Annotated in this window: 56 protein-coding genes (2 of these 56 only partly in view); 24 read left to right on the top strand and 32 right to left on the bottom strand. The window is 69.9% G+C overall.

Features of this window, described 5'->3' with window-relative positions; translation table 11 throughout:
* From AC5677_RS35560 to AC5677_RS35535, 6 genes are all read right to left on the bottom strand, one after another.
* A protein-coding gene (locus tag AC5677_RS35560) for a nickel-dependent hydrogenase large subunit (RefSeq protein ID WP_497192008.1) crosses the window boundary here: on the bottom strand, positions 1-1147 show its 5' portion. It extends 638 nt beyond the left edge of the window; the window shows 1147 of its 1785 coding nt (coding positions 1-1147); its start codon is at positions 1145-1147; its stop codon lies off the left edge, out of view.
* A 223-nt stretch (positions 1148-1370) separates the two neighbouring features.
* Entirely contained in the window at positions 1371-2462 is a 1092-nt protein-coding gene (locus AC5677_RS35555; protein WP_497192007.1) for an NADH-quinone oxidoreductase subunit B family protein, read from the bottom strand.
* Between the two features lie 101 nt (positions 2463-2563).
* Positions 2564-2731, bottom strand: coding sequence for a hypothetical protein (locus AC5677_RS35550; RefSeq protein ID WP_497192006.1), 168 nt, complete (start codon positions 2729-2731; stop codon positions 2564-2566).
* A gap of 219 nt (positions 2732-2950) precedes the next feature.
* Positions 2951-3691: a DUF4232 domain-containing protein gene (locus tag AC5677_RS35545; protein WP_497192005.1), complete on the bottom strand. Its 741-nt coding sequence runs from the start codon at positions 3689-3691 to the stop codon at positions 2951-2953.
* A gap of 482 nt (positions 3692-4173) precedes the next feature.
* Positions 4174-5709, bottom strand: coding sequence for a right-handed parallel beta-helix repeat-containing protein (locus AC5677_RS35540; protein ID WP_497192004.1), 1536 nt, complete (start codon positions 5707-5709; stop codon positions 4174-4176).
* Positions 5710-5902: 193 nt separating this feature from the next.
* Positions 5903-7699, bottom strand: a complete 1797-nt coding sequence (locus AC5677_RS35535) for a 2-isopropylmalate synthase (RefSeq protein ID WP_497192003.1) — start codon at positions 7697-7699, stop codon at positions 5903-5905.
* Positions 7700-7909: 210 nt separating this feature from the next.
* Between AC5677_RS35535 and AC5677_RS35530 the strand changes: the two genes are divergently transcribed.
* The gene (locus AC5677_RS35530; protein WP_497192002.1) at positions 7910-8602 is read left to right on the top strand and encodes a FadR/GntR family transcriptional regulator; all 693 of its coding nucleotides are present in this window, start codon (positions 7910-7912) and stop codon (positions 8600-8602) included.
* Between the two features lie 153 nt (positions 8603-8755).
* Here the strand turns inward: AC5677_RS35530 and AC5677_RS35525 are convergent, their stop codons facing one another.
* Complete coding sequence (locus AC5677_RS35525; RefSeq protein ID WP_497192001.1) at positions 8756-11176, bottom strand: MFS transporter; 2421 nt, start codon at positions 11174-11176, stop codon at positions 8756-8758.
* 550 nt (positions 11177-11726) lie between these two features.
* Positions 11727-12386: a ScbR family autoregulator-binding transcription factor gene (locus AC5677_RS35520; RefSeq protein ID WP_497192000.1), complete on the bottom strand. Its 660-nt coding sequence runs from the start codon at positions 12384-12386 to the stop codon at positions 11727-11729.
* Between the two features lie 259 nt (positions 12387-12645).
* Between AC5677_RS35520 and AC5677_RS35515 the strand changes: the two genes are divergently transcribed.
* Together AC5677_RS35515 and AC5677_RS35510 are read left to right on the top strand one after the other, a co-directional pair.
* The gene (locus tag AC5677_RS35515; protein ID WP_497191999.1) at positions 12646-13548 is read left to right on the top strand and encodes a ScbA/BarX family gamma-butyrolactone biosynthesis protein; all 903 of its coding nucleotides are present in this window, start codon (positions 12646-12648) and stop codon (positions 13546-13548) included.
* Positions 13549-13699: 151 nt separating this feature from the next.
* A complete protein-coding gene (locus AC5677_RS35510; protein WP_497191998.1) occupies positions 13700-14464 on the top strand; it encodes an SDR family oxidoreductase in 765 nt (254 codons plus the stop codon).
* Between the two features lie 135 nt (positions 14465-14599).
* Here the strand turns inward: AC5677_RS35510 and AC5677_RS35505 are convergent, their stop codons facing one another.
* Positions 14600-14827, bottom strand: a complete 228-nt coding sequence (locus AC5677_RS35505; protein WP_497191997.1) for a hypothetical protein — start codon at positions 14825-14827, stop codon at positions 14600-14602.
* A gap of 110 nt (positions 14828-14937) precedes the next feature.
* Here AC5677_RS35505 and AC5677_RS35500 point away from each other — a divergent pair, with 110 nt between their 5' ends.
* Together AC5677_RS35500 and AC5677_RS35495 are read left to right on the top strand one after the other, a co-directional pair.
* Positions 14938-15378: a MarR family winged helix-turn-helix transcriptional regulator gene (locus AC5677_RS35500; RefSeq protein WP_497191996.1), complete on the top strand. Its 441-nt coding sequence runs from the start codon at positions 14938-14940 to the stop codon at positions 15376-15378.
* On the top strand, positions 15375-16574 hold the full coding sequence (locus AC5677_RS35495; RefSeq protein ID WP_497191995.1) for a cytochrome P450 family protein: 1200 nt from the start codon (positions 15375-15377) through the stop codon (positions 16572-16574). The genes AC5677_RS35500 and AC5677_RS35495 overlap by 4 nt, the downstream gene beginning before the upstream one ends.
* An 88-nt stretch (positions 16575-16662) precedes the next feature.
* Here the strand turns inward: AC5677_RS35495 and AC5677_RS35490 are convergent, their stop codons facing one another.
* From AC5677_RS35490 to AC5677_RS35430, 13 genes are all read right to left on the bottom strand, one after another.
* Positions 16663-17559: a 2-hydroxy-3-oxopropionate reductase gene (locus tag AC5677_RS35490; RefSeq protein ID WP_497191994.1), complete on the bottom strand. Its 897-nt coding sequence runs from the start codon at positions 17557-17559 to the stop codon at positions 16663-16665.
* A 52-nt stretch (positions 17560-17611) separates the two neighbouring features.
* On the bottom strand, positions 17612-18451 hold the full coding sequence (locus tag AC5677_RS35485; RefSeq protein ID WP_497191993.1) for a TIM barrel protein: 840 nt from the start codon (positions 18449-18451) through the stop codon (positions 17612-17614).
* A gap of 113 nt (positions 18452-18564) precedes the next feature.
* Complete coding sequence (gene gcl, locus AC5677_RS35480) at positions 18565-20343, bottom strand: glyoxylate carboligase (protein ID WP_497196877.1); 1779 nt, start codon at positions 20341-20343, stop codon at positions 18565-18567.
* Between the two features lie 235 nt (positions 20344-20578).
* Complete coding sequence (locus tag AC5677_RS35475; RefSeq protein ID WP_497191992.1) at positions 20579-21325, bottom strand: hypothetical protein; 747 nt, start codon at positions 21323-21325, stop codon at positions 20579-20581.
* Between the two features lie 759 nt (positions 21326-22084).
* Positions 22085-23098 (bottom strand): terpene synthase family protein, encoded by a 1014-nt coding sequence (locus tag AC5677_RS35470; RefSeq protein ID WP_497191991.1) that lies wholly within the window; start codon positions 23096-23098, stop codon positions 22085-22087.
* 481 nt (positions 23099-23579) lie between these two features.
* Positions 23580-25046 carry a cytochrome P450 gene (locus AC5677_RS35465; RefSeq protein WP_497191990.1) on the bottom strand — a complete coding sequence of 489 codons (1467 nt, stop codon included), beginning with the start codon at positions 25044-25046 and terminating at the stop codon, positions 23580-23582.
* Complete coding sequence (locus AC5677_RS35460) at positions 25043-25666, bottom strand: GTP-binding protein (RefSeq protein ID WP_497191989.1); 624 nt, start codon at positions 25664-25666, stop codon at positions 25043-25045. The genes AC5677_RS35465 and AC5677_RS35460 overlap by 4 nt, the downstream gene beginning before the upstream one ends.
* Complete coding sequence (locus AC5677_RS35455) at positions 25647-26018, bottom strand: DUF742 domain-containing protein (RefSeq protein ID WP_497191988.1); 372 nt, start codon at positions 26016-26018, stop codon at positions 25647-25649. The genes AC5677_RS35460 and AC5677_RS35455 overlap by 20 nt, the downstream gene beginning before the upstream one ends.
* On the bottom strand, positions 26015-26401 hold the full coding sequence (locus tag AC5677_RS35450) for a roadblock/LC7 domain-containing protein (RefSeq protein WP_497196876.1): 387 nt from the start codon (positions 26399-26401) through the stop codon (positions 26015-26017). Before AC5677_RS35450 ends, AC5677_RS35455 begins: the two co-directional genes overlap by 4 nt.
* A 50-nt stretch (positions 26402-26451) precedes the next feature.
* On the bottom strand, positions 26452-27951 hold the full coding sequence (locus tag AC5677_RS35445; RefSeq protein WP_497196875.1) for a sensor histidine kinase: 1500 nt from the start codon (positions 27949-27951) through the stop codon (positions 26452-26454).
* Positions 27952-28925: 974 nt separating this feature from the next.
* Positions 28926-29342, bottom strand: a complete 417-nt coding sequence (locus AC5677_RS35440) for a hypothetical protein (RefSeq protein WP_497191987.1) — start codon at positions 29340-29342, stop codon at positions 28926-28928.
* Between the two features lie 28 nt (positions 29343-29370).
* Entirely contained in the window at positions 29371-30495 is a 1125-nt protein-coding gene (locus AC5677_RS35435) for a pentapeptide repeat-containing protein (protein ID WP_497191986.1), read from the bottom strand.
* Between the two features lie 259 nt (positions 30496-30754).
* Positions 30755-31981: an acyl-CoA dehydrogenase family protein gene (locus tag AC5677_RS35430; RefSeq protein ID WP_497191985.1), complete on the bottom strand. Its 1227-nt coding sequence runs from the start codon at positions 31979-31981 to the stop codon at positions 30755-30757.
* A 160-nt stretch (positions 31982-32141) separates the two neighbouring features.
* Here AC5677_RS35430 and AC5677_RS35425 point away from each other — a divergent pair, with 160 nt between their 5' ends.
* Positions 32142-32789, top strand: coding sequence for a TetR/AcrR family transcriptional regulator (locus AC5677_RS35425; protein ID WP_497191984.1), 648 nt, complete (start codon positions 32142-32144; stop codon positions 32787-32789).
* Positions 32790-32792: 3 nt separating this feature from the next.
* Here AC5677_RS35425 and def read toward each other — a convergent pair whose 3' ends face one another.
* A complete protein-coding gene (gene def / locus AC5677_RS35420) occupies positions 32793-33353 on the bottom strand; it encodes a peptide deformylase (protein WP_497191983.1) in 561 nt (186 codons plus the stop codon).
* 200 nt (positions 33354-33553) lie between these two features.
* Between def and AC5677_RS35415 the strand changes: the two genes are divergently transcribed.
* The 5 genes from AC5677_RS35415 to AC5677_RS35395 all read left to right on the top strand — a co-directional run bounded on the left by AC5677_RS35415 (position 33554) and on the right by AC5677_RS35395 (position 38077).
* Positions 33554-34792, top strand: a complete 1239-nt coding sequence (locus tag AC5677_RS35415; protein ID WP_497191982.1) for a DUF1727 domain-containing protein — start codon at positions 33554-33556, stop codon at positions 34790-34792.
* A 38-nt stretch (positions 34793-34830) separates the two neighbouring features.
* The gene (locus tag AC5677_RS35410; RefSeq protein WP_497191981.1) at positions 34831-35559 is read left to right on the top strand and encodes a type 1 glutamine amidotransferase; all 729 of its coding nucleotides are present in this window, start codon (positions 34831-34833) and stop codon (positions 35557-35559) included.
* Positions 35560-35703: 144 nt separating this feature from the next.
* Positions 35704-36729 (top strand): 6-phosphofructokinase, encoded by a 1026-nt coding sequence (locus tag AC5677_RS35405; protein WP_497191980.1) that lies wholly within the window; start codon positions 35704-35706, stop codon positions 36727-36729.
* Positions 36730-36858: 129 nt separating this feature from the next.
* Entirely contained in the window at positions 36859-37818 is a 960-nt protein-coding gene (locus AC5677_RS35400; RefSeq protein WP_497191979.1) for a cytochrome c oxidase assembly protein, read from the top strand.
* Between the two features lie 100 nt (positions 37819-37918).
* A complete protein-coding gene (locus AC5677_RS35395) occupies positions 37919-38077 on the top strand; it encodes a hypothetical protein (protein ID WP_497191978.1) in 159 nt (52 codons plus the stop codon).
* 24 nt (positions 38078-38101) lie between these two features.
* On the opposite strand, the gene AC5677_RS35390 is transcribed toward AC5677_RS35395, so the two are convergent.
* On the bottom strand, positions 38102-38509 hold the full coding sequence (locus AC5677_RS35390) for an SSI family serine proteinase inhibitor (RefSeq protein WP_497191977.1): 408 nt from the start codon (positions 38507-38509) through the stop codon (positions 38102-38104).
* A gap of 253 nt (positions 38510-38762) precedes the next feature.
* On the opposite strand from AC5677_RS35390, the gene AC5677_RS35385 reads away from it, so the two are divergent.
* From AC5677_RS35385 to AC5677_RS35365, 5 genes are all read left to right on the top strand, one after another.
* Complete coding sequence (locus AC5677_RS35385; protein WP_497191976.1) at positions 38763-39197, top strand: SMI1/KNR4 family protein; 435 nt, start codon at positions 38763-38765, stop codon at positions 39195-39197.
* 38 nt (positions 39198-39235) lie between these two features.
* Entirely contained in the window at positions 39236-39808 is a 573-nt protein-coding gene (locus AC5677_RS35380; protein ID WP_497191975.1) for a dihydrofolate reductase family protein, read from the top strand.
* A gap of 72 nt (positions 39809-39880) precedes the next feature.
* A complete protein-coding gene (locus tag AC5677_RS35375; protein ID WP_497191974.1) occupies positions 39881-40633 on the top strand; it encodes a lysophospholipid acyltransferase family protein in 753 nt (250 codons plus the stop codon).
* A 200-nt stretch (positions 40634-40833) separates the two neighbouring features.
* Positions 40834-41880 carry an NAD-dependent epimerase/dehydratase family protein gene (locus AC5677_RS35370; RefSeq protein WP_497191973.1) on the top strand — a complete coding sequence of 349 codons (1047 nt, stop codon included), beginning with the start codon at positions 40834-40836 and terminating at the stop codon, positions 41878-41880.
* A gap of 148 nt (positions 41881-42028) precedes the next feature.
* Positions 42029-42877, top strand: a complete 849-nt coding sequence (locus tag AC5677_RS35365; RefSeq protein ID WP_497196874.1) for a TIGR02452 family protein — start codon at positions 42029-42031, stop codon at positions 42875-42877.
* A gap of 73 nt (positions 42878-42950) precedes the next feature.
* On the opposite strand, the gene AC5677_RS35360 is transcribed toward AC5677_RS35365, so the two are convergent.
* Positions 42951-44588 carry an alpha/beta hydrolase gene (locus tag AC5677_RS35360; RefSeq protein WP_497191972.1) on the bottom strand — a complete coding sequence of 546 codons (1638 nt, stop codon included), beginning with the start codon at positions 44586-44588 and terminating at the stop codon, positions 42951-42953.
* A gap of 687 nt (positions 44589-45275) precedes the next feature.
* Between AC5677_RS35360 and AC5677_RS35355 the strand changes: the two genes are divergently transcribed.
* The 4 genes from AC5677_RS35355 to AC5677_RS35340 all read left to right on the top strand — a co-directional run bounded on the left by AC5677_RS35355 (position 45276) and on the right by AC5677_RS35340 (position 47439).
* A complete protein-coding gene (locus AC5677_RS35355) occupies positions 45276-45659 on the top strand; it encodes a roadblock/LC7 domain-containing protein (protein WP_497191971.1) in 384 nt (127 codons plus the stop codon).
* Between the two features lie 10 nt (positions 45660-45669).
* Positions 45670-46545, top strand: coding sequence for a hypothetical protein (locus AC5677_RS35350; RefSeq protein WP_497191970.1), 876 nt, complete (start codon positions 45670-45672; stop codon positions 46543-46545).
* Positions 46546-46630: 85 nt separating this feature from the next.
* Positions 46631-47038, top strand: coding sequence for a roadblock/LC7 domain-containing protein (locus AC5677_RS35345; protein WP_497191969.1), 408 nt, complete (start codon positions 46631-46633; stop codon positions 47036-47038).
* A 26-nt stretch (positions 47039-47064) separates the two neighbouring features.
* Entirely contained in the window at positions 47065-47439 is a 375-nt protein-coding gene (locus tag AC5677_RS35340) for a roadblock/LC7 domain-containing protein (protein WP_497191968.1), read from the top strand.
* On the opposite strand, the gene AC5677_RS35335 is transcribed toward AC5677_RS35340, so the two are convergent.
* From AC5677_RS35335 to AC5677_RS35310, 6 genes are all read right to left on the bottom strand, one after another.
* Positions 47416-48246 carry an urease accessory protein UreD gene (locus tag AC5677_RS35335; protein ID WP_497191967.1) on the bottom strand — a complete coding sequence of 277 codons (831 nt, stop codon included), beginning with the start codon at positions 48244-48246 and terminating at the stop codon, positions 47416-47418. The genes AC5677_RS35340 and AC5677_RS35335 overlap by 24 nt on opposite strands.
* Positions 48243-48938, bottom strand: coding sequence for an urease accessory protein UreG (gene ureG / locus AC5677_RS35330; RefSeq protein ID WP_497191966.1), 696 nt, complete (start codon positions 48936-48938; stop codon positions 48243-48245). The genes AC5677_RS35335 and ureG overlap by 4 nt, the downstream gene beginning before the upstream one ends.
* A gap of 62 nt (positions 48939-49000) precedes the next feature.
* The gene (locus AC5677_RS35325; RefSeq protein ID WP_497191965.1) at positions 49001-49675 is read right to left on the bottom strand and encodes an urease accessory protein UreF; all 675 of its coding nucleotides are present in this window, start codon (positions 49673-49675) and stop codon (positions 49001-49003) included.
* Positions 49676-49783: 108 nt separating this feature from the next.
* Positions 49784-51505 carry an urease subunit alpha gene (locus AC5677_RS35320; protein WP_497191964.1) on the bottom strand — a complete coding sequence of 574 codons (1722 nt, stop codon included), beginning with the start codon at positions 51503-51505 and terminating at the stop codon, positions 49784-49786.
* Positions 51498-51809, bottom strand: a complete 312-nt coding sequence (locus AC5677_RS35315) for an urease subunit beta (protein WP_030064635.1) — start codon at positions 51807-51809, stop codon at positions 51498-51500. Before AC5677_RS35315 ends, AC5677_RS35320 begins: the two co-directional genes overlap by 8 nt.
* Before the next feature lie 17 nt (positions 51810-51826).
* Positions 51827-52129: an urease subunit gamma gene (locus AC5677_RS35310; protein ID WP_360957481.1), complete on the bottom strand. Its 303-nt coding sequence runs from the start codon at positions 52127-52129 to the stop codon at positions 51827-51829.
* A gap of 524 nt (positions 52130-52653) precedes the next feature.
* On the opposite strand from AC5677_RS35310, the gene AC5677_RS35305 reads away from it, so the two are divergent.
* Complete coding sequence (locus AC5677_RS35305) at positions 52654-53595, top strand: M28 family metallopeptidase (protein ID WP_497191963.1); 942 nt, start codon at positions 52654-52656, stop codon at positions 53593-53595.
* A gap of 39 nt (positions 53596-53634) precedes the next feature.
* On the opposite strand, the gene AC5677_RS35300 is transcribed toward AC5677_RS35305, so the two are convergent.
* Entirely contained in the window at positions 53635-53949 is a 315-nt protein-coding gene (locus AC5677_RS35300) for a type II toxin-antitoxin system Phd/YefM family antitoxin (RefSeq protein ID WP_497191962.1), read from the bottom strand.
* A gap of 57 nt (positions 53950-54006) precedes the next feature.
* On the opposite strand from AC5677_RS35300, the gene AC5677_RS35295 reads away from it, so the two are divergent.
* The 3 genes from AC5677_RS35295 to AC5677_RS35285 all read left to right on the top strand — a co-directional run.
* Positions 54007-54642, top strand: coding sequence for an ATP-dependent Clp protease proteolytic subunit (locus AC5677_RS35295; protein WP_497191961.1), 636 nt, complete (start codon positions 54007-54009; stop codon positions 54640-54642).
* A gap of 6 nt (positions 54643-54648) precedes the next feature.
* Positions 54649-54957, top strand: a complete 309-nt coding sequence (locus AC5677_RS35290) for a hypothetical protein (RefSeq protein WP_497191960.1) — start codon at positions 54649-54651, stop codon at positions 54955-54957.
* Positions 54958-55441: 484 nt separating this feature from the next.
* A protein-coding gene (locus AC5677_RS35285) for a C40 family peptidase (protein ID WP_497191959.1) crosses the window boundary here: on the top strand, positions 55442-55449 show its 5' portion. It continues 466 nt past the right edge of the window; the window shows 8 of its 474 coding nt (coding positions 1-8); it begins with the start codon at positions 55442-55444; its stop codon lies off the right edge, out of view.

The following is a 55449-nucleotide window of genomic DNA, read 5'->3' as shown; positions in this document are numbered from 1 at the left end:
TGTCCAGCGCCAGGTGCTCCTTGCCGTCGAACCAGCGGGGCGACATCACCCAGCTGTACTTGTCGTTGAAGTCCCGCTTCTGGGGAGCGGGGATGGTGTGCTGGTTCCAGGGGTGGCGCGGGTCGACGGGGTTGCCGAGCGGGTCGTGGGTGACGAACTGCTCCTGGCCTTCCCAGTCCTGGTAGTAGGAGCTGCCGAGCAGGATCCGGATGCCGAGGTTGATCTGGGTGAGGTCGTTGGTAACGAGCTTGCCGTCGACGATAATGCCCGGGGTGACGAACATCTTCCGTCCCCAGTCGGTCATGTTGCGGTAGGTGAAGTCGCAGTGCTCGGGGTCGTTGAGCGCGCCCCAGCAGCCGAGCAGTACCCGCCGCTGACCGACCTGTTCGTAGCCGGGCAGTGCCTCGTAGAAGAAGTCGAACAGGTCGTCATGGAGCGGCACCACGCGCTTCATGAACTCCACGTAGCGCATCAGCCGGGTGAGGTAGTCGGTGAAGAGCTGGACGCTGGCGACCGTGCCGACGCCGCCCGGGTAGAGCGTGGAGGGGTGCACATGGCGGCCCTCCATGAGACAGAACATCTCGCGCGTATAGCGGCTGACCTGGAGTGCCTCGCGGTAGAACTCCCCCTCGATGGGGTTGAGGGAGGTCATGATGTCGGCGATGGTGCGGAAGCCGTGCTCGCCGGCGTGCGGGGCCTCGGTGCGCTGGGCGAGCTCCCAGACTCCGGGGTTGGTCTCCCGGACCATTTTTTCGCAGTAGTCGACCCCGACGAGGTTCTCCTGGAAGATGTTGTGGTCGAACATGTACTCGGCGGACTCGCCGAGGTTGATGACCCACTCCCCCAGGTGCGGCGGCTTCACCCCATAGGCCATGTTCTGGGTGTACACCGAGCAGGTGGCGTGGTTGTCGCCGCAGATGCCGCAGATCCGGCTGGTGATGAAGTGCGCGTCGCGCGGGTCCTTGCCGCGCATGAAGACGCTGTAGCCGCGGAAGACGGACGAGGTGCTGTAGCACTCCGCCACCCGCTTCTGCTTGAAGTCGATCTTGGTGTGGATGCCGAGGCTGCCCACGATCCGGGTGATCGGATCCCAGGACATCTCCGTCAGACCGCTGCCGTCGCCGGCCGCCTTCGTCTTCGGTGCCATCGTGTGTGCCGTGCCCTTCTTTAGCGCGCGGGAGGGAGGGGGTCTGACGCCATGGGGTCTGGCTGTGGGGGTGCTGCGAGGAATGCCTGCGGGGGTGTGCCGCCGGGTGGTGCGGCGGGAGTGTCCGGCGCCCGGCACCCGATGGGACTACCGGGGCCGGGCACTCACGGGCCGGGCGATCGACGCTCGGGCGATCAGGCCGGGACGGCTTCGGGGCGTACGGTCACCAAGGCGACCGGTAGCCGGTGGTCAGCTTGCCGCCGCGGTGGCGCCACTTGGGTTCGTGGTCCACGGTCCTGGCGGTGATGTCGCGCAGTCGACGGACGAGACTGCCGTAAGTGGCGCTCGCGGTGCTGGAGACCTTGCTGCCGGGCGGCTCATCCATGAACGGCATGAATTTGTCGGGGAATCCCGGCATCGTGCAGGCGATACAGATGCCGCCGACGTTCGGGCAGCCGCCGATGCCATCCATCCAGCCCCGCTTGGGCACATTGCATTTCACCACGGGACCCCAGCATCCGAGCTTCACCAGACACTTGGGCGAGTCGTAGGTGGTGGCGAACTGCCCCTGCTCGTAGTACCCGGCCCGGTCGCAGCCCTCGTGCACGGTGGCACCGAACAGCCAGGACGGGCGCAGCTGGTCGTCCAGGGGGATCATCGGGGCCGAGCCCGCCGCCTGGTAGAGCAGATACGTCAGGGTCTCGGCGAAGTTGTCGGGCTGGATCGGGCAGCCGGGTACGCACACGATCGGGATGCCGGCCTTGGACTTCCAGTCCCAGCCCAGGTAGTCGGGCACGCCCATCGCGCCGGTCGGGTTGCCGGCCATCGCATGGATTCCGCCGTAGGTGGCGCAGGTGCCGATCGCGACGACGGCCAGCGCCTTGGGCGCGAGCCGGTCGATCCACTCACTGGTGGTGATCGGCTGGCCGGTCTCGGGGTTGTCGCCGAAGCCGCACCAGTACCCCTCCGGCTTGATCGACTCGTTCGGGATGGACCCCTCGACGACCAGCACGAACGGGTCGATCTCGCCGCGCTCGCCCTTGAAGAACCATTCGATGAAGGTGTCCGCGCCCTGTGTCGGACCGCATTCGAAGTCGATCAGCGGCCAGTGCACCTGGATCTTGGGCAGGCCGGGCAGCACGCTCAGCGCGATCTCTTCGATGCTCGGCTGGGTCGCCGCGGTCAGCGACACCGAGTCGCCGTCGCAACTGAGTCCCGCGTTGATCCAGAGCACATGAATCGGGGCCTCGTCCGCATCGGACGGGCTCCCGTTCGCTTGCGCGTGGTCGACGGCGGTCGGCGGTCCTGCAGCCATGGGGGTGCCTCCTCGCAGGGGCGCATCGCAGGGGTATGCAACGAAAGCCCGTTTGACGGCTTTCGCTCCCTTGGTAGCACCGATCACCCCTCCCCGAGCGGTTACGCGGTCCGTTCCGGTGACGGGGGCGTGGCGCGCGGCCCGCGGCCCACGGCCTGCGGCTCGCTCAGCGGGCGGCGGCGGGTGACGGCAGGCGGCAGGTGGCGGGCGGCCGCATACGTCAGCGGGTCGCCGCTCCCCTGAGCGGCGACCCGATCCCCTTCACGCACGGCCGCAGGGCACCCGGAAGCGCCGGCCTCATCCCCCTGTCCCCGGCCCGGACCCGTCCCCGACGGGGTGGCGCCGCGCGGCGGCCGTCTCCTCCGGGACGGCCGAAACTCCGCGGCGACCGACGCTGCGGCACGCGCCCTCAACGGCCCGGCCCGCGGCTGCCGCATCCGGGCGCGCGATCACCGGGAGGCACCCTCGGCCGCCCGGCCGTGGCACCGTCAGCCCAGGGATCCGGCCTCGACCGTCGTCACATCGAACCGTCCGCCGCACACCCGCAGCCCGCCACTGTTGGTGGTCATCGAGTCCTTGGAGCCGGGCGGGTAGACGTAGACCAGCTGCGACTGCTTCCAGCACGGGGTGTCGGAGACGCCGTCATTGACGGTGTGCAGCACGGCGTGCGCGCTCTGTCCGGGCTGCAGGCGGACGGCACCGCCCGCGGCGCCCGAGCGGGTGGCGGGCTTGCCGACCGTCGAGCCGTCGCGCAGGATCAGCGAGACCCCGGGGAAGCCCCGCAGCGTACAGGCCGTCTTGCCCTTGTTGGTGAACACCAGAGGGATGTGGATGTTGCCCGCGCCGATGTCGGTGCGGCCCAGGCCCAGCGACATGTTGTTCGCGGTGCAGCGGTCCGAGACGGTCATGACCGAGGTGTGGGACTCGGATGCGCTCGGGGCCTTGGCCTCCGGCTTGCCGCTGGGGGACTTCGCTCCGGCGCCGGACGACGGCCCGGCGGCCTCGTCGGAGTGGCCCTGGCTGCCGGACGGGCGCGTGTCGTTGCCGGACGACTGCGAGCTGTGACTGCCCTGCGGGCTGTTGGCCGCGGCGGGCGCGGAGGCCGACGAGGAGTGGGAGGCGGAGTCCGGCCCGTTCTGGCAGGCGGTGAGCGCGAGCGCCGCGACGGCGATCAGTGATCCGGCGGCGACCCGGCGGCCGCGGCCGAGGGATTGGGTGGTGAGCGACATCAGTCTCCCCCTCGTCTGGTGGTTGCGTACCCTCAGGGGTGGGGTGCGCACGGTCGGTCCGTTGTTCTTTCAGAGTGACCCCGTCCACTGCTGGTCCGCTAACGAGGCGCTAACGCACCGCTAACGGTCCGGAGCGCCCGGCGAGGCGGTGGCTCCGGCGGACCGCTGCCCGCGAGGCCGGAGCCCGGATGCGCCGCTCAGGCTCGCAGAATTTCCCCCGTATCGAACGTGCCCCTCAGCGGTTCGGCCGTTCCTCCCTTCGGCCCCGTCGGCACCACCACACCCCACCCGCACCATCCCACCCACCGGCACCAGGTGACCGCCGACGACCGGCGGTCGCCGTGCGCCGCGCGATGTCCCTGTGGCCTCCGGGACGGTTGCGTACCCGCGGCCGCCGACCGCCGTCGCCGCAAGGCCATCGGCGGGCGTCCGCACGCCGCTCCCCCGAAGGTGACATTGACGAGAAACGGACCGCCCGCGCGCTACTGCCCCCGCCCCTGGTAGGCACCGATGTTCGGCGGGTCGGGAATCGGGTTGCCGTAGAAGTCGCGGTCGCCCGGGTCCGGGACGCGCACGCCCGCCCCGAGGGCCGGGGAGCCCGCGCGGAGTTGCAGGTCGTCCGGTGCGACGAAGCGGGGATCGGCGATCACCGCCGCGGTGTCGCCGTCGGGAGGCCGTGAGATCCGGGCGTAGAGGTTGTGGTCGTAGGTGTTGTGCCCATCGGTGATCGGGGAGTTCGCCGCGGCGCCGACGAAAATGTTGTTGCGGAAGACGACGCCGCCGGGGCCGTTGCTGCTCACCATCGCGGTGCCCGGGGCGTTGGTGGCGAGGGTGTTGTTGTGGACGAGGGTGCGGGTCGCGGCCGCGCAGACGACCGACACCACTCCGTACGGTGCGGAGGTGTTGCGGTCGTTGAGGCTGAGGTTGTACCGCACCGTATTGCGGTCGGACGTCATCCCCTCCCCGTTGCAGACCAGCAGGAAGCCGCCCTCGTTGTCGTGGCTGTAGTTGTACTGGTAGATGTTGCCGTTGTTGCCGCCGTCGATGTCGTACGCCATCGAGTCCCGGGTTCCGTGGCCGCCGCTGACCTCGTTGAACTGAGAGACGACCCGGTCGGAATTCCAGGACCAGATCCCGGCGTTGTAGCCCGCCGAGCGCATGTTGAAGCCGTCGACCCGGTTGTGTTCGACCCGCGCGCCGACCGCGTTCTGCACCACGATCCCGTCCCCGCCGACATCGCGCACCGTGTTGTCGTGCACCGACAGGCCGGTGATCGGCGCGAAGGACGTGCCGGGACCCTGCGGGTGTTCGGGCCGCCGGCCCCAGGTGGAGGAGGTGCCGATGCCGGTGCGATCGGTGTGCGTCACGGTGGAACGGCGGACCGTCACCTGCGCGAAGCCGGTCGGCCGGGCCGAGCCCTGTACGGCGAAGAGGATGCCGCCCGAGGGGTCGGGGTCCTTGAAGTCGGCGCCGTTGACGTCGTGTACGTCCACGCCGTCGATGAGGTAGTGCCGCCCGGTGCCGAGGTCGTGCAGCCGTACGAGCACCCCGGCGCGCCGGTCGGTGGTGGTGGCCGGGCCGGTGTTGGACACGTCGAGGTTGCGCAGCTCCCAGTACTGCACGTTGTCCAGGAGGATCGCGGCCCGTGCGCCCGCGCCCTCGATCCGGGGTTTGGCGCCGCTGCCGTACGCGCCCGCGGAGAGCGGCGCACCGGCCGCGCCGGAGGCGGTGGGGGCGAAGGTCCCGGTGCAGGTGGTGCCGCGCCGGAAGAGGATGCGGTCACCGGGCGACAGGGCCGTCGCGCCCGCCTTCTCCAGGGTGCGCCAGGCGGCCCCGGGGCCGGTGCCGGAGGCGGCATCGGAGCCCGCGGCGCAGTCCACGTAGTAGGTGGCTCGCTGGAGGCGCGCCTGGTCTCCGGCGGCGGCCGGCGGGGCGGCCAGGGCGGCGACGGTGGCGGCGACGGCGGACGCCACGACGGCCGCCCTGCGCAGCCGCCGGGACACGGGGATTGGGAACATCGTCTCTCCCGGTTCGGTGCGTCGGCACGGGCGCGAAGGTCGCCACATCCTCGGGCAGCCGCCCCGCGCGGGCAAGGCGCGCGGGGCGGAGCGCGCGGGAAAGTCCAAGCCTTCCCCGCGGAAGTGCAACGGCGGGAGCGGGACGCCGCGGCCGGGTGCGGCCACCGCGTCCCGCGTCGTACACCGCCGACCGTCAGCCTGCGGCTCCTGCCCGGTTGACGGCCGACAGCACGGCCCGTACGGAGGCCATCAGGACGGAGGTGTCCTGGCCCGCGCCCCAATAGGTGGCGCCGTCGATCCGGCACTGGACGTAGGCGACGGCGGTGCTGTCCGGCCCGGCGGCGGTGGCGTGTTCGGCGTAGCTGACGAGGTCGACGGGGTGTCCGGCGGCGGCCAGCGCGGCGCAGAACGCGGCGAGCGGACCGTTGCCGGTGCCTTCGTGGACGGCGGCACCCAGTTCACAGCTCACCCGGTGCTCCCCCGGTGCGGGCTCGATGGCGCTCCAGGAACCGAGCGTCAGCGGACCGTGCGTCCCCGGGTCGAGATAGGTGCTCCGGAACAGCTCCCACAGGGCCTTGGGCGTGGCCTCCTGGCCGCTGTCGTCGGTGGCCCTCTGCACCGTACGGGAGAAGTCCGGCCGCATCTCCCGCGGCAGGTCCAGCCCGTGGTCGCGGCGCAGCAGATGCGCGATGCCGCCCTTGCCCGACTGGCTGTTGACCCTGATGACGGCCTCGTAGCTGCAGCCGAGATCGGCGGGGTCGACCGGCAGATACGGCACGGTCCAGGGCGCCTGAGGCTCCGGTACGCCCAACTGGGCGGCGCGCTTGGCGTGGTGGTCCAGGCCCTTGCTGATGGCGTCCTGGTGGGTGCCGGAGAAGGCGGTGTGGACGAGTTCGCCGGCGTAGGGGTGGCGGGGGTGGACCGGGATGCGGATGCAGTCCTCGACCGTGCGGCGGACGGTGGCGATGTCCGAGAAGTCGATCATCGGGTCGACGCCCTGGGTGTGCAGGTTCAGGGCGAGGGTCACCAGGTCGACGTTGCCGGTGCGCTCGCCGTTGCCGAACAGACAGCCCTCCACCCGCTGGGCGCCGGCCAGGACGGCGAGTTCCGCGCAGGCCACGCCGGTGCCCCGGTCGTTGTGCGGATGCACGGAGAGGATGACCCCCTCGCGGCGCTCCAGGTGGCGGTGCATGTACTCGATCTGGTCGGCGTACACATTGGGCGTGGCGACCTCGACGGTGGCCGGCAGATTGTGGGTCACCGGGCGGTCCGGCGAGGCGTCCCACAGCCGCGTCAGCCCGTTGCAGATCTCCAGGACGAGATCGGGCTCGGTGAGATTGAAGACCTCCGGTGAGAACTGGAAGCGGATGTCCGATTGGGGCCGGGCGGCAGCCAGTTGGGCCATGTAGCCGGCGGCGTCGCGCACCAGGGCGTGCACCTCGTCGCGGCTGCGACCGAGGACGACCTCGCGCCAGGTGGGGGCGGTGGCGGTGTAGAGGTGCACCACGGTGCGCGGCAGTCCCTCGATGGCGGCGAAGGTCCGCTCGATCAGCTCGCGCCGGGCCGGGGTGAAGACGACGACGGTGACGTCGTCGGGTACGGCGCCGCTCTCGGCCAGATGCCGTACGAAGTCGAAGTCCGTACGGCTCGCGGACGGATAGGCGACCTCGATCTCCTTGAAGCCCATCGCGACCAGCAGGTCGAACATCCGGCGCTTGCGGGGCGTGTCCATCGGCTCCACCAGCGCCTGGTTGCCGTCCCGCAGATCGACCGGCACCCACAGCGGGGCCCGCTCGATCCGGGCGGCGGGCCAGGCGCGTTCGGTGAGCGGCACCTCGACGCGCTCGTGGGCGGGCAGGTAGCGGTGGGCGGGCATCGCGCTGCCGCGCTGCGGATTCCAGGCGGGTGCGGCGGCCGGGACGGGGCCGTCGGGCGTACGGAGCGTGGGGAAAGCCGGGGCGGCGGACGGGGTGGAGCGGGTGCGGGTCATCGCTGTCCTTCTCACAGGCCGGAGGGAGACCGGCAGCACCGAACCCCGCGGCGGGGTGCCGGTCGCGTCAGGCCCCGCCGCGGCGGCCGAGAAGGAGACCACGCAGCTTCATGCCGGGTACACTAGCCATGAATCAACTCCTCAGACAACCTACTCCTCAGACAAGTTGAGGGGCAGGCAGACACCGAGAGAGGCGGCAGGAAGCACCGGATGTCCCTCGAAGCGCTTCGCCCCAGCCCCCTGGTCGAACAGGCCGCCCAGCGGCTGCGCGACCAGATCACCGGCGGCCACTGGCCGGTGGGCACCAAGCTCCCCGGCGAAACCACCCTGGCCAAGACCCTCGGCGTCGGCCGCTCCACTGTCCGCGAGGCCGTACGGGCCCTGGCGGGCGCGGGGCTGGTGCAGCCACGGCAGGGCTCCGGCGTCTTCGTGATCGCCACCGAGCCGACCGAGGACTGGCCCACCCGCCTGCGCGGCGCGGCCGTCGCCGATGTCTACGAGGTGCGCATGATGGTCGAGGTCCAGGCCGCCCGCCTGGCCGCCGACCGCCGCACGGACGCCGATGTCGCGGCCCTCCGCGCCGCCCTCGAAAACCGGCGCACCGCCTGGTCCGGCGGCGACAACGCCGCGTTCCTGGACGCGGACATCGCCCTGCACGCCACGGTCGTCGAGGCCGCGCACAACCCCGTCCTGACCGATCTGTTCGCGGAGTTCGTCCCCGCGCTGCGCAAGGGCCTGGCCGACCTCGTCGCCCTGCTCGACGTGCGCGAGCACGAAGTGGCGCACGGCGACGCCGGGCACGCGGAGCTGGTGGAGGCCGTGATCGGCGGCGACGGGGAGGCGGCGAGCCGCGTCCTGCAGGCCGAACTGGAGGAGACCCTGCGGGAGTTGCCGGCGCGCTGAGACCTTCCGGCTGCGGGGCGCGGCCGCAGCCGGGGTACGCGGCAGAACAGCGGCTCCGCCGTCCGGGGCGCCGCGCCGCCGGAGACGGCCACCGCCCGGCCTCCCGCAGCCGGGAGCTGCGGAACACCGGGCGGCCGGAGCGGCGAGGACCCGTCAGCCGGCCGTCCCCGACGGCCGGGCGAGCTCCAGGTCGAGGATCTCGTCGGCGCCGCCGGAGAGGGATATCGGGGCGGCGTGCGGCGGGTAGCCGGCCGCCGCGAGGGTGTAGCTGCTGCCCGTCAGCCCGGCGAACGCGAAGACGCCGTCGGGTCCGGTGACGGTGTGCCCGGTGACCGTGCCGTCCTCCAGGAGGGTCACCGCCGCGTCGGCGAGCGGCTTGCCGCCGGGGCCCCGTACCGTGCCGCGGACGCTCGCGGCCGGCCGCAGCCGGACGTCCTGGCGGTCCGCCTCGGCGCCGGGGAGCTCGACGGCGCGGGCCTCGGGCTGGTGGCCGGCGGCGGTCAGCGCCAGGGTGTAGGCGCCGGACGGCAGATGCGCGACCTCCCAGCTGCCGTCGGAGCCGGACACGGTACGCGAGACCACCTCGCCGCGGGCATCGGTGACGACGACGCCCGCCGCGGCCAGCGGGGCACCGTCCGGACCCCCGCGCAGGGTCCCGCCCAGCCGGCCGGTGCCGGCGAGAACCAGGTCCAGCGGGGTCGCCGCCTCCGCTCCGTCGTACGTGGCCGAGGCCGCGTGCGGGGCGCGGCCCGGTGCGGCGCCGGTGAGGACGTACGTACCGGCGGCGGGGGCGGCGAGGGCGTAGCGGCCGTCGTCGCCCGTCGTGGTGACGGCGGCCTGGCGGCCCTGCCGGTCGATGAGGGTGACGGTGGCGCGGCGGACGGGCGTGCCGGACGGGTCCAGGACGCGGCCGTGGAAAGCCGTGCGGTGCGGCGGGTCTTCGGCGGCCGGCTGCGCCCCGGAGGGCGTGGGCTGCGCGGACGGGGCGGAGGGCTCCGGTGCGGCCTGCGCGCCGGCGGCCGGACGGGCCGCGACGGCGGAATCGTCCGCGCCGTCCGTCCCCGCCGCCGCGTCCGTGCCCTGCGCCGCCAGGGTCGGCGCCGTACGGGGTGCCCTGCGCTGCGACGGCAGGAATGCCGCCACGAGGACGCCGAGCAGGACGGCGGCCGTGGCGATCAGGAAGGAGACCCGGAAGCCGGTCATGGTGGGCACCGTCACCGGGCCCATGTCCTGGGACAGATGGGCCAGCACCATGCCGATCACGGCGCTGGACACGGACGTACCGATCGACCGCATCAGGGTGTTCAGGCCGTTCGCCGCGCCGGTCTCGGACGGGTCGACTGCGCCGATGATCAGCGCGGGCAGCGAGGAGTAGGCCAGGCCGATGCCGGCGCCGACGATCACCGCGATGATGACCGTCTGCCAGGGAGCATTCATCAGGCCGATGCCCGCGCCGTAACCGATCGCGATGACCAGCATGCCGAGCAGCAGCGAGACCTTGGGGCCACGCCGGGCGGCGATCCGTGCGTACAGCGGGGCGACGAACATCATCGTCAGGCCCAGCGGCGCCACGCACAGGCCGGCCACCACCATCGACTGGCCGAGGCCGTAGCCCGTGGAGGTCGGCAGCTGCAGCAGCTGCGGCAGCACCAGGGAGATCGCGTAGAACGCCACGCCGACCGTGATGGAGGCGAGGTTGGTGAGCAGCACTTCGCGGCGGGCGCTGGTGCGCAGATCGACCAGCGGGTCGGTCATCCGCAGCTCCATCAGGCCCCACAGCACGAGGATCACCACCGCGATGCCGAAGAGCCCGAGGATGGTGGGCGAACCCCAGCCCCAGTCACTGCCCTTGGTGATGGGCAGCAGCAGGGCGACCAGCCCGGCGGTCAGCCCGATGGCACCGGCCACATCGAAGCGCCCCTGCGCACGGACGGACGTCTCCGGTACGACGAGCAGCGTCAGCAGCATCGACAGCACGCCGAGCCCGGCGGCTCCGAAGAACAGGGTGTGCCAGTTGGCGTGCTGGGCGACCAGGGCCGCGGCGGGCAGGGCGAGGCCGCCGCCGACGCCTATGGACGAGCTCATCAGGGCCATCGCCGAGCCGAGCCGTTCGCGCGGCAGCTCGTCGCGCATGATGCCGATGCCGAGCGGGATGGCCCCCATGGCGAAGCCCTGTAGCGCCCGGCCGACGATCATGGTGATCAGATCGCTGGTGAATCCGCAGATCAGCGAGCCGACGACCATGACGGCGAGGCTGGTCAGCAGCATCCGCCGCTTGCCGTACAGGTCACCGAGGCGTCCCATGATCGGCGTCGAGACGGCACCGGCGAGAAGAGTGGCCGTCATGACCCATGTGGCGTTGCTGGGCGCGGTGTTGAGCAGCGACGGCAGGTCCTTGATGACCGGCACGAGCAGCGTCTGCATCACCGCGACGACGATGCCGGAGAAGGCGAGGACCGGGACGATGCCGCGGCCGGCTCTGCGGTGCCCGCCCTTGCCCGCCTCGGGCGCCGTCGGCGCGACGTCGGGAACCGGGGCGCTCCCGGGTAGCTGGTCGGTCGTCGTCTGGGTCATACGTGCGGCCTCCAGGGCGGCAGGAGTGGGTGTCGTCGGGAGCGCGGAGCGCGAGTGAGGCAAGGGCGGAGCAGGGAAGCGGCGTACGGCGGGGGGGGCGTCGGTGGATCAGCGGCGGGTCATCTGGCGTCGGCGGACGGCCGGGCCTTGCGGACCGGTACGTGCGTACCGAACGTTTTCTGCCGCGGGCAGTATTCCGCGCGCCGGAGCACAGCGCGCACCGCGGGTCGTGATCTTCCTCACCGCCTCTGCTGGACCTTGTGTCGACCGACCCCAGCCAAGCGCACGCCACTGACAATCCCCGCGGCTCCCCCGGCCGTCCACATGGCCATCCTCCTGCCGCTGCGACTCGACGAGCCCATGGAGCCTCCCTGCGGAGGACGCCGCGCCCCCCGCGACCCTCCGGAAAACGAACGGGGGCGCCGCTCTTCGTGCGGCGCCCCTGAAATCAGAGAACAAAAAAACCAACTGAGCGGTATCGTTTCAGCACCCAAAACGGCCTTGCACCCCGAAGTGAAACGCAATCCCCGTTATCGCACCAAAAGCCTCATCACGTCGCCACATCCACCAGCGCCGCCGCCTTGAGAGCTGCATCGAGAGCCGCCCCCCTCTCCGGGTCGAGATCCAGCTTCGCAAGGATCGCGGGCACCGCGATGCTGGGCAGGGTGTGCTGAAAGAAAACCATCAGCCGATGATTGAGATCGGCTCTGTTCGCAAAGGCTTGGGACATCATCTGGATTCCCGCAAACGCACCGACGTACAGCTCGGCCGTATCGCGGATGACCACACTCTCCAGGACTTCGCCTCGGACTCTCGCCTCGCCCAACAGCCCTTCGACGAACTGGGTCCAGGAGGTCATGGACCGCTTGCGTTCGAGGTGGTTGGAGCTCTGCTCGACAGCCAGCCGGGCCGCTCCGCGCTGGATCGGGTCGCTGCGCAGCCGGTACGCCAGCACCTGTCCCGCATCGACGAATTCCTGCAATTTGATCTGCTGCGGCTGCACGGCGATGTCCATCACGTGCTCATCCAGCACGGCGAGCGCGAGCGCCTCTTTGGACGCGAAGTGGAAATACAGGGCGCCCTTCGTCACGCCGGCGCGTTCAAGAACTTCCGCGATAGTGGCCCGTTCGTACCCGCGGTCGTCGAAGACGGCGGCCGCCGCCTCCAAGATCAGTCGCCGGGTCCGGATCGCGCGATCCTGTTGCACCATCGGGACGCCTCCTGTCTGTCGAAGTGTTCAAAGGGAGCACCACTTAGTTACGGCCCCCTTCATCTTCAGATCAGGTACTTACCATTTTTCGGCGCCCAGCATTGAAAAGAAAACCGGATGGTACGTATCTTAACAGCGTTCGCATTCGACACCATCCGTCAGATGCCTGGGGGCAGTGATGAGCGACACGATGCACGTCGGTGGCACGGTTCGACCAAGAACACTGCACCCGGGACGAACGGCTTCCGACCCACGAGCCGTGCCTCGTGCTCGGCAAAACGCCGACGTCCACCAGGAGTTCGTACACCGTCCCGCCATTGAGGACATCCTGATCACCTCATGGAACCGGCTGGCCGACAGCCGGTTCTCGCTGACCGCCCGATGGCCCCACGATCACTGGTACTACATCCCTGATCGCGGCCATCACGGCCTTCTTCTCATCGGCGAGACGATCCGGCAGGCGGGGCTTTTGCTCTCGCACACTGAGCTCGGTGTACCGGTCGGCCACCACTTCATCCTCAGCGATCTGGTGTACACAACGCACCCTGAACATCTGGTCGTTGACGGCCGGCCCACGCAGCTGACGATCGAGGTCTTCTTGACCAACACCCGCATGCGGGCGGGCACGCTCGTCAGCAGCCGGTTCGACATGACCTTCCGAACCGCGGGGCGGATCGTCGCCACCGGCCACTCCCACGTCAGCGTCACCGCGCCCGCCGTCTACCGCCGCATCCGTGGCGAGCGGCTCGCGGCGCGCCAGCCCGACGGCCCGCTCCCCTCCCCCGTGCCGCGCTGGGTGACCGGCAGCCTCAAGGACAGCGATGTCCTGCTCTCCCCCACCGACCGGAGCGGCCGCTGGGAGCTGCGCATCGCCCCCGGCCACGCCGCGCTGGTGAACCCGGCGAACGACCATGTGCCGGGCATGGTGCTGCTCGACGCCGCCCAGCAAGCCGCCCGCGCCCTGACCGCCCCCGAGCCCTTCACGCCGTACGCCTTCAGCACCGAGTTCCATCGCTACGGCGAACACGGCATCCCCTGCGAGATCGCGGCCCGGCGGGTGCCGTCGGCCGTGCCCGGGGCCGCCACGGTGGAGGTGACGGGTTGCCAGCAGGGAGAACCGGTGTTCACGTCCCTCCTCACGGCGCCGGAGCGGTGGCGCTGAACCGCGCGGGCCCCAAAAAGGCACCCCGGCCGGTCGAGAGGCGCCGAGAGGCACCAAGATTCGGCCACGGCACACGTCCGTACGAGACAGTGGTACGAGCGAGTCGCACTTCGCGCACCCCTCCAACAACAGAAAGGCGCCCGATCCGACCATGGGTGATCTCAACGGAAAGACCGCGCTGGTGACGGGCGCCGGCCGTGGCATCGGCCGCGCCATCGCCCAGCGCCTCGCCGGGGACGGTGCACTGGTCGCCGTTCACTACAACAGCAACGACACGGCGGCCAAGGAGACGCTCGAGAGCATCAGGGCCGCTGGTGGACGGGCATTCACCATCGGAGCGGAGCTCGGCGTCCCCGGTGACGCCGAGGCCCTGTTCGCCGCCTTCGACGCCGAACTCGCCGCGTACGGCGCCGAACCCGGCCTGGACATTCTCGTCAACAACGCCGGGACCAGGTTCCGTGCGCGCATCAGCGAGGCCACGGAAGAGGAGTTCGACCGCACCATCGCGGTCAACGTCAAGGCCCCGTTCTTCCTCATCCAGCACGGTCTGCGGCGGATGCGGGACGGTGGACGCATCATCAACATCTCGTCGGCGGTGACGAGTACGGCGCACCCGCCGCAGATCGCCTACAGCGTCTCCAAGGGCGGGCTGGAAACCCTCACACGCACCCTCGCCAAGGACCTCGGCGAGCGCGGTATCACGGTGAACGCCATCGCCCCGGGCTACGTTGAGACCCATGTGACCGAGGCACGGACGGCGACGCCCGAGGGGCGGGCCGCACTGGCGGCCTATTCCGTGTTCAACCGGATCGGCCAACCCGCGGACATCGCCGATATCGCCGCTTTCCTCGCCTCCGACGACTCCCGGTGGATCACCGGTCAGCGCTTCGACGCCACCGGCGGCTCCATGCTCTGACGCCCCCGACGACACGACGGGCACGGCCGACGCACCCTGAGGGACCCGGCACACCTGGTGCTCCCGACTCAAGGGGCGCGAGCGCGGCGCGCCGCACCTGCACCACCCCGGACGGCCGCGCCGCGCTCCGCGTCGTCAGGCCGGCGGCATCGGCCAGTCGTCCAGATTGCCGCCGCGCCATTCGACCAGGCGCGGGTCGTCCAGCTCGATCTCCCCGGCGGGACCGGCGACGCCCGCGCGGCGGAGGAATTCGGCGACATCCCCGCGGCCGTGGGCGAGGCCCACGATCTGCCCACGCACGGTCACGCGCCGACCACCGGAGGGGGTCGGCGGATGCACGATGACGGGCGGGTGCTCTGACATGACACCAGCGTGCGCCGGGGTCCGCGACCGCGCACGTCGAACAGGCCCGGTGGGTGGGCCGCGAGTGCCCGGCGACGAGCCTCCCGGCGCCTCCCCCGTAGGCTGGCCCTGTGGTGACACCGACACCGGCAGAACTGACGCGGGAGCTGCTCATCGCCGTCCGCGAGGTCATCGGCGCGTCCCAGGCCCAGCTCCGGGAGACCCTGGACCGGCTGGGGCTGACGGTGCCGCTCGCGGATGCGTTGTGGGTGCTCGACCCCGCGCTGCCCGCCCCGTCGATGAAGGTCCTCGCGAGCCTGCTGCACTGCGATCCCTCCACCGCCACGTTCCTGGTCACCCGCCTCGAACGGCAGGGGCTCACGGAGCGGGTGCCCGACCCGGCGGACCGGCGTTCCAAGACGGTCGAGCTGACGGACAAGGGGGCGCTGGTGCGCGGCGAGCTGATCGAGGCGATGGTGGAGCAGTCTCCGCTGGCGGCGCTGAGCGCCGGGGACCAGGCCGCCACCTTGCGGCTGCTCCGCAAGGCCCTGGCCCTGGGCGGCCGGCCGTGACCCATCCCCTGCACTCGAGCGAGTTCTTCCGGGACCCCTACCCGCTGCTCGCCGCCCTCCGGGAGCGCGGCCCCGTGCAGCGGATCCGGACCGACAACGGCCGGACGACGTGGATCGTGACCGGCTGGGCGGCGGCACGGGCGGCGCTGGCCGACGGGCGGCTGTCGAAGGACACCGGCCGGTTCTTCGCCGACCGTCCCTCGAACCGGAATCTGGCGCCCGCCGTCAGCCGCACCATGCTCGCCACCGACCCGCCGGACCACGGCCGGCTGCGGAGGCTGGCGATGAAGGCCTTCACTCCGGCGGCCGTCGCCCGTCTGGAGCCCCGGATCCGCGAGATCGCGGCGGGGCTGGCCGATGCGCTGGCCACCGGTCTGGCCGCACGCGGGACCGTCGACGTCGTCGAGGAGTTCGCCGTACCGCTGCCCATCGCCGTGATCAGCGAACTGCTCGGCGTGCCGGAGCGGGACCGGGCGGACGTGCGGCGGTGGTCCAACACCCTGTTCGCCGCCGGGGATTCGGACGCCGTCGTCGACCGTGCCTCGCACGACCTCAGCGACTACATGACGGAGCTGATCGCGGCCCGGCGGCTCGCCCCGGGCGACGATGTGCTCAGCGGTCTGATCTCCGCCCGCGACGAGGAGGAGCGGCTGACGGAAGCCGAACTGGTCTCCCTGGCGGTGCTGTTGGTCGTCGCGGGCCATGAGACCACGGCCAACCTCATCGGCAACGGCATGCTGGCCCTGCTCCTCGACGAGGCGCTGCAGGCCCGTCTACGGGACGATCCCGGGCTGTTGCCGGACGCGGTCGAGGAATTCCTGCGCTACGACGCGCCGCTCGCCGTCGCGACCTTCCGCTATGCCATCGAACCGCTGGAGCTGGACGGCGCCCGGATCGGACCGGGGGATGTCGTCCTGGTCTCCCCCGGTGCCGCCAACCGCGATCCGTTGCAGTTCCCCGCACCGAACGTCCTGCGGCTGGACCGGCCGACCGGCCATCTCTCCTTCGGGCACGGTCCGCACCATTGCCTCGGCGCGACGCTGGCCCGCCTCGAGGGGCGGATCGCGTTCGAGGTGCTGCTGATGCGCCTCCCGCGGCTGCGGCTCACCGAAGCGGGCACCGATGCGCTCACCTGGCGGCGGACGCGGATGATGCGCGGCCTGGCGAGCCTGCCCGTCACCTCGGCGTCCGGCTGAACGCAGCAAACCGGCGCCGCGACTGCAGTGCGGCAGTCGCGGCGCCGGCTGGTTTCGGGCCACTCGCGGCGCGGGGCCGCGATCCGGCTCAGCTTTCGATGGTGTGGCCGGAGAGGCGCTCGACGCCGCGCAGGAGGGCGGAGTGGTCGAGGGAGCCGTCGCCCTGGGCGCGGAGGGAGGCGACGAGGTTGGCGACGACGGCGCCGACGGGCAGGGCGGCGCCGACGGTGCGGGCGGCGTCGGTGACGATGCCCATGTCCTTGTGGTGGAGGTCGATGCGGAAGCCGGGCTTGAAGTCGCGGTTCTTGAAGTTGTCCTTCTTGCGGGCGAGGACGGTGGAGCCGGCCAGGCCGCCGTTCAGGACGTCGAGGGCGGCGGCGAGGTCGACGCCGGACTTCTCCAGGAAGACGACGGCTTCGGCGCAGGCCTGGATGTTGACGGCGACGATGAGCTGGTTGGCGGCCTTGACGGTCTGGCCGGAGCCGTGCGGGCCGCAGAGCACGATGGTCTTGCCGAGGGCCTCGAGGACCGGGCGGGCGGCGTCGAAGTCGGCCTGGTCGCCGCCGACCATGATCGACAGGACGGCCTCGATGGCGCCGGCCTCGCCGCCGGAGACGGGGGCGTCCAGGACACGGATGCCCTTGGCGCCGGCGGCCTTGGCCAGGTCGATGGAGGTCTGGGGGGTGATCGAGGACATGTCGATCAGCAGGGCGCCCGAGCGGGCGTTGTCCAGGATGCCGTCGGGGCCGTAGGCGATGGCCTCGACCTGCGGGGAGGCGGGGACCATGGTGATGATGACGTCGGCGTCCTTGACGGCCTCGGCGATCGAGCCGGCCGCGGTGCCGCCGGCCTTGGCCAGGCGCTCGAGCTTGTCGGCCTCGAGGGTGAAGCCGGACACGGCGTAGCCGGCCTTGATCAGGTTCTCGGCCATGGGGGAGCCCATGATGCCCAGGCCGATCCACGCGATCTTGGGGAGGTTGCTCATCGAAATAGCCTCTTTCACACTCAAAAGAATTCGGGGCGGGTGCCGGGCCGGGTTACGGGGCGGGCCGCAGCGGGGCGGGCAGCCACGCGAAGGAGGAGGCACTGGGGGCGTCGCCCGGCTTGTACTCCAGGCCGATCCAGCCGTCGTAGCCGTTCTTCTTCAGCCGCGCGAGCAGGGCGGTGAAGTCGAGGGCGCCGGTGCCGGGGGCGCCGCGGCCGGGGTTGTCGGCGATCTGCACATGGGCGGTCTTGGCGGTGTAGCGGTCGATGACCTCGTCCAGGTCCTCGCCGTTCATGGACAGGTGGTACAGGTCCATCAGGAACCGTGCGTTGTCCAGGCCGGTCGCCGCGTTCACCGCGTCCACGATCTCGATGGCCTTGGGCGCGGAGACGATCGGGCACTTGGGTGACTCGGGGGCGTTGAGCGCCTCGATGATCAGCGTGCCGTCGATCTCGGCGACCGCGCGGGCGGCGAAGGCCAGGTTCTCCAGCGCGAGCGCGTCCTGCTCGGCCGCCTCGACGCCCTCGACGCGGTTGCCGTAGAGGGCGTTGAAGGTGGTGCAGCCCAGCGACTTGGCGAACTCGACCGCCACCGGCACGTTCGCCCGGAACCTCTCGGATTCCTCACCCGGGACCGACAGCGCACCGCGGTCGGGGCCCGGCAGCTGCCCGGCGTAGAAGTTCAGCCCCACCAGCCGGGTGCCCGCATCGTTCAGGGCGTCGCGCAGCGCGTCCAGCTCCGCCTGCTCGGGCACCGGGGCATCCACCCACGGCCACCACAGCTCCACCGCCGTGAAACCCGCCGCCCGCGCGGCCGCCGGCCGCTCCAGCAACGGAAGCTCGGTGAAAAGAATCGACAGATTGACGTTGAAGCGCGTGTCCGTGAAACCCATGAAGGCCGGCGCCCCTTCCGAATAGCGGATTTGTGTTTCTGTTGTACGGATAGTGGCGATGCCGGGCGCGGTGGTCAAGCGCGCCCGGCACACCGTGCGGATCCGGTCCGGCGTCAGACCTTGAGCGGCTTGATCGCGGTGGGCGCGTGACCCGGCTCGGTCGCCAGCTCCTCGAACTCCGTGATGTCGCTGATGTCGGCGGTCTTGCTCATCGCGATGTTGGTGATGCGCTCCAGGATCGCCTCGACGACGACCGGCACCCGGTACTCGGCGGCGAGCTTCTTGGCCTCCTCGAAGGCGGCACCCAGCTCGTTCGGGTCGGTGACCCGGATCGCCTTGCAGCCCAGGCCCTCGGCGACCTTGATGTGGTCGACGCCGTAGACACCCAGCTCAGGGGAGTTGATGTTCTCGAACTCCAGGTTGACCTCGAAGTTGATGTCGAGGCCCGCCTGCGCCTGACGGATCAGGCCCAGGTAGGAGTTGTTCACCAGGACGTGGACGTAGGGGATCCGGTGCTGCGCACCGACCGCCAGCTCCTCGATCATGAACTGGAAGTCGTAGTCGCCGGAGAGGGCGACGACCGGGGTCTCCGGGTCGGCGGTGGCGACGCCCAGCGCGGCCGGGATGGTCCAGCCCAGCGGGCCGGCCTGGCCGCAGTTGATCCAGTGGCGCGGCTTGTAGACGTGCAGCATCTGCGCGCCGGCGATCTGGGAGAGGCCGATGGTGGAGACGTAGCGGGTCTCCGGGCCGAAGGCCTTGTTCATCTCCTCGTAGACGCGCTGCGGCTTCATCGGGATGTTGTCGAAGTGCGTACGGCGCTGCAGCTCGGCCTTGCGCAGCTGGGTGGAGGCGGCCCACTCGCCGCGGTCGGGCAGCTTGCCCTCGGCCTTGAGCTCCTTGGCGACCTCGACGAACAGCTCCAGCGCGGCCTTGGCGTCGGAGGCGATGCCGTAGTCCGGCGCGAAGATCTTGCCGATCTGGGTGGGCTCGATGTCGACGTGGACGAACTTCCGGCCCTTGGTGTAGACGTCCAGCTTGTAACCGGTGTGGCGGTTGGCCCAGCGGTTGCCGATGCCGAGGACGAAGTCCGACTCCAGGAAGTTGGCGTTGCCGTAGCGGTGCGCGGTCTGGAGGCCGACCATGCCGGCGTTCAGCTCGTGGTCGTCGGCGAGGACGCCCCAGCCCATCAGGGTCGGGATGACCGGGGTGCCGGTCAGCTCGGCGAACTCGACCAGCAGGTCGGAGGCGTCGGCGTTGATGATGCCGCCGCCCGCGACGATCACCGGGCGCTCCGACTCCAGGTAGAGGGAGAGCGCCTTCTCGATCTGGGCGCGGGACGCGACCGGCTTGTAGACCGGCAGCGGCTGGTACGTCTCGGGGTCGAACTCGATCTCGGTCAGCTGGACGTCGATCGGCAGGTCGATCAGGACCGGGCCGGGACGGCCGGAACGCATCAGGTGGAAGGCCTGCTGGAAGACGCCGGGGACCTGCGCGGCCTCGAGCACCGTGGTCGCCGCCTTGGTGACGGGCTTGGCGATCGACGCGATGTCGACGGCCTGGAAGTCTTCCTTGTGGATCACGCTGGTCGGCGCCTGGCCGGTGATGCACAGGATCGGGATGGAGTCACCGATCGCGGAGTACAGGCCGGTGATCATGTCGGTGCCGGCCGGGCCGGACGTACCGATGCAGACACCGATGTTGCCCGGGTTGGTCCGGGTGTAGCCCTCGGCCATGTGCGAGGCACCCTCGACGTGGCGGGCGAGCGTGTGATCGATGCCGCCGCCCTCCTTCAGCGCCTTGTAGAAGGGGTTGATCGCCGCACCCGGCACACCGAAGGCGTTGGTCACGCCCTCGCGCTTGAGGATCTCCACTGCAGCGCGGGCGGCTGTCATTCGAGGCATCGAGTACTCCTGGCGTCGGCCTGTCAGGGGCATGTTCCGGCGGGGCCGGAGGGAACCGAAAGCTTCTTAATTCCGCATCATGGAATCAATGTTTTGCTTTATGGAAGAAACGTAGAGCGAGTCGATCCGCTCGTCAAGGGCACGCCGGACCTGGGATCGCATACGGCATGCAAAAAGCCGCGCCCCGGGCGATTGCCCGGGGCGCGGCTCTGCGGCGCTCCCTGACCTACTGAAGGACCCGCTCGGGGCCGTCGGCGGTGCCGGTCACACCTCCGCGCGCGCGAACACGCATGAGGCGCCACCGCAGGACGCCCCCCACCGCGGCGGCCGACAGGCAGACGGCCATCAACGCGACATCGCTCGCCACGGCGAAGAACGCCTTGGCCCGCACGGCCCCCGCACCCCCGCCCAGCTCCGGATCGACCCAGCCCCGAGGGTCCCGGACCACCCGGACCCGTTCACCGACCCGCTCGAACGCGCCACAGGAAACGGTGGCGGCTCCCCGGCCGGGGCCGTCGTACCGGACGGCGCACGTATAGGTGGTGGTCTTCCCGTGGTGCTCCGTGATCCGCGTGATGACGCCCGCCCGCGCCACACCCCGCGCCTGCAGCACCGCAGACCGTGCCGCCGACATACCGAGCAGCGCCGCACCGAGCATCGGAGCGAGCATCAGCGGCAGCACCACCCAGCGCAGCAGCGGGGCGGGCGACAGCGTGGTGACCGCCGCGATCAGCCCGACCACCGCGCCGATCAGCAGCACCAACGCGGGCACCAGCATCCAGTGGAACGCCAGCAGCGCCCCGCCGGCCAGGACGAGGAGCGCGGCCGGCGGAATCGACAACGCGGTCAGCACCGGGCGGCGCGGGTACTCCAGCTCGCGCCCCCGCCGCCGCCCACTCCGCCTCGCGTCCGTCATCACCGCCACCGCCCCACGGCCGCCGGCCACCGGATCCCCCTGCCCCCGATCCCTCATCGCGCCCCCTCCCCCGACCGCCGAGCCAACAGCAACCCCCGGCACATACCAAGCCGCCACCGGCGATCTTGACGTCACCTTGACCTCAAGAACACCAGTGGTAACAGGAAGAATTGATGCTGCGTCAGTCCATCGTCGCGCTACCAGTCCGTCATCCCCGACAGCGTCCGCGCGATCACCAACTGGCCACTGGGACAGCAGAGCCAAAGGTGATGCACCGTCACGCGGCTGCAAACACAACGCCGCCGCCCGCGCCGACGCCGCCTACACCGTCCACCTGGCCCATGGGCACGTCGGCAGCAGTGTGGGTGCCACCCTGCAGCGCATCAGCGATCACCTGGCCTCCCGGCTCTACCTGGCCGGCGCTCGCTGAGCACCTCGGCTGCCAAGCGAACCAACGGGAAAGCGTGAGCGTCTGGTCTCCAGGCAGCAGCCGGACGGATCACGGACCGACCACACCTGGGCGGTGCGTGGTGGGGACGAAGGCAGCGCGATCCCTCACGAGCCTCGCCTTGAGGAAGGAGCAGCCGTAATGCGTGATGAGGTATGTCCTCCGTCGACGGCGGATGCAGGCGGTCAAACGGCCCCGGTGCCAATCTCCGACGGCTACTTGGCGCCGCTGTCGTACGAATTCACTCGGCAGGAACACCGGATCCAAATGAGGAGAGCCGGGATTCACCGGCCTTCGAAGCGCTGTGGCCGCCGAAGCATGTGACGGGATCCCCTCTCGATGCACAACTGTGGCGATAGGGCCCGGCGCTATAGTTTGCAGCCCTGGCTCGGCCCTTTCGTGAGTTCTTCCACATAAGACAAGGCGACGTCAGGTGAGGTTTCACTGTTGTAACGGGCAGTTTCGTTCCCCCACTGATTTCCGCCGCTCATGCCCGCCTTGAGCGCTTCGACATACGTGGCGATTATTTCCCTGTAGGCGGGGTTGGCAACCTCGCAGATGCGCGATAGCTCCTGTTCGATTTGAAGGAACCGGCCGATCATTCGCCTCGCCTCTTCGCGCACCTTGGCGAGCGCCCCTTCCAGAGACAACTGCTGCTCGTGGCATGTGACAGAGACGATGTTGTTTACTTCGCCGTGCGCCATTTCCTTCTCGTACGAGTTCAGGTCATTGCCGATAGCCATGACGTCGCAGCACAGTTGCCTCATGACCCGTAGCTGGGGCCAGGCCAGAGCGTCCTCGGGGACCTCGAAGTGGCCCAGTCTCTCGCATAGATCGGTGGAGGTCTCCGCACCGACCGTCCAACGGCGCAACGCCCAGTAGGTGTCCCTGCGGTGGGCCGTGTTGCACTGCCGGTCAATGGCTTCGGCGATGTGGCCACTGAAGTATTGGCGCCAGTGGCGTCCGGCTCGCTGGCGCCACTGGCTGGACATGCCTTCGATCGCACGGCGCCAGATGTCGGCGAAGGCAACCATGACTGGAGCACGGGAGTTGGTGGTTCCGTTGGTCCGGGTGATGGCGGCCAATTCATCCTGAATGCCCATGACTTCTCCGATGTCGTGACCCAGCTCGGTGTCAAACTGGTCATCGAAGAAGAAGTAGAATGTCATGGCATCAACGGCCAATTCGACATCGGCGCCTACCGCATAGGGCCAATAGAGACACGCAAACTCGGCAAAATTGCCGGATTTCCAGTAACCTGCGGCCCGTTCACTGTTGACCATCCCTACATCGCGAGCCCAGGCAAGACCGTGCCTGTACGCCCGGTCAAATTCGGGACTGCGACGGTAGGGAAACGGGAATGCGACTTGCGTGGAAGCCATCTTGACCCCCTGACGTTTTGTCGCCCCCCGGGGAACCGGAGGGGCGTTCTTATCCCGTTGCGGGCGGTGAGTTTGAGCGTTCTTCGACACAGCGGTGCAGGAGTTGCCGACTCCAGCAGGGGACCGATGCCGAAGGCCGAAGGTTGCTGAGCGGCTCTTCGGATCCGAGGTCAAGGAGACCCTTCACCCGTCAACGACGGGAAGGAGGTGAGGCGCAGCTGAGAAGAGGGAGAGGATATGGTGAAACCATCTGGCCGTGCTCCACAGGCGACCTCCCAGGTTCTAAAAGCGCCGATAGTACACCGACTCGGCTTCGGAGGGAACCGGCGATGCCGAGGTCTTTAACGCGCACCATTCATCGTCCGGAATTCGACGAAAGCGTCAAGAGGCGCACGCCGGGGCACTGATGTGTGCATCAGTGCCCCGGCGTGCGCCTCTTGCGGTTCCGAGCGGCATACAGCATGGGCCCCCGGCGACGGAGCTACTTTCCTGGCAGCCACCTCTTCAACAGGCCCCACCAGGAACGCGCTCTGGGTGCGCCGACGGAGGGTGCCGACCCGGGGGGCTCAGTTGCGACGTCCAGGTCGCCGGCGGCGGAACCCTGGAGGGCGTGCTCGCTGTACGCATCGCTACCCGATGGACTGGCTGATGCCGAAAGATCGTCCTGGGGACTCGCCGTGAACTTCACTGGCAGCGTGGTCAGATGGCGGGCGATCCAATGGGAAACCCACTTCAGGTCGCTCTCGGGAACGGCCAGGTCGATATCGGGCAACCGCGTCAGCAGGACGTCGATTCCCGTGTCGACAACGGCCCGTCCGATGTCCTGGCCGGGACACTCGTGCGGACCGCCGCTGAAGGCAAGGTGGGAACGGTTGCCGTGCATGGGTACCGAGAGATCGGGTCGGATGACGGGATCGCCGTTACCGGCGGCCAGACCGAGGAGCAGCATGTCCCCGGCCTTGACGGACTGACCGCCGAGTTCGGTGTCGCCGGTGGCCCATCGGGCGGGCAACACCGAGGTCGGTGGCTCGTCCCACAGCATTTGTTCCAGCGCATCGGGCAGGGTCATGCTGCCGCCCGCGAGCGATGCCCGGAAGCGGGGATCCGTGAGCATCATGCGCAAGGAATTCGCGGTCAGATTGGTGGTGTTCTCGTTCGCGGCGATCACGACGAGCCTCAGATGCTGCGCGGCTTCTTCGTCGGTGAGCTTGGCTGAGTGTGCCATCAGCCAAGAGGTGAAGTCGGGGCCTGGGGCTTCTCGTTTGCGGGCAACGAGCTGCTCCAGAGCCGCCACGAGGTACTCGTTGCTCTGGAAAGCCGTCTCGGAGCCCTTGAGCAGGTCTCGGGTGGCCTCGACCAACCGCGGGCCGGACTCTTCGTCCATTCCAAGGAGCTGCGTCATGACACGCAAGGGCAGTTGCTCCGCGAACTGGCCAACGAGGTCAGCGTGTCCATCACCAGCGAAGTCATCGATCAGCTGATGGGCGGCTCGGGTGACGCAGCGGCGGATCCCGCGACGGTCAAATCGCGCCATACTGTCGGTGAGCGCGGTGCGGAGCCTCTCATGCTCTTCGCCGTCCATGAAGAGGCAGAGGGGCTGCCAGGCGATGGCCGGCAGTAGCGGCGAGTCCGCCGCGACCCTGTTCTCCTTGAAGCAATGCCAGATGCGCGAGTCATGGCTGAAGCGGGAGGGCGTACGCAGGACTTCGAGGTTCTCTCGATAGCCGAGGACCAGCCAGGCCGGCAGATCACCATCCACCAGGACGGGTGCCACGGGGCCGTGCTTGGCACGCAATCGTTCGAAAAAGCCCGGAGCATCGTTGACCACCTCGGGCCCGAAGAGCCGCGCCAGTCCGTCGGTGTCCCCGATTCGGGCATGAGCGGGACATTCCGGAGGCGGTCCGGATGCGGTGGTGAAGCTGGGCTGGTTGGCGGAAGAGGCGGTCACCGGGGCTCCGGGGGTGAGGTGGTGAGGGCGTACAGATAGCTCATGAGGGTCAGCAGGGTGTCGCGGCTGGAGGCGCGGTCGCGGGCGTCGCAATCGACCATGGGTACGTCGTCGGGGAGATCCATGGCCGCGCGGAGCTCCGACATCGGGTACGAAGGGGCGTCCGGGAAGGCGTTGATGGCGACGACGAACGGCAGACCGCGTTCCTCGAGCCGGCCGATCACATCGAAGCTGTCGTCCAGACGCCGGGAGTCGATGAGGACCACCGCCCCCAGCGCGCCTTCGAAGAGGCCGTTCCACAAGAACCAGAAGCGCTGCTGGCCAGGGGTACCGAAGAGATACAGCACCAGTTTGTCGCTGAGGCTGATCCGTCCGAAGTCCATCGCCACGGTGGTCTCGGTCTTGCGCTCGACCCCGACGATGTCGTCCACCCCGACGCCGGCCTGCGTCATGGTCTCCTCGGTGGTCAGCGGCCGGATCTCGCTGACCGATCCGACCAGGGTGGTCTTCCCCACCCCGAAGCCACCGACAACCACTACCTTGACCGCGGTGGAAACCGAGGCCGGCAGAACGTCCTCGCGCCGTGGACCGACGACGGGCTCAGAGATTTTGCAGTCCATGCATCACCGCCTCCAAAAGTTCGACATCGGGCAACGACGTGGCAGGGATCGGTGCCCGGGCTTCGACATAGCCGCTCTCCAGCAGATCCGCGAGCAGTACCGTGACCAGGCTGACCGGCAGATGGAGGTACGCGGAGATCTCGGCGACCGACAGCGGGTAGTCACATATCCGGAGGATGCCGGCCTGTTCGGGCTGCATGCTCGAACCGGGCCCGTTCCGGGTCACGATCAGCGTGACCATGTCCAGGGGCGCCGGATCGGAGGAGACGCTCCGGCCGGACGTAAGGATGTAGAGGCGCTCGGGACCGCCTTCTTCCCAGTTCCGGTGCTTTTCCTGTTCCGGGTCGGTCATGGGACCTGCCGGTCGGCCCGCGGCGGGCTGGTGAGGTGCTGACCGATCCGGGCGACCAAGTCCCGCATGCCCTGTCCCATGAGCCCGGCGTCCACGTCGTCATCGGCCAGCACCGCCAGATAAGCCCCGGCGCCGGCCGCCATCAGGTAGAAGAAGCCGCCGTTGACCTCGATGACGACGAGCTTCATCCGCCCGTCGCCGTGCGGGAATTCCATGGCGATGGCCGCCGACAGGCTCTGCAGTCCGGCACAGGCGGCGGCGAGGCGATCCGCGGTGTCCTCGTCCGTACCGTACTGAGCCATACACAAACCGTCCGAGGACAGCACCACGACGTCACGGGTGTGCGGAACGCTGGATGCCAGGCCCTCAAGCATCCAGTTCATATTGAGCCGCTGCTGTGTCACCACTTACTTACTCATCCTTACCTAATGACTCAGTTACGCTCGGACTCTTTATCGCTCAGGCCGCCGGGACGTGGTTCCGAGGATTCAGCTCGGGGCTCGCCGGAGATGCCCTCCTGGAAGGCGGCCAGCCACATCCCGGCCTGTGGGGGTGGAGCGGCCGATACCGAGGGTGTGGATTCAGCGGTGATGGAGGCCGCGGGCTTCTGCCGCATGGGTGGAAGTACGGCGCGAGTACGGCGCCTGCGCTGCGGAAGCCCGTTGGCGGTGCGCGGAGGGGTGACGGACACCGGCTCCTCCGCGGTGGCTTCCGGACGGCGCAGCGGACCGCCGCGGCGCCTGGGCGGCGGCAGGGTGGCGGCCTTGGCCATGGCTCCGCCGGGCACCGGAGTCGCGGTGATCAGTTCCGGCGGGACCACCAGGACCACGCGTACACCGCCGTACGCGGAGGCCCGGAAGGAGACCTTGAAGTCGTTCGTGCGGGCCAGCCGGCCGACCACGGCCAGGCCGAGTCGTGGCGCCTCCCCCAGGTCGTCGAGGTCGATTCCGGTGGGGGAACTCTGCGTCAGGGCCCGCTCGGCGCGGACGCGGGCTTCATCGGTCAGACCGATCCCGGCGTCCTCCATCTCGATGGCCACACCGGTCTGGATCTCGGTCGCGGTCAGGTGGACCCGTGTCTGGGGCGGTGAATAGCGAGTGGCGTTGTCCAGCAGCTCGGCCAGGGCGTGGATCAGCGGCTCCACGCCGCGCCCGAGGATGCCGACCTCGGCCACCGAGTGCAGATCGACGCGCTGGTAGTCGGTGATCCGGGACATGGCGCCGCGGAGCACGTTGAACAGCGGGATGGTCTGCTGCCACTGACGACCCGGCCGGGCCCCGCCGAGTACGGCGATGCTGTCCGCGAGCCGGCCGACCAGCGCGGTCCGGTGGTCGATGTGCAGCAGGTCGACGAAGACCGCCGGGTCCTGCCCGTGCTTGTCCTGCAACTCCCGCAGTTCTTGGGCCTGTTGGTGAACGATGGCCTGGACTCGCCGAGCGATGTTGACGAAGGCTCGCTGGGCGGAGTCACGGAGGGCTTCCTCGGCCTCGACGGCTTCCAGGACTGAGCGCAGCACTGCCGTGTGCGCGGCTTGGAACTCGGGGCTGACGTGGGATACCTGGCCGACTTTGTGCAGCACTTCTTGCGTCGTGCTGCCGCTCTGCAGCTGGGCCATGGCCGCGGGCAGCGTTTCTTTGGCCATCCGCACCGTTTCGGCTTCCTGCACGGACAGATGCCGGCGCAGGATCGCCTCTCTGTCGGCGCACTCGGTGCGCAGTGCGTCGAGCGCGCGCGCCCGGCAGGCCGCCTGCCAGGCCGCGACGGCCACAGCGGCCGTCGCGAAGACGCCGATCCAGACCACCAGGGCACGGGCTGTCGAGGGCGACAACGACACGGCCACGGCCGTACACGCGGCGAGCAGTACGGGTGGGAACAGCCATATTGGGGTGGAGGCAGGCCCCGACCCTCCGGGTGACGAACCAGCACGAACCATCGGCATCCTCAATGCACTAACGGGATGGATACGGCGACATACATGGCGTATATGGGCACCAGGGGAAGGCCACCTGAACGAGATCGACGACCGTGGAGTCACGCTCACCAATTGCTTGGCCGCAGCGCATTCCACAGCGGCGTTCCGCACGCATGAGGCCGGGTCCCAGGACGCCCGAGCCCTCGCGTGATCGGCGACATCACGACAGCCAGCGGCGACGTGCAGTAATCGCCACAACTCGCTGCGCGACAGCGAGCATAGCGAGGCCCACGTGGCTCTGCGGCCTAAATGCATATAACACATGAATGCACTCGTGTACGAAATTAAGGAGAAACGTTTGGCCTCGGGTGTTTGGTGCAATTCGATTTCTGCCGGGCCGGTGCGCCCAATGCCGCTGGATGATCGGATACGTCCAACAAGACGAGAGGCGTTGGGTGTTGGGCCTTGCGCTTGGGCGTTCAGACGCCGCCCGGTCCTTCACGGCAGGGCCGGGCTGCGGACAAGGCAGCAGGCCCAGCCGACGCCGGTGGACGTCAGCTGAGCCTGTGGGGGCCGGCGGACGGAGGACCGCGGTTGCCTGTGGTTGCCTGTGGTTACGGAAACCGCTCGTCCGCGGCATCCCACCCATCCGGGCACGCCGTGGACCGCGCCGGCGCCGTCTCATCGGCGACGGCGTACCGGGGGTGTTCAGCGGCTGCGGCCGCTCCTTGTTCTCGAACCGGTTGCCCGGCCCGCCGATGCCGTGGAGCAGCCCGGCACCGCCATGCCCTCGCACCGCCCGGCCCGACGATAACCGGCCCTGCCCTACCCACCCACGGCCTTCTGCAACACGCTTCAGTCGTCGGCGGTTCCGACGACGGCCCGGCATTCATCGGTGAACGCGAGAGCGGCCTGAGTGGCCAGTGCTATGCGGCATCGGAGATCGTTTTCCGCTTCCGTATTGCTTTCGAGGGATTCCCACCCTCTCAAGGCGTCTACGGTCGACTCGGCTTCTGCGAGCAGACGCAATGCTGCGGCATGTACTGAAGACGGCCCCAAAAGGTGGAGTGAGCTGGTGGAGAGTTCAACGTCACGGAGCATTGCTCCAAGAGTTGATACAGCTCGTCAGGATGCCCTCCGGCTGGAACTTGCGTTTCCAACCTTTGGACGACAGTCATGAAGTCGGTGCAGGCCTGGAGAACCATCCGGTAGATGTGTAGCCGTTCTTGCCGAATCCATTGGGCGTGCTCATTCTTCGCTTGCCCTTTGGTCTGCTCGACTGCCGCTCTCACGGCCGCGTCGGCGCTGTGCCGCGCCGCCCGCCAGCTGGCCCATCCGCCGACGGCGGCGCCGATGATGGCTGCGGCGAATCCGATGACGGCGGCGTAGAGCGCCGCCTTCCCCTCATCCATGGCCCCCTGCCGGTGTGTGGGGTGGAGGTTATCCGTTCTGTTGACCGGCTGCATCCACGGTTGACTCGCCCTTTGACTGTCGCCAAGCGGGGTGACTGGGATGGGCGCGTTGAGCCTTGGCCCGGTCGTCTGCCAGGCGTTCAAGGAGGCGAGGATCTTCCCCGAGATGAGGGGGGAATTTGGTCGATTGATAGAGCGAAGCAGTGAGAAGTCGGTCGACATTCAGGAACCTGGCATTTGACAGGTCGGTTCCGATGAAAGATGCGGAGTCCAGTTCGGTATCCGAGAAGCTGGCTCCAGCTACATAAGCGCCGGTCAGGTTTGCATCGTGCAGGCGGGCTTGGGTCAGGTCGGCGCCGTCCAGGTGCGCGTATCTGAGGATGGCGCCCTGCAGTTGCGCGCAGTAGAGATTGGCTCCTTCCAGGTTGACGCCCGAGAGGTTCGCCTTTTCGAGGCGCGCCAGGGTGAGATCGACTCCCCGGAGGTCGACGTCAGGCAGCTCGATGAGGAACCCTTCCGCACGTTCCGGACGCCTCCCGATGACACTGATTGCCGCTTGGATATCTTCGGCGGATTTGCGGGCTTCGGATTGTGTGCGCGCCTCCGAATCGCTGGTTGCGACTGGCGAGTGTTGCCGAACGAAGGCAGCGAGGACCGCCACAATGGTTTCGTGGTCCTTTTCGGAGTCCCGCATGATCCTTTCAAGTGAATATATTCCACCGAGCCTTTGGGTGAGGTTGTCCGAGCTGAGGAGCTTGATCGCTTCGACGTAGCGCTCCGTGACCTGCCCTTCCCGAGCGAGGTCGGCCTGCTCCCCATCCTTCAGCTGCGTGTGTGTGAACTGCTCCTGAGAATAGGCGAATTGGGCTTGCGCGAGCTGAAACTGCTGCTGGGTCTGATGGAACTGGTCCTGCGAAAGTTTGTGGTTTCGGTGGGTGTAGTAGAGCCCTAGCGCGGCGATGACGCCGGCTCCGAGCGCGACGAGCGCCGTTCGAACTCCGGTGATGACGACACCGTCGGCGGGCTGGAGGTCGCGCGACCGAATGTGTGCTCCGTCGAGGATCCAGGGGCCACGCCAGAGGAGGAGCGTGTAGAGGACGACGGCGATCAATATTCCGGCGACGCTGACGCTGCGGCGTAACTTCGTACTCATGGCAAACATCGTGGCCGGTCCGCACAGTGAACGAACCAGAGATGGCAGCCTTCAGAGGGAGATCTGAGGTTGTCGCGTCGGGTGTCGGCGTGGAGAGGCTGACGCCGTACGACTTGAGGCGCTCTCACAAGGTCTGGCCGGCTTTCGTGCTTCTGTAGTTCCTTGAAGGCCCCACTTGCACTTCTTGAAGGCCCCACTCGCGTCGGCGGTGGGGCCTTCAAGGGGAAGCGCATCTGTGCGCGTCCTACCGTATGGATGCCTAACGAATCGGCATCCCGGACAGCGTCCGGGCGATCACCAGCCGCTGGATCTCGCTGGTGCCCTCGAAAATGGTGTAGATCGCGGCGTCGCGGTGCATCCGCTCGACCGGGTACTCGCGGGTGAAGCCGTTGCCGCCGAGGATCTGCACGGCCTGGGCGGTGACCTTCTTGGCCACCTCGCTGGCGAAGAGCTTCGACATGGAGCCCTCGGCGGAGGTGAAGGGCTTGCCGGTCACGGCCATCCAGGAGGCGCGCCACACCAGGAGGCGGGCGGCGTCGATCTGGGTGCGCATATCGGCCAGCTGGAAGGCGACGCCCTGGTTGTCGATGATCGGCCGGCCGAACTGCTCGCGGGTCTTCGCGTACTCCAGGGCCTCTTCATATGCGGCACGGGCGGTGCCGACGGCCATCGCGCCGACCGCGGGCCGGGACGCCTCGAAGGTGGCCATGGCGGCGTTCTTCACACGCTCGCCGCCGGTCTTGGCCTTCTCGTGGGCGCGGGCGAGGCGCTCGTCGAGCTTCTCCTTGCCGCCAAGCAGGCAGTGACCGGGCACCCGGACGTTCTCCAGGACGACCTCGGCGGTGTGCGAGGCGCGGATGCCGTGCTTCTTGAACTTCTGGCCCTGGGTGAGACCCGGGGTGTTCGGCGGGACGATGAAGGAGGCGTGGCCCTTGGAGCCCAGCTCGGGGTCGACGACCGCGACCACGACATGGACATTGGCGATGCCGCCGTTGGTGGCCCAGGTCTTGGTGCCGTTGAGCACCCACTCGTCCTTGGCCTCGTCGTAGACGGCGCGCGTCCGCATCGAGGCGACGTCCGAGCCCGCGTCCGGCTCGGAGGAGCAGAAGGCGGCGACCTTGACGTCATTGGCGTCGCCGTACATCTGCGGCACCCAGGTGCCTATCTGCTCCTCGGTGCCGTTGGCCAGCACGCCGACGGCGGCGAGGCCGGTGCCGACGATCGACAGGGCGATGCCGGCGTCCCCCCAGAACAGCTCCTCCATGGCCATCGGGATGCCCAGGCCCGTGGGGTCGAAGAACTGCTGGGCGTAGAAGTCCAGCGAATACAGGCCGATCTTGGCGGCCTCCTGGATGACCGGCCAGGGAGTCTCCTCGCGCTCGTCCCACTCGGCGGCGGCGGGGCGCATGACGTCCGCGGCGAAGCCGTGAATCCAGTCGCGGACTTCCCTCTGTTCGTCGTTGAGCTCCATGGTGAACTCGGCCATGACCCCTCCTGCGCTTGCGGTCTTTCACATGTTACTTGCGGTAACCAGAGTGTGTTACTCGTCAGTAAGGGATGTCAACTCCCCGGGGTTCGAATTCACCGCGGAGATCGGGTGTTACGTTGCGCGAGCGCCACGGAGTCACGAGGGTGGGAGCACGACCATGGAAAACACACAGCACAGCGGCCGTCGGCAGACGGCGACCGAGCGCAGACGACGGGAGCTGCTGGAGGCCGCGGAGCGCATTGTGCTGCGCGACGGCCCGGAGGCGTCGATGAACGCCATCGCCGCCGAGGCCGGCATCACCAAGCCGATCCTCTACCGGCACTTCGGCGACAAGGGCGGGCTCTACCGCGCGCTGGCCGTACGGCACACCGACGCCCTGCTGGACAATCTGCGCACCGCACTGGACGCCCCGGTCCTGCGCCGCGACCGGGTCGAGGCCACCCTCGACGCCTATCTGGTCGCGATCGAGACCCGCCCGCAGGTGTACCGCTTCCTGATGCACCCCTCCGACGAGCAGAGCCAGGGCGAGTCCGGCTTCGACGTGGGGCGGCACTCCGCCCCGCTGCTGCGCAGGCTCGGCGAGGAGCTGGCGAAGGTGATCGCCGACCGCCTCGACCTGGGGCCGGAGGGCGAGGAGCGGGCCCGGGTGTGGGGCCACGGCATCGTCGGCATGATGCATGCGGCCGGCGACTGGTGGCTGCGGGAGCGCCCCTGCTCCCGCGAGCGGCTGGTGCAGCATCTGACGGATCTGCTGTGGGGACAGCTGGCCACCGTCAAGGACCTGGCGGGCGGCCCCGGCTTCTGACCGTCAGCGGCCGGACTCCCCCGCGGAGGCGGCCCAGGGCGCGCGGGCGGCCGCGCGCAGCGTCCGTCGCCTGCGCAGTCCGGTCAGGTGGTCGACGTACAGACCGCCCTCGAGGTGGTCGCACTCGTGCTGGAGACAGCGGGCGAAGAAGCCGGTACCGATGACGCTCCTCGGCTCGCCGGTCGCGCTGAGCCCTTCCACAACGGCGTGGTCGTGGCGCGGCGTAGCCGCCTCGATACCGGGCAGCGACAGACAGCCCTCGGGCCCGCGGATCACCGGTCCGTCCGTCTCGACGAGGCGGGGGTTGACGAGATGCCCGAGATGACGGCGGTCCTCGTCGTCGGGGCAGTCATAGACGAAGACCCGCAAGGGGACGCCGATTTGATTCGCGGCGAGACCGACACCGCGCGCGGCGTACATTGTCGCGTACATGTCTTCGATCAGCCTGGCGAGCTCCCCGTCGAAGGAGGTGACCTCCTGGCAGGGCGCGGTCAGGGCCGGGTCGCCCAGGAGGCGCATGGGGCGCGGGCGGCCGGTGCTGCCGGGGATCGTGCGGGAGCTCATGGGCTCCAGCGTACGGTCCGCCGCACCCCTCCCGGTCATACCGGATGTCGCGCCACGGGTGGCGGGGTTCGGGCCCAGGGCCGGATCTCGATAGGCTGATCCCCGACCGAAGCCTCCGTACCGGTCATCGGCTGCGGAGGAGGCGTTCCCCCGGCAGCCACGCGGCAGGCGGGCGCCGGATGCAAGGAGGATCAAGGACGATGGCAGGCAACACGGAGCCGCTGTCGCCGCGGGCCAAGCTGGCCGTGACGGCGGGCAAGGCCGCGGCGGCGGTATCGCGCGCGGCGGGCCGCGGCAGCGGATCGGTGATCGGTGGCCGGGTGGCGCTCAAGCTCGACCCCGACCTGCTGGCCCGGCTGGCCCGGCACTTGGACGTCGTCCTGGTGTCGGCGACCAATGGCAAGACGACCACGACGCGGCTGATCGCCGAGGCCCTGCGGGCCAGCGGCCCCGTGGTCTCCAACGCGCTCGGCGCCAATATGCCGGCGGGCATCACCTCCGCGCTGGCCGGCGGCTCGGACGCCAAGTACGGCGTCATCGAGGTGGACGAGAAGTACCTCGCCGGTGTGGCCCGGGACGTCACGCCGAAGGCCATAGCGCTGCTGAACCTCTCCCGCGACCAGCTCGACCGCGCGGCGGAGACCCGGATGCTGGCCGAGCACTGGCGCGAGGGCCTGTCCGGCTCCAAGGCGCTGATCATCGCCAACGCCGACGACCCGCTGATCGTCTGGGCGGCCTCGTCGTCCGCGAATGTGGTGTGGGTCGCGGCCGGACAGGAGTGGAAGGACGACGCCTGGTCCTGCCCCTCGTGCGGCGGTGTGATGCAGCGGCCCGGCGAGGACTGGTTCTGCGGCGAGTGCGGCTTCCGCCGGCCGACGCCCAGCTGGGCGCTGTCCGGCGATCATGTCCTCGACCCGCACGGCAGCGCCTGGCCGATCAAGCTGCAGCTGCCGGGCCGCGCCAACAAGGCGAACGCCACGACCTCGGCCGCCGTCGCGGCCGCCTTCGGGGTGCCGCCGCAGGTGGCCCTGGAGCGGATGTACTCCGTGCAGGCGGTGGCCGGCCGCTATGACGTGGTCTCGTTCCTGGAGCGGGAGCTGCGGCTGCTGCTGGCGAAGAACCCGGCCGGCTGGCTGGAGACGTTCTCGCTGATCGACCCGCCGCCGACCCCGGTGATCATGTCGGTGAACGCCCGCGGCGCGGACGGCACCGACACCTCCTGGCTGTGGGACGTCGACTACACCCGGCTCGCCGGACACCCGATCTTCGTGCTCGGTGACCGCAAGCTCGACCTTGCGGTGCGCCTCGAGGTCGCCGGGCTCGACTTCCAGGTGTGCGACAACATCGACGAGGCCGTGCAGATGGCGCCGCCCGGCCGGATCGAGGTCATCGCCAACTACACGGCCTTCCAGGACCTGCGCCGCCGCGTGGGCAACTGAGTGCGATCCACCGACCTGACAAACAAGGACGAGCGAGCATGAGTGACAACAGCCTGCGCCTGGTGTGGATCTACCCGGACCTGCTGAGCACGTACGGCGACCAGGGCAATGCGCTGGTGGTGGAGCGGCGGGCGCGCCAGCGCCGGCTGGACGTACAGCGCCTGGACGTACGCTCCGACCAGGCGATTCCCACGTCGGGAGACATCTACCTGATCGGCGGCGGCGAGGACCGGCCGCAGCGGCTGGCAGCCGAGCGGCTGATCCGCGACGGCGGCCTGCACCGCGCGGTCTCCAACGGCGCGATCGTCTTCTCGGTGTGCGCCGGCTACCAGATCCTGGGCCATGAGTTCATCAACGACCTCGGTGAGCGGCAGGAGGGCCTGGGGCTGCTGGATGTGGTGAGCACCCGCGGCGAGGGCGAGCGGTGCGTGGGCGACGTACTGGCCGATATCGACCCGAAGTTGGGCCTGCCGCCGCTGACCGGTTTCGAGAACCACCAGGGTGTGACGCATCTGGGCGAGACCGCCAGGCCGTTCGCCAAGGTGCGCTTCGGCAAGGGCAACGGCGTCGGCGACGGGTACGAGGGCGCGTACAACGACACCGTCTTCGGCACCTACATGCACGGCCCGGTGATGGCCCGCAATCCGCATATCGCCGACCTGCTGATCAAGCTGGCGCTGGACGTCAACGCGCTGCCGCCGGTGGAGGACCGCTGGTACGAGGCGCTGCGCCAGGAGCGGATCGCCGCGGCGACGCAGCCCGCCTGAGCGCCCCCCGCGCTCATCCGTACGCCCGCAGTCCCGCACTGCGGGCGTACGTGTGCCCAGGGGCCCCGCGCTTGTAGGGTGAGCGGGATCCAACCGGACGACGGGGTCCGGGTCTCCGGTTGAGTTGCAGAGGGTTTTCGAGCAATGCGTATTGGTGTCCTCACCTCCGGCGGCGACTGCCCCGGTCTGAACGCCGTCATCCGGTCCGTCGTCCACCGCGCCACCGCCGATCACGGCGATGAGGTCATCGGCTTCATGGACGGCTGGAAGGGCCTGCTGGAATGTGATTACCGCAAGCTCGACCTGGAGGCCGTCGGCGGCATCCTGGCGCTCGGCGGCACCATCCTCGGGTCGTCGCGGGTGCAGCCCGCCCATCTGCGGGACGGCGTCGAGCGGGCCCGCGGCCATGTCGCCGAGCTGGGCCTGGACGCGATCATCCCGATCGGCGGCGAGGGGACGCTGAAGGCGGCGCGGCTGCTGTCGGACGCCGGCCTGCCGATCGTCGGCGTACCCAAGACCATCGACAACGACATCGCCGTCACGGACGTGACCTTCGGCTTCGACACGGCGGTGGGCGTCGCCACCGAGGCGCTGGACCGGCTCAAGACCACCGCCGAATCGCATCAGCGGGTGATGATCGTCGAGGTGATGGGCCGGCACACCGGCTGGATCGCGCTGCATTCGGGGATGGCGGCCGGTGCCCACGCGATCGTGGTGCCGGAGCGGCCGTTCGACATCGAGGAGCTGACGGCGCGGGTCGCGCAGCGGTTCGACGCCGGCAAGAAGTTCGCGATCGTGGTGGTCGCCGAGGGCGCCAAGCCGCGCGAGGGGTCGATGTCCTTCGACATCGGCGGCAAGGACATCTACGGCCATGAGCGGTTCGCCGGCGTCGCCCGGCAGCTGTCCGTCGAGCTGGAGAACCGCCTCGGCAAGGAGGCCCGCCCGGTCATTCTCGGCCATGTCCAGCGCGGCGGTACGCCCACCGCGTACGACCGGGTGCTGGCGACGCGCTTCGGCTGGCACGCCGTCGAGGCCGCGCACCGCGGCGACTTCGGGATGATGACCGCCCTGCGCGGCACGGACATCACGCTGGTGCCGCTGGCCGAGGCCGTGGAGAGCCTGAAGACGGTGCCGGCGGAGCGGTACGACGAGGCGGAGTGCGTGCTGTAGTCCCCTGCTGCCCGACGTTGCTGTGTGACGTCGCCGTATGACGTGTACGAACCGCCCCCGGCCGATGCGATGGCCGGGGGCGGTTCTAGTCTTGTCGCCGGAGCATTGGTACGAATCAGGAGCGAGCGGATGCATCACGGCGGGCACGGCATGGACGGCATGAACATGGATCTGCCGCCGTTCACGCTGGGGCGGGGGCTCGAGTTCGGCGGTGATCCGTTCTTTCTCGTCGGCTGCCTGCTGGCGCTGCTGCTGTACGGCTGGGCGGTGCTGCGGCTGCGGCGGCGGGGCGACGAGTGGCCGGTGAGCCGGGTCGTCGCCTGGGCCCTGGGCGTGGTGACGGTGGCCCTGGTGATGTGCACCAAGCTCAACGACTACGGCATGGCGATGTTCAGCGTGCACATGGTGCAGCACATGGTCGTCAGCATGCTCTCGCCGATCCTGCTGCTGCTCGGGGCGCCGGTGACGCTGGCGCTGCGCGCGCTGCCGGCTGCCGGGCGCGGCCGCAAGGGTCCGCGGGAACTCCTGGTCGCGCTGTTGCACAGCCGCTATATGCGGATCATCACGCACCCCGCGTTCACCATCCCCCTCTTCATCGCGAGCCTGTACGCGCTCTACTTCTCCCCGCTCTTCGACTTCCTGATGGAGTCCCGGGCCGGGCACATCGGGATGATGGTGCACTTCCTCGCCGTCGGACTCGTCTTCTTCTGGCCGATCATGGGCATCGACCCGGGCCCGCACCGGCCGGGATATGTGATGCGGATGCTGGAGCTGTTCGCGGGCATGCCGTTCCATGCGTTCTTCGGCATCGCGCTGATGATGGCGTCGGAGCCGATGGTCGACACCTTCCTGCACCCGCCGGCCTCGCTCGGGATCGAGGCGCTGTCCGACCAGTCGGCCGCCGGCGGCATCGCCTGGGCGTTCAGCGAGATCCCGTCCGTGGTGGTGCTGATCGCCCTGGTCTTCCAGTGGTACAAGTCCGAAAAGCGCCAGTCGCAGCGTACGGACCGGGCCGCGGACCGCGACGGCGACAAGGACCTGGCGGCGTACAACGCCTATCTCGCCTCGCTGAACGCACGCGGTCGGTAAGGCACGCCAGCTAGCGGTACGGGCCGCGGCCGGGGACGATGGTCTCCTGGCCGCGGCCCGTGGCATGGATGCCCCGGGCTGCCACGAGGAGGTTGCGGGTATGCCCGGATCTGCCAAGACGATGGCCGTGTTCACGGTGGGCGCGCTGGTGGTCTCCACCGCCTACACCGTGGCCCTGGGAGGCAACGGCTGGCTCTGGTTCCTGTGGGTCGTACTGGCGCTGGTGACGGTCGGCGTGGTGGCGGGCCGACGGGTCTGAGCGCGGAACTCCGGCCCCGGCGCCTCAGAAGCGGAAGACCGGCCCGGTGTCGGAGTCCATCACACAGGCGTTGGGGAACGATTTCCGCCAGGCCACCGGGCGGCCGTGCCAGTCTCCGGTCGCCGCGACGGTCACCGGGTCGTACTGCTTGGTGCACGGGCGCGGGTCCCCCGGCAGCGCGTCGAAATCGCCGTCCGCCTCGGCCAGCGCCGCGCAGGCGGCCGCGCCGTGCGGATGGGTGCCGCGGGTGTCCGGGCAGTTGAGCTGCACCCCGCGGATCCAGGTGTCGGCGGCACCGGACAACGTCAGGAACAGACCACGGTCGCGCGCCGGCTCCACGGCGCCCGCGGGCCGGCCCGGGGCTGCGGCCAGCGCGCAGAGCACGGCGGCGGTGAGCGCGGCGGCACGGGGCAGGCGGCGGGCCTTCGGCATGCGGTTCTCCTGAGGGTGGCTCGGTGGGATCGAGCGCGGGTCCACGCCTGCCAGCGCACCCCGGCACACGCCGGTGGACAAGCGGCCACGCCGCGAGGTCGCCCGGAGGAAGGACCGGCACTGCCCTCCCCGGACGCATCGCAGCGGGGCCGCGCCACCGCCCCGGCGCCGGACGCTGCCCCTCGCCCCTTCCCTCCCCGTGGCGGCGCATCCCGGCCACGGCCCGGCCGCCCGGCCCGCCTACGCTGCCCGCATGTGGAGAGACATCGCAGGCCGGGCGTTCCCCGAGGCCGAATTCCGCACGCCCGCCGATCCGGCGGCGCTGTCCGCGGCCGAGCGGAGCCTGGGCTGCGCCCTGCCGCCCGAACTGGTGGAACTGCTGCGGGAAACCGACGGCATCGTGGGCCCGTACGGCGTGGACTCGGTCTGGCCGCTGGAGCGGCTGGTCCGGCACAACCTGCACTTCCGGTCGGACCCCTCCTTCGCGGGCCTGTACATGCCCTTCGATGCCCTGCTCTTCTTCGGGGACAACGGCGGCGGCGACCAGTTCGCCTTCGTACGGACGCCGCCGCGCGCCGACATCTTCGTGTGGGAGCACGAGGACGACAGTCGGCGGTGGGTCGCGCGGGATCTGCCGGACTATCTGGGCCGGTCGCTCGCGGCGGACGGCGACGACTGGTATCAGTAGCCGAGGACGGCGGCGAGGACCTCGGTGAGGCGGCGGCGATGCGGAAGATCATCTTGATGATGTCGGTGTCCCTCGACGGATACATCGAGGGACCGGAGCGCCAGATCGACTGGCATCGCGTCGACGACGAGCTGCACCGCCACTTCAATGACGAGCTCAGGGGCATGGGTGCGTTCCTGCACGGACGGGTCACCCATGAGCTGATGGCCGGGTTCTGGCCGACCGCCGACGCCGATCCCGCAATTACCGGGCCGATGGCCGAGTTTTCCGGTATCTGGCGGGAGATGCCCAAGATCGTGTTCTCCCGGACCCTGGAGCGGGCCGAGTGGAACACGGTCATCAGGCGGGAGGTCGACGCCGAGGAGATCAGGGCGCTCAAGGCGCAGCCGGGCGGCGATCTCGCGCTCGGCGGCGCCGACCTCGCCGCGGCCTTCATGGCGCAGGGGCTGATCGACGAGTACCGCATCTACGTCCATCCGGTCCTCATCGGACGGGGCAAGCCCCTGTTCCCGGCCTCGGACACCCGGGCCGACCTCCGTCTCGCCGAGACCCGGCCCTTCGGCAACGGGGTCGTCCTCCTCCGCTATCAGGCGGCGGCCGCCGCCCGCTGACACCGACCCCTCGCGCCCTCATCGGTCGGCGGCTACTCTGCGTCGGCACGGTAACTACGGGGAGGCCGACGGGTGTTCTACCAGCTGCTGAAGTACATCGTTCTCGGGCCCTTGCTGCGGCTGGTGTTCCGGCCGCGGATCGAAGGGCTCGAGCATGTGCCGCAGGAAGGGGCAGCGATCATCGCGGGGAACCATCTGTCGTTCGCCGATCATTTTGTGATGCCCGCGATCGTGCCGCGGCGGGTGACGTTTCTGGCCAAGGCGGAGTACTTCACGGGGCCGGGGCTGAAGGGGCGGCTGACCGCGGCGTTCTTCCGGGGCGTGGGGCAGATTCCGATCGACCGGTCGGGGGGCCGGGCCTCGCAGGCGGCGATCTCGTCGGGGCTGTCGGTGCTCCGCAAGGGGCGGCTGCTGGGGATCTATCCCGAGGGCACGCGGTCGCACGACGGCCGGCTCTACAAGGGGCGTACCGGGGTGGCCGCGATGGCGCTCAGGGCGGGGGTTCCGGTGGTGCCGTGCGCGATGATCGGCACGTTCGAAGCGCAGCCGACGGGGCGTCGGCTGCCGCGGGCGATGCGGATCACCATCCGGTTCGGGGAGCCGCTGGAGTTCTCGCGGTATGCCGGAATGGCGGACGAGCGCACCGCGCTGCGGGCCGTCACGGACGAGATCATGTACGCGATTCTGAAGCTGTCCGGGCAGGAGTACGTGGACACCTACGCGGGCGAAGCGAAGGCCGCGGCGCAGGCGGAGGCCAAAGCGCGAACGCAGGGGCGGGCGCAGGGACGGGCGCAGGGACGGAAGGGGCACGGCGCCGGGAGCTGAGCTTTGGTGCGATGGGCTTTCGTGCGCTGGGCTTTCGTGCGCTGAGCTTTCGTGCGCTGAGCTTTCGTGCCGGGGGCTTTCGTGCCAGGGGCTTTCGCGAGCTGAGTGCTGCTTGCGCCGAGTGGTTCGCGCGCCCGGCCGTCTTGCGCCGTGGGCGAACCGGCTGCGGGTGGCGCCGGACGGCCCGTACGGTCCCCGGCATGGCTACGGGCAGCGCAGTGGTGATCGGGGCGAGCGGGCAGATCGGACGGGCGGCGGTACGGGCCCTGGCGCGGGACGGGTGGGAGGTGCGGGCGGCTTCCCGGCGCGGCGGCCGCGATGACTCCTGGCCCGGGGAGGTCCGTTCGGTGGCGGTGGACCGCGAGGACGACGCGGCGCTGGCCGGACTGATCGGCGAGGGCTGCGATGTACTGCTGGACTGTGTGGCGTACGGGGCGGAGCACGCACGGCAGTTGGCAGGGCTGGCGGACCGTATCGGATCGGCCGTGGTGATCTCCAGCGGGGCGGTGTACGAGGACGCGCGGGGGCGGGGTTTCGCGACGCTGGACGAGCCGGAGGGGGCTCCGGTCTATCCGGTGCCGATTCCGGAGTCTCAGCGGACGGTGGCTCCGGGTGAGGGGGATTACGGGGCGCGGAAGGTGGCGCTGGAGCGGGCGCTGCTGGCGCAGGGCTCGCGGCTGCCGGTGACCCTGCTGCGGGCGGGCGCGATTCACGGCCCGTACAGTCCGCTGCCGCGCGAGCTGCACTTCGTCAAGCGGGTGCTGGACGGCCGCCGGGTGCGGGTGCTGGCGTACGGCGGACGCTGCCGCTTTCATCCGGTGCATGTGGACAACCTGGCCGAGATGGTGCGGCTGGCGGCGCGTCGGCCGGGGGCGCGGGTGCTCAATGCGGGGGACCCGCAGGCCCCGACGGTGGCGGAGATCGCGGTGGCGGTGGATGCGGCGATGGGCGCGCCGGCGAGCGAGATCGTGACGGTGGAAGGGGCGCCGCCGGCGGCGGATGTCGGCGATACGCCGTGGTCGCTTCCGGAGCCGGTGGTGTACGACATGGCGGCGGCGGAACGGGAGTTGGGCTATCGCCCGGTGACCGGTTACGCGGAGTCGCTCCCGGGGACGGTGGGCTGGTTGGCCGATCGGGTGCGGGGGCGGGACTGGCGGGAGCTGTTCCCGCTGCTGGCCAGGCACTCGGGCGCGACGTTGTTCGGCTATGCGGCGGAGGACCGGTGGCTGGCCGGGCGGCGCGCGTAAGGGCCGGGTGACGGCTCAAGAGGTGCGGCGCGCAGCGCCTCCGGTGGGGGCGGTGGTCGGGCGACGAGCGGGCGGATATTCCGTCGTGGGCCGCGCCGCCGCCCCGTATCTTGACCGTCATGAGGAATCGGATACGGGGGTGCCGACGATGAGCGCCCGGCTGCGCGGGATGGCGCAGGAGACGGAGCGCATCGTCGCGGCGGGTGCGTACCGCGCGCCTGGTGGACGGCTGGTGGAGATCGCGGCGGCGGTCGAGCGGGCGCGGGCGGGGACCCGGTTGTACGGGCCGGGGCCGGTCGCCGTGGAGGGCTCGGGGACGGGCGAGCGGACGGACCGGACCACGGGCGTACGGACGGCGTTCGAGGTGACGGGGGAAGGCAGTCTCACGGCGGGCCGACGGCTGGCCGAGGCGGGCGGCGGGCCGCTCGCGGTGCTGAACTTCGCGTCGGCGCGCAATCCCGGTGGCGGCTATCTCAACGGCGCGCAGGCGCAGGAGGAGGCGCTGTGCCGAGGGTCGGCGCTGTACACGTGTGTGCGCCAGGCGCCGGACTTCTACGCCGCGCACCGGGCCGAGCCGAGCCCGTTCTACAGCGACCGGGTCATCCTCTCCCCCGGTGTGCCGGTGTTCCGGGACGACCGGGGTGCGCTGCTGGAAGTGCCGTACGAGGCGTCATTCTTGACGGCGGCGGCGCCGAATGCGGGGGTCATCGCGCGGCAGCGGCCGGCCGAGGCGGGCCGGGTGGCGGAGGCGCTGACGGCCCGCGCGGAACGGGTGCTGGAGGTCGCGGCGGCGGGACGGCACGGTCAGCTGGTGCTCGGTGCGTGGGGGTGCGGGGTGTTCCGTAATGAACCGGCCGATGTGGCGCGGGCGTTCGCGGCGCATCTGCTGGGCTCCGGGCGGTTCGCCGGATGGTTCGACCGGGTGGTGTTCGCCGTGCTGGACCGGCGGGAGGATTCGCCTACCAGGGCGGCGTTCGAGGCGGTCTTCACGGCGTGAGACGCGGCACGGGCGGCCGGGCAACTGCCCGGCCGCCCGCGGTGTTCTCCATGATGTGAGGACAGAGAACGTGTCAGGGAGCGACCGGCAGGTCGGAGGCGCCCTTCGTGGTGGCCTTCGCCGTCTGCTTGGCCGGCTGCGGCGTGGCGTGCGGCGCGCACGTCACGTCCTCGGCATCGATCTTGCCGTCGACGAAGTAGGCGTCGACCCGGTCGTTGATGCAGGGGTTGACCTGTCCAGTGACACCGTGAGATCCGGCGTCCCGCTCGGTGATCAGGCGGGAGCCCGCGAAGCGCTTGTGCAGCTCGACCGCGCCGTCGTACGGCGTGGCCGCGTCACGGGTGCTCTGCACGATCAGCACGCTGGGCAGACCCTTGCCGGTCTTCACGTCGACCGGGGTCTGCTGCTTGACCGGCCAGGTGGCGCAGGGCAGGTTCATCCAGGCGTTGGACCAGGTCATGAACGGCGCCTGCTGGTGGATGCGGGTGTTGTCGCGGTCCCACTTCTTCCAGCTGGTGGGCCACTTGGTGTCGGTGCACTCGACGGCCGTGTAGACGGCATTGCCGTTCTCGGAGGCGATATTGCCCGCCGTGTCCTTCATGTTCGGCGCGGCGTTCTCGAGCAGCGGCTTCTCGTTGCCGGCCGCGTAGTCGCTCCAGACCTGGGCGACCGTGGCCCACATGGAGTCGTAGTACGGCGCGTTCTGGAAGAAGCCGGTGAGCTCGGCGGGGCCGACGAGGCCGCCGATCGGCTTCTTCTTGGCGGTCGCGCGCAGCTTCTCCCAGGCCGCCTGGACCTTCTCCGGGGTGTCGCCGAGGTGGTAGGTCGCGTCGTTCTTGGCGACCCACTTCTTCCAGTCGCCCCAGCGCGTCTCGAAGGCCACGTCCTGGTCGAGGTTGGCCTGGTACCAGACCTTCTCGCGGGAGGGGTTGACGACGCTGTCGACGAGCATCCGGCGGACGTGGTCCGGGAAGAGCGTCCCGTAGACGGCGCCGAGATAGGTGCCGTAGGAGACGCCCAGGTAGTTGAGCTTCTTGTCGCCGAGCGCGGCGCGGATCACGTCCAGGTCGCGGGCGGTGTTCGCCGTCGTCATGTACGGCAGGAGGCCGCCGCTGCGCTCGGCGCAGCCGTCGGCGTACTCCTTGGCGAGCTTGCGCTGGGCGAGCTTGTCGGCCTCGCTGTCGGGCACCGGGTCGGCCTTGGGGGCCTTGACGAACTCCTGCGGGTCCATGCAGGAGATCGCCGCGGAGTGGCCGACACCACGCGGGTCGAAGCCCACGAAGTCATAGGCCTTGGCCGTCTTGGCCCACAGCGGGTTCTTGGTGGTGATGCGGGCCGGGAACCTCATTCCCGAGCCGCCGGGGCCACCGGGGTTGTAGACGAGGGAGCCCTGCCGCTCCTCCTTGCTGCCGGTGCTGACGGCCCGGTCGACGGCGATCTTGATCGTACGGCCGTTGGGCTTGGCGTAGTCGACCGGGACGGTGACATAGCCACACTGGATGGGGGTCTTCAGACCCCAGTCGGCGGGGCAGTCCTTCCAGTCGATGCCCTCCTTGGCGGCGCGCGCGGCGGCGGTCTGGACTCCGCGCGCTTCGGCCGAGGCGGACTGGTGGGTTTCGCCCGCGCTGGCGGGCGTGGCGGCTATCGCGCCTGCAATGAGCGTGCCGGTCACCAGAGTGCCGGCAGCGCCGAGCGCTGCTGTTCGTCTCACGTGGTGGATCCCCCTGCATGGTGCGTCGCTTGTGGCGACGGTGATCACAGAGCTGCTACAGAGGGATCCTGTCGTCTCCTGTCCCTTCCTGAACAGGTTTGACCACGGTTTCTTTACCAATCCGTAGGATTAACGGGGTTGTCGGCGGACTCGGGCCGAGCGCCTCGGGGACCTCGGGCGCGGCCGTCGGCCCGCTCGGCCCGGCGGTGCGGCGGCGGCTTCCGGCCACCCCCGCTCGGCCTCGGAGACGCGTTCGGTGAGCCGGATCCCCGCACGCCCTCAGCATCCTCAACGTCGGGGCGGACAGCACGGCCTGCGGTCCCGGCAAGGGATCCGAACATCACGGTCCCGGACAACAAGCCCCGGACAACAAGCTCCGGACACCAGGGCGCAGGCGGCAAGACGCAGGCAGCAGCCAACCGGCACCAGGCACCAGAGGTGCAGCCAACCGGCACCGGGCACCGGACCGCAGTCAACAGGCATTCAGCAATGGGCACATGGCCGCAGACAACGGGCCGTCGGGGGGCGAGAACACGTCAATTGCCGGTCACATGTCCTGGAGGCATGTGCCGGACCCACCGGTTTCAGTAACCTTCCGTACAGGCTCTCCCACACACTGCCACGAGGGGGAGCCTCGACGTTTTCGCTTTGCACGGCCCGTACGAGCCGTCCAGGAGGAGATCTGAAGTGCCCGGTATCGATCAGGTGTTGGCCCAAGCGATGGGGATCCCCGGCGTTCTGGGTGCCGGGTTGATCGACTGGACCAGTGGGCTGACCCTCGGTACGGCCGGGCGCGCACCGCACGATGATCATGAAGCGGCCGCCGCGGACACCGCCGAAGTGGTGCAGGCGGTGGTGCGCAGCGCCACCTTCGACAGCGGGCGCGGCGCCGGTCCGGAGCTGGAGGACCTCATCATCACGGCCGCGGGCAGCTACCACCTCATAAGGTTCGTGCACACGGCCTTCGACAGTCAGACCTATCTCCACCTCTGGCTGGACCGCGGGCAGGCCAATCTGGCCATCGCCCGGTTACGGCTGCGCGATCTGGCCACGGAGCTGGTCGCGGCCTGACGACGCCGACATGACCGTCCCCATATCGCCCCGCCCGACAGCGTCCGGCGGACTGCTCGACCGGTTCGCCGCGGAACGCGTCACCGGCGCCCTGCGCGGCCCGAACGGCTGCTTCTATCTTCGGGACGGCGCCATCTACTGCGTCGAGGGCGCCACGGCACCCGGTCTCGATGCCCGGCTCAGCGCCACCGGGCGACTGCCCGCGGACGGCTGGCAGCATGCCCTCGAAACGGCGGGTCCGGCGCATCAGGGCGGCCAATTCCTCGTCAACGAAGGGTGGTTGACCCAGAGCGAGCTGGAGATCTGTCACCTGGGCGCGCTCCTGGACGCCGCGTTCTTCGCGCTGCCACTGCCGCCGGAGACCACCTCGTTCACACCGGGCAGCGCGCACTGGCTGGGCGTCGTACGGCGGATCAGCGCCGCCGCTCTCCTACAGGCGACGGCCCGCCGCCGGGCGCTGCTCGACCGGCTGGCCCCCTGGGCGGCGGTCGATGCCGTACCCGTCGTCCCCGTCGTCCCCGTCGTCCCCGTCGTCGCGGCGAGCCCGGCGGGCCGCCACTCCCCCACCGCCAGGCAACGCCGGCTGCTGGAGCGCGCGGACGGCCGGCACACCCCGTACGAACTCGCCCGCGCGCTGGGCCAGTCCGCCTTTGTGACGCTGCTCGACATCCGCCGCCTCGCCGCGGCCGGACTCGTCCGGATGCCCGGAGCAGCGGCGGCGTTGCCCAGACGGCGCCCCGGAGCCCGTGCGGAAGGCCGGACCGGACCCGCGGCGGAAGACCCCTCGCCGACCTGGCAACTACCGGTTCCGGACCTGCTCGAGACCCCCGATCCGGATATTGCCCTCCTTGTCCGACTGCGTACGGCGCTGGAGGAAAACCTGTGACCCCTCACCCACGCGAAATCCGGCCATGAGGCACGTACTCGGAAAGCGTGCCGCGAAGAGAAGGACCCGAAGAACCAGGAGACTCATGACGATTGAACCCGATGTACGGGAGGAACTGCTCGCCCTGCGCGATCAGGTCCGGCATCTGCAGGGCGGAATGGTGGCCAGTGCCGACGGCATGGTCATCGCCCATGATCTGCGGGATATCGAACCGGACGGCCTCGCCGCGCTCACCGCGGCGGCCATCGGTGTCGCCAAACGACTGACCGAGGCGACCGGGCAGGGCGCATTCGAGGAATCCCTCACGCGGGGCACCGGCGGCTATATCGCGGCCTATTCGGCCGGCAGCCGTGCCGTCCTGACGGCCGTGGCGGGCCCGGACACCAATGTGGGCCGGCTGCATCTGCAGGCCCGCCGGACGGCCGCGCGCATCGGCACCCTGATGGACAACTCCGCCCAGGCGCCCCTGCGCGCACCGAAGAACAACAGCTGACACACCGCGAAAGGTCTGTATTTCCCATGGCACAAATGGAAGCCGCCCTCACCGATGCGATGGCAAGCATCGAGGGCGCCATCGGCGTCGCCCTTGTCGACTACACCAGCGGAATGGCACTCGCCACGCTCGGCGACAACAATGCGCTGGACCTCAATGTCGCCGCGGCCGGCAATACCGATGTGGTACGCGCCAAGCTGCGCACCATGGAAATGCTGGAACTCCAGGGCGCCATCGAGGACATGCTCATCACACTGACCTCGCAGTACCACCTGATCCGTCCGGTGACGGGAAAGAACGGTGCCGGACTCTTCCTCTACCTGGTGCTGGACCGCAAGCGCGCCAATCTGGCGCTGGCGCGCCATCGCCTGGCCCGGCTAGAGGCCGAGCTGGAGGTGTGAGCGGGCGGCCTCGTCCAGGAGGCGCCGCAGCCGCAGCGCGTCCGGGGCGACGGCCGTGACCAGGGCCGCGGGGCCGGCGAGCGGGGCGAGAACACCCTGGCCGGTGCCGCCGGCCGCGTCCCCCAAGAGCTGTACGTCGACGGGCTTGTCGTCCCACTCGGGCCCGATCACCAGAAGTTGGCCGATGGCGCGGTGACCGTCCAGGACGGCCGCGGTGTCCCAGCCGGGTACGCCCGGCCCGTAGGCCGTCTCCTGGTCCAGGAGCGTGCGGCCCGCGCGACGGACCGTGAGGCGGCTGCGGAGCGTGCCGGGCCGTTCGCCGCTGCGGCCCAGGACCTGCTCTTCGCGCAGGACGAGGCGGGCGGTGGGGGCGAGTTCGACGGTGGTGGTCATCCGGAGATCGCTGCTCTCGGCGGAGATCAGTGGTTCCGGCAGCCAGTCCAGACGGGCGCCGTCGGCCACCGTCAGCCGCACGTCGTACGCGGCGTGATCGCCGTCCCGCCCCGGGAGCGCGACGGTGGCCGCGGCGGCCGTGATGTGCAGGCCCGCGCCTTCCTCGGCCACCGCCTCGATGCCCAGCCGGTCGCCGCCGAGCGGGGCGCTCATCGCACCGACGACACAGACCCGGGCCTGATGGGCGGCCGAGCGGATCCGGCGCAGCGCGATCGGGCCGTCGCCGTCGAGGACCGGGAGGCGGGTGGTGCCTCCCCCGGCGTCGGCACGGGCGATGATCCGGGCGGTGGCCCGCAGGCCGGCCGCCGAGGGGCCGGTCTGCGGGCGGGCGGGGGCGGGGACGGCGAGGCTCATGCGGCGCCCGCGGTCCAGTGCGCCAGCTGCTGACGGACCCAGTCGGACACCGGCCGGACGCCGTTCTCCGACTTCAGCGCGGTGAAGGCGACGGGGAGTTCGCCGCGCTGCGCCTTGGCGTCGCGAGCCATGCCCTCGAGGTCGACGCCCACGTACGGCGCGAGGTCGGTCTTGTTGACGACCAGCAGATCGGCGGTGGTGACGCCGGGGCCGCCCTTACGGGGGATGTCGTCGCCGCCCGCGACGTCGATGACGAAGATCTGGGCGTCGACCAGGCCCTTGGAGAAGGTGGCGGTGAGGTTGTCGCCGCCGGACTCGACCAGCACCAGATCCAGCGGGCCGACCGCCTCCTCCAGGTCCTCCACGGCCTCCAGGTTGGCGGAGATGTCGTCGCGGATGGCGGTGTGCGGGCAGGCACCGGTCTCGACCGCCGCGATGCGCTCGGGGGGCAGCACGGCCTCGCGGAGCAGGAATTCGGCGTCCTCGCGGGTGTAGATGTCGTTGGTGACGACGGCGATGGACAGCTCGTCGCGCAGCGCGCGGCACAGCGCGGCGACGGTGGCGGTCTTGCCGGTGCCGACCGGCCCGCCGAGGCCGATGCGCAGGGCGCGCCGCCGACCGTCCGGGCGTACGGGGTCGGCGGCACTGTAGGTGTGCCGCTCGGGGAAGGTGTCCTTGTGGTCGAGGTGCACGAGGGACTCCGGTGGTTCAGGAGCCGCGGGGGTGCGGCTCGGTGGTCGGGGGGTTGGCGGGGTCAGGACGCGAAGAGGCGTACCGGCCAGGCGGCGTGCTGTTCGGCGGTGATGTCGAGCAGCGGCGCGGACGCGGCGGGCAGCGCGTCGACTCCCTCGGTGGCGACCCGGGCCGCCGCCTCGGCGCCCCGCTGCGCGACCTGGTCGAGGTCGGCGGCGAGGCGGGCGAGGACGGCGGTGGCGTCGAAGGGGTCCAGGCTCAGCAGACGGACCGCGGCGGTGGCCGGGCCGCTGATGTTCTCGTACGCGATGGCGTAGGCGGCATCGAGCGGGTCCAGGCCCGCGGACCGGGCGGCGAGGCCGAGGACGACGGGCTGGTGGGCGCCGCGTGGGCGCGCCGCGGCGAGCGCGTCGAGTTCGGGGCCGGGCCAGGTGGCGCGGGCGGCCCGCATCATCTGGCGGCCGAGCCGCCGGGCGACCTGGCGCAGCGCCGGTACGGGCGTACGGGCGTCGGCGGCGTCGTCCAGGAGGAGCGGGTCGCAGCCGGCCGCGGCCGCGGCGGCGAGCCCCGCGGCGACCAGACCGGCCGTGTGCAGCCGGCCCCGGCAGAAGCTCTCCAGGGTGGCGGCGTCCTTGATGCGCCCGGCGGTGACCGCCGGTTCGGCGCCGCCCGAGTGGGCGTGCCCGCCGGCCGGGAACCGGCCGTCGGCGAGGACGAGCAGCGCGGCGCGGCTCATGCCGACACCTCGCTTCGCTCGGCTTCGCATTCGCTCAGCGCGCACCTTTGAATGATTCGCTCGCTACGCTCGCTCATCGGTGGTGTTCCGGGGTGTTCATGGATCCGCTCAGAAGAGGAAGTACCGCTGGGCCATGGGGAGTTCGACGGCGGGGTCGGGTTCGACCACCTCTCCGTCGATGGTCACCGTGAAGGTGTCGGGATCGACGTGGACACGGGGCAGTGCGTCGTTGTTGCGCATGTCTGCCTTGGTGACGCCGCGGGTGGAGCGGATGGCCTCGTACGCCTTGGACAGCGGGAGGCGCTCGGGGAGATCGTCCTCGAGGGCCTGCTGGGAGACGAAGTTGACGGAGTTGCTGCCCGGGGCCCTGCCGATGGCGCCGAACATCGGGCGGGGCAGGATCGGCTGCGGGGTGGGGATCGACGCGTTGGCGTCGCCCATCTGCGCATAGGCGATCTGGCCGCCCTTGATGACCAGCTGCGGCTTGACGCCGAAGAACGCCGGGTCCCACAGGACGAGGTCGGCGAGCTTGCCCTCCTCGACCGAGCCGACGACGTGGTCGATGCCCTGGGCGAGGGCCGCGTTGATGGTGTACTTCGCGACATAGCGGCGGGCGCGGTGGTTGTCGGCGCTGCCGTCCCCGAGGAGGCTGCCCCGGCGCCGCTTCATGACGTGCGCGGTCTGCCACGTACGCATCACGACCTCGCCGATGCGGCCCATGGCCTGGGCGTCGGACGACATGATCGAGATGGCGCCGAGGTCGTGCAGGATGTCCTCGGCCGCGATGGTGGAGGGCCGGATCCGGGACTCGGCGAAGGCGAGGTCCTCGGGGACGGCGGGGTTGAGGTGGTGGCAGACCATCAGCATGTCGAGGTGTTCCTCGACGGTGTTGACGGTGTGCGGCCGCGTGGGGTTGGTGGACGCGGGCAGCACGTTCGGCTCGGAGACCATCGCGATCATGTCGGGGGCGTGGCCGCCGCCGGCGCCTTCGACGTGGAACGCGTGGATCGAGCGGCCTGCGATGGCGGCGAGGGTGTCGCCGAGGAAGCCGGCCTCGTTCAGGGTGTCGGTGTGGATCGCGAGCTGGGCGCCGCTCTCCTCGCAGACGCGCAGACAGGCGTCGAGGACGGCGGGCGTGGCGCCCCAGTCCTCGTGGATCTTGAAGCCGAGGATGCCGGCCCGCAGCTGGTCGCGCATCGAGGCGAGGGAGGTGGTGTTGCCCTTGCCGAGCAGTCCGACGTTGACGGGGAGGGAGTCCATCGACTCGAACATCCGGGCAACGTGCCAGGCGCCGGGCGTGATGGTGGTGGCCTTGCTTCCTTCGGCGGGCCCGGTGCCGCCGCCGACGAGGGTGGTGACGCCGGAGGCCAGCGCCTCGTCCACCTGCTGGGGGCAGATGAAGTGGACGTGGGTGTCGATGGCGCCGGCGGTGAGGATCTTGCCGTTGCCCGCGATGACCTCGGTCTCGGGGCCGATGACGAGGTCGGGGTGGACGCCGTCCATGGTGTCGGGGTTGCCGGCCTTGCCGAGCGCGGTGATCTTCCCGTCCCGTATGCCGACGTCGGCCTTGACGATGCCCCAGTGGTCGAGCACGACCGCGCCGGTGATCACCGTGTCGGGGGTGCCCTCGGCGCGGGTGGCGCGCGACTGGCCCATGGACTCGCGGATGACCTTGCCGCCGCCGAAAACGGCCTCGTCGCCGGCCCGGCCGGGCCCGCCGGAGCGGTCCTCGGTGATCTCGATGACCAGGTCGGTGTCGGCGAGCCGGATCCGGTCGCCGGCGGTCGGGCCGAAGAGATCGGCGTACGCCTGGCGCGTCAGCTCAGCCATCGAGGGTGCCTCCGGTCTCGCCGCGCAGCCCGGCGACGATCCGCTTGCCCGCGATGGGGACGAGCTCGACCTCGGTGGGGATGCCGGGTTCAAAGCGCACGGCGGAGCCGGCCGCGACGTTCAGCCGCATGCCGTGCGCGGCCGCGCGGTCGAAGTCGAGGCCGGGATTGGCCTCGGCGAAGTGGTAGTGGGAGCCGACCTGGACGGGGCGGTCGGCGGCGTTGAGGACGGTCATGCGCGTGAGGGGGAGGCCTTCGTTGAGGCGCACCGGCTCGTCGGCGTAGAGGATCTGTCCCGGGATCATCGTCTGCTCTCCCGTGGTCAGTTGATGGGTTCGTGAACGGTGACGAGCTTGGTGCCGTCGGGGAAGGTCGCCTCGACCTGCACGTCGTGGATCATCTCGGGCACGCCCTCCATGACCTCGTCGCGGGTGAGCACCTTGCGCCCGGAGGACATCAGCTCGGCGACCGTACGGCCGTCCCGGGCGCCCTCGAGGATGTGCACGGTGAGCAGCGCGATGGATTCCGGGTGGTTGAGCTTCAGCCCCCTCGACCGTCGCTTTTCGGCCACGTCTGCCGCCACATGAATCATCAAGCGTTCTTGTTCATGCGGGGTCAGTTGCATACCTTCCACCTCACAGTCTTCCCGCCTGGACGCATTTGCCCAGGTCACAGGCGTGGACACACCTGTGTCCTTAGATGTACCACGCAGTAATTAAAGGCGGAGCAAACCGACTTCCAGCACTTGACCATCAAGGGCCTCAAGGCGGGAGGCTAGTTCGGCGGGATTTCGGTGGCGTTACCGGCGGGTTCGCATGCGCGCCCATTTCCCGGACGCGACGTAACACACCGGAAATGCCGCCCGTCACGGCGCTGTGACCGCATTCCCTGCACCGCCCTGCACCCCGGCCCCTGCGGCCGGGCGACGGCCGGAAGTGGCGCATTCCGCACGCCGAGAGCGCCCGCCCCGCCCCACGGAGACGGCGGGGCACGCCGCCCCAAATGGGCATCAACTCCCTTAAATCCGACGCATCCCGCTCTACGAACACGACTGTCCGGTATCCGCTCTTGACGGTTCGGCGAGTGATCGCGATCCTCATGTGCGCGTCAAAACGCTCCGCACCAACCCCCCACACCAGGAGCCATACTGTGACCCGTTCACGAATACGCCGGGCCGCGCTGGCCACGGGCGCCGCCACCGCGCTCGCCGCCACGCTCTTCACCGCGGCCGGCGCCTACGCCGACCCCGCACCGGCCGCCGCGCCGGACATCGACGTCAAGGCCGTCAAGGCCGACCTGGACCAGCTGCAGTCGATCGCCGACGCCAACGGCGGCAACCGGGCGCACGGACAGCCGGGCTACAAGGCGTCCATCGACTTCGTCAAGGGCAAGCTTGACCAGGCCGGATTCACCACCCAGGTCCAGGAGTTCGACAACAACGGCGCCAAGGGCTACAACCTCATCGCCGACTGGCCGGGCGGCGACGAGGGCAAGACCGTGATGGCCGGCGCCCACCTCGACTCGGTCGACGCGGGCCCCGGCATCAACGACAACGGCTCCGGCTCGGCCGGCATCCTCGAGGTCGCCCTCGCCGTCGCCAAGTCGGGCCTCAAGCCCACCAAGCACCTGCGGTTCGCCTGGTTCGGCGACGAAGAGGACGGCATGGTCGGTTCGCAGGCCTACGTCGACAAGCTCGGCGCCGACAAGTCGAAGATCGACGCGTATCTGAACTTCGACATGATCGGCTCGCCGAACCCGGGCTACTTCGTCTACGACGACGACACCCGCCTGGAGAAGGTCTTCAAGGACTTCTTCGCGACCAAGAACATCGCCACCGAGAAGGAGACCGAGGGCGACGGCCGCTCCGACCACGCCTCCTTCAAGGACGCGGGCATCCCGGTCGGCGGGCTCTTCTCCGGAGCCGACTACATCAAGACCGAGCAGCAGGCGAAGAACTGGGGCGGCGAGGCGGGCAAGGCGTTCGACGCCTGCTACCACCAGTCCTGCGACACCTCGAAGAACCTCGACGAGAAGGCGCTGGACAACAACAGCGACGCCATCGCCCACGCCATCTGGGAGCTCAGCTCCTGAGCTTCCCCCTTCCCCGCACGGTCAGCTCGGGCTGAACCGTCACCTCTCCCGACCCGGTCGCCGATCCCCGGCGGCCGGGTCGCGGTGTTCTGCCGCGATACCGAAGCGCCGCCGTTCGCCCGGAGCGGACGGCAGGTGCCGCACGGAGGAGACCGTGCTGATCACCTGCTCCTCCTCCGCACCCTCCTCACGCCGCCCCAGCTCTTCGAGTAGCTGCAGGTCAGCGGCGGACACCAGCGCCACCAGCGGCTTTCCATGGCGGGTGACGACCACCCGCTCACTGCCGTAGACGACGCGGTTGATCAGATCCGCGAGCTCGGCCCGCGCTTGCGTCACCGGAATTTCGTAGGCCATGCTGCCATTCTAACGGGATGTACGTCCTGTACATTTTTTACGGAGAGAGGAGCAGTCATGCTGCGACCGACGGCCCGCTACGTCCTGCCGGAGTTCACCGAGCGCACCACCAACGGCGTGCGCACCCTGGACCCGTACTCCAAGCTGCTGAGCGAGCGCATCGTGTTCCTGGGCACCACGGTCGACGACACCTCCGCCAACGACGTGATGGCGCAGCTCATCCACCTCGAACACGCCGCCCCGGACCGGGACATCTCGCTCTACATCAACTCCCCCGGCGGCTCGTTCACCGCCATGACGGCGATCTACGACACGATGCGCTTCGTCTCCTGCGACATCGAGACGGTGTGCCTGGGCCAGGCCGCCTCCGCGGCCGCGGTGCTGCTGGCCGCCGGCACGCCGGGCAAGCGGCTGGCCCTGCCGAGTGCCCGCGTCCTCATCCACCAGCCGTCGCTGCCCGAGCCGATCGAGGGCCAGGCCTCCGATCTGCAGATCCAGGCGACGGAACTGCTGCGCACCCGCGACAAACTGGAGGAGCTGCTGACCCTGCACACCGGGCAGCCGCGCGAGCTGATCGCCGCGGACATCGAGCGCGACAAGATCTTCGACGCCCGCGGCGCCCAGGAATACGGCCTGATCGACGGCCTCACCCGCGGCCGCAAGCATCCGTCCGCCCAGCTCGGCGCGCGGTGAACTCGCGTGCTGCCACCGGAGCTGCCGCCGCTGCCCGCGCTGACGCGGGCCGAGGGCGAAGTGATCGACCGGTACTTGGAGGTCCTGGACCTGCTGGGCCGGATCAATCCGGCGCGCGAAAGCGGCACTTACCGCGGCCTGCGCGCGGCCCAGGCGCTGGTCGGCAAGGCGACCGAACTGCGCGATGCGCTGGCGCTGATGCACCGGCGCGGCGAGAGCGAGCTGCATTCCGAGACGCTGGCGCGGGCGCTGCGGGTCCTGGACGGCGAACGCCGGGCCCGGCTCGTCGCGATACCGCCGCAAGCCGAGCCATGACCCGACACGCACCCGGCCGAGGAGCCCGGACGGCGTAACAAGCACGGGTGTTACCGGGAGGCGACGATTTGCAGAGTGCGCCCGGCCGTCGCGCGGCAGTTGACGCGTCGTCCCTGGTCCCGGCTTCATTCCCCGCCGACTCCGCCCCACCGAAACAGACATAAGTCACCATTCGGTGTAAATGTGACCAATGTCACGCAGCGCATTTCTTACCGGGTTTCCGGCGTCGGCGGCGTGAAGATCCCTCCACGACAAGGCCCCGCCACCACGACGGGGCGGTCCGGGCGGACGCCTAATCCTGCCGCCGTACCGGATGTCAGGTCGAGGCGGTTGGATCGGCAGGAGCGGAGGACCCGAGCATGACGGGGCCCCGGCACTCGTGGCCGAGGGCTCCTTGGGGTGAAGCCGTACGCACGGCCGGGCACTCTTCGCCTGCCCGAACCCGACAGGTCCCCCTTCGCAGGCGGCTGACGAAGGGTTGCGCATGAGTAT

The organism is Streptomyces sp. JLSY215 (assembly GCF_059682825.1).
This window is presented reverse-complemented; position numbering and strand designations above follow the sequence as displayed.

Excerpts from the sequence above, each read along its gene's own strand:
- AC5677_RS35555 (WP_497192007.1), bottom strand. The coding sequence starts at position 2,462 with ATGGCTGCAGGACCGCCGACCGCCGTCGACCACGCGCAAGCGAACGGG.
- AC5677_RS35545 (WP_497192005.1), bottom strand. The coding sequence starts at position 3,691 with ATGTCGCTCACCACCCAATCCCTCGGCCGCGGCCGCCGGGTCGCCGCC.
- AC5677_RS35540 (WP_497192004.1), bottom strand. The coding sequence starts at position 5,709 with ATGTTCCCAATCCCCGTGTCCCGGCGGCTGCGCAGGGCGGCCGTCGTG.
- AC5677_RS35535 (WP_497192003.1), bottom strand. The coding sequence starts at position 7,699 with ATGACCCGCACCCGCTCCACCCCGTCCGCCGCCCCGGCTTTCCCCACG.
- AC5677_RS35530 (WP_497192002.1), top strand. The coding sequence starts at position 7,910 with ATGTCCCTCGAAGCGCTTCGCCCCAGCCCCCTGGTCGAACAGGCCGCC.
- AC5677_RS35525 (WP_497192001.1), bottom strand. The coding sequence starts at position 11,176 with ATGACCCAGACGACGACCGACCAGCTACCCGGGAGCGCCCCGGTTCCC.
- AC5677_RS35520 (WP_497192000.1), bottom strand. The coding sequence starts at position 12,386 with ATGGTGCAACAGGATCGCGCGATCCGGACCCGGCGACTGATCTTGGAG.
- AC5677_RS35510 (WP_497191998.1), top strand. The coding sequence starts at position 13,700 with ATGGGTGATCTCAACGGAAAGACCGCGCTGGTGACGGGCGCCGGCCGT.
- AC5677_RS35505 (WP_497191997.1), bottom strand. The coding sequence starts at position 14,827 with ATGTCAGAGCACCCGCCCGTCATCGTGCATCCGCCGACCCCCTCCGGT.
- AC5677_RS35490 (WP_497191994.1), bottom strand. The coding sequence starts at position 17,559 with ATGAGCAACCTCCCCAAGATCGCGTGGATCGGCCTGGGCATCATGGGC.
- AC5677_RS35485 (WP_497191993.1), bottom strand. The coding sequence starts at position 18,451 with ATGGGTTTCACGGACACGCGCTTCAACGTCAATCTGTCGATTCTTTTC.
- gcl (WP_497196877.1), bottom strand. The coding sequence starts at position 20,343 with ATGACAGCCGCCCGCGCTGCAGTGGAGATCCTCAAGCGCGAGGGCGTG.
- AC5677_RS35475 (WP_497191992.1), bottom strand. The coding sequence starts at position 21,325 with ATGAGGGATCGGGGGCAGGGGGATCCGGTGGCCGGCGGCCGTGGGGCG.
- AC5677_RS35470 (WP_497191991.1), bottom strand. The coding sequence starts at position 23,098 with ATGGCTTCCACGCAAGTCGCATTCCCGTTTCCCTACCGTCGCAGTCCC.
- AC5677_RS35460 (WP_497191989.1), bottom strand. The coding sequence starts at position 25,666 with ATGGACTGCAAAATCTCTGAGCCCGTCGTCGGTCCACGGCGCGAGGAC.
- AC5677_RS35455 (WP_497191988.1), bottom strand. The coding sequence starts at position 26,018 with ATGACCGACCCGGAACAGGAAAAGCACCGGAACTGGGAAGAAGGCGGT.
- AC5677_RS35450 (WP_497196876.1), bottom strand. The coding sequence starts at position 26,401 with ATGAACTGGATGCTTGAGGGCCTGGCATCCAGCGTTCCGCACACCCGT.
- AC5677_RS35445 (WP_497196875.1), bottom strand. The coding sequence starts at position 27,951 with ATGGTTCGTGCTGGTTCGTCACCCGGAGGGTCGGGGCCTGCCTCCACC.
- AC5677_RS35440 (WP_497191987.1), bottom strand. The coding sequence starts at position 29,342 with ATGGATGAGGGGAAGGCGGCGCTCTACGCCGCCGTCATCGGATTCGCC.
- AC5677_RS35435 (WP_497191986.1), bottom strand. The coding sequence starts at position 30,495 with ATGAGTACGAAGTTACGCCGCAGCGTCAGCGTCGCCGGAATATTGATC.
- AC5677_RS35430 (WP_497191985.1), bottom strand. The coding sequence starts at position 31,981 with ATGGCCGAGTTCACCATGGAGCTCAACGACGAACAGAGGGAAGTCCGC.
- AC5677_RS35425 (WP_497191984.1), top strand. The coding sequence starts at position 32,142 with ATGGAAAACACACAGCACAGCGGCCGTCGGCAGACGGCGACCGAGCGC.
- def (WP_497191983.1), bottom strand. The coding sequence starts at position 33,353 with ATGAGCTCCCGCACGATCCCCGGCAGCACCGGCCGCCCGCGCCCCATG.
- AC5677_RS35415 (WP_497191982.1), top strand. The coding sequence starts at position 33,554 with ATGGCAGGCAACACGGAGCCGCTGTCGCCGCGGGCCAAGCTGGCCGTG.
- AC5677_RS35410 (WP_497191981.1), top strand. The coding sequence starts at position 34,831 with ATGAGTGACAACAGCCTGCGCCTGGTGTGGATCTACCCGGACCTGCTG.
- AC5677_RS35405 (WP_497191980.1), top strand. The coding sequence starts at position 35,704 with ATGCGTATTGGTGTCCTCACCTCCGGCGGCGACTGCCCCGGTCTGAAC.
- AC5677_RS35400 (WP_497191979.1), top strand. The coding sequence starts at position 36,859 with ATGCATCACGGCGGGCACGGCATGGACGGCATGAACATGGATCTGCCG.
- AC5677_RS35395 (WP_497191978.1), top strand. The coding sequence starts at position 37,919 with ATGCCCGGATCTGCCAAGACGATGGCCGTGTTCACGGTGGGCGCGCTG.
- AC5677_RS35390 (WP_497191977.1), bottom strand. The coding sequence starts at position 38,509 with ATGCCGAAGGCCCGCCGCCTGCCCCGTGCCGCCGCGCTCACCGCCGCC.
- AC5677_RS35385 (WP_497191976.1), top strand. The coding sequence starts at position 38,763 with ATGTGGAGAGACATCGCAGGCCGGGCGTTCCCCGAGGCCGAATTCCGC.
- AC5677_RS35380 (WP_497191975.1), top strand. The coding sequence starts at position 39,236 with ATGCGGAAGATCATCTTGATGATGTCGGTGTCCCTCGACGGATACATC.
- AC5677_RS35370 (WP_497191973.1), top strand. The coding sequence starts at position 40,834 with ATGGCTACGGGCAGCGCAGTGGTGATCGGGGCGAGCGGGCAGATCGGA.
- AC5677_RS35365 (WP_497196874.1), top strand. The coding sequence starts at position 42,029 with ATGAGCGCCCGGCTGCGCGGGATGGCGCAGGAGACGGAGCGCATCGTC.
- AC5677_RS35350 (WP_497191970.1), top strand. The coding sequence starts at position 45,670 with ATGACCGTCCCCATATCGCCCCGCCCGACAGCGTCCGGCGGACTGCTC.
- AC5677_RS35345 (WP_497191969.1), top strand. The coding sequence starts at position 46,631 with ATGACGATTGAACCCGATGTACGGGAGGAACTGCTCGCCCTGCGCGAT.
- AC5677_RS35340 (WP_497191968.1), top strand. The coding sequence starts at position 47,065 with ATGGCACAAATGGAAGCCGCCCTCACCGATGCGATGGCAAGCATCGAG.
- AC5677_RS35335 (WP_497191967.1), bottom strand. The coding sequence starts at position 48,246 with ATGAGCCTCGCCGTCCCCGCCCCCGCCCGCCCGCAGACCGGCCCCTCG.
- AC5677_RS35325 (WP_497191965.1), bottom strand. The coding sequence starts at position 49,675 with ATGAGCCGCGCCGCGCTGCTCGTCCTCGCCGACGGCCGGTTCCCGGCC.
- AC5677_RS35320 (WP_497191964.1), bottom strand. The coding sequence starts at position 51,505 with ATGGCTGAGCTGACGCGCCAGGCGTACGCCGATCTCTTCGGCCCGACC.
- AC5677_RS35315 (WP_030064635.1), bottom strand. The coding sequence starts at position 51,809 with ATGATCCCGGGACAGATCCTCTACGCCGACGAGCCGGTGCGCCTCAAC.
- AC5677_RS35310 (WP_360957481.1), bottom strand. The coding sequence starts at position 52,129 with ATGCAACTGACCCCGCATGAACAAGAACGCTTGATGATTCATGTGGCG.
- AC5677_RS35300 (WP_497191962.1), bottom strand. The coding sequence starts at position 53,949 with ATGGCCTACGAAATTCCGGTGACGCAAGCGCGGGCCGAGCTCGCGGAT.
- AC5677_RS35295 (WP_497191961.1), top strand. The coding sequence starts at position 54,007 with ATGCTGCGACCGACGGCCCGCTACGTCCTGCCGGAGTTCACCGAGCGC.